At 66.1% G+C, this 57,671-nt stretch carries 46 protein-coding genes and 1 riboswitch (1 of these 47 running past the window's edge); of the genes, 33 read left to right on the top strand and 13 right to left on the bottom strand.

Annotated features, from left to right (window positions below; all coding sequences use genetic code 11):
* The 4 genes from gspD to pncB form a co-directional block, all read left to right on the top strand.
* Positions 1-4, top strand: partial view of a type II secretion system secretin GspD gene (gene gspD / locus AC5QAH_RS19000; protein WP_313312037.1) — the 3' end only. 2,198 nt of this gene lie to the left of the window's left edge; 4 of the gene's 2,202 nt are visible here — the last part of the coding sequence; its start codon lies off the left edge, out of view; the stop codon is at positions 2-4.
* A gap of 618 nt (positions 5-622) precedes the next feature.
* Entirely contained in the window at positions 623-1,477 is an 855-nt protein-coding gene (locus tag AC5QAH_RS18995) for a glycosyltransferase family 2 protein (protein WP_019338031.1), read from the top strand.
* Entirely contained in the window at positions 1,474-2,313 is an 840-nt protein-coding gene (locus AC5QAH_RS18990) for a glycosyltransferase family 2 protein (protein ID WP_049435651.1), read from the top strand. The genes AC5QAH_RS18995 and AC5QAH_RS18990 overlap by 4 nt, the downstream gene beginning before the upstream one ends.
* 107 nt (positions 2,314-2,420) lie before the next feature.
* Positions 2,421-3,599, top strand: coding sequence for a nicotinate phosphoribosyltransferase (gene pncB, locus AC5QAH_RS18985; protein ID WP_010482009.1), 1,179 nt, complete (start codon positions 2,421-2,423; stop codon positions 3,597-3,599).
* A 25-nt stretch (positions 3,600-3,624) separates the two neighbouring features.
* On the opposite strand, the gene AC5QAH_RS18980 is transcribed toward pncB, so the two are convergent.
* The gene (locus AC5QAH_RS18980; RefSeq protein ID WP_010482007.1) at positions 3,625-3,990 is read right to left on the bottom strand and encodes a hypothetical protein; all 366 of its coding nucleotides are present in this window, start codon (positions 3,988-3,990) and stop codon (positions 3,625-3,627) included.
* A 459-nt stretch (positions 3,991-4,449) separates the two neighbouring features.
* Between AC5QAH_RS18980 and AC5QAH_RS18975 the strand changes: the two genes are divergently transcribed.
* The 8 genes from AC5QAH_RS18975 (at position 4,450) to AC5QAH_RS18940 (ending at position 18,105) form a co-directional block, all read left to right on the top strand.
* Entirely contained in the window at positions 4,450-4,989 is a 540-nt protein-coding gene (locus AC5QAH_RS18975; RefSeq protein ID WP_010482005.1) for a fimbrial protein, read from the top strand.
* A gap of 85 nt (positions 4,990-5,074) precedes the next feature.
* Positions 5,075-5,803 (top strand): fimbrial biogenesis chaperone, encoded by a 729-nt coding sequence (locus AC5QAH_RS18970; RefSeq protein WP_049411192.1) that lies wholly within the window; start codon positions 5,075-5,077, stop codon positions 5,801-5,803.
* A 92-nt stretch (positions 5,804-5,895) separates the two neighbouring features.
* Positions 5,896-8,460, top strand: coding sequence for a fimbria/pilus outer membrane usher protein (locus AC5QAH_RS18965; protein WP_010482000.1), 2,565 nt, complete (start codon positions 5,896-5,898; stop codon positions 8,458-8,460).
* The gene (locus AC5QAH_RS18960) at positions 8,451-9,485 is read left to right on the top strand and encodes a fimbrial protein (RefSeq protein ID WP_329833240.1); all 1,035 of its coding nucleotides are present in this window, start codon (positions 8,451-8,453) and stop codon (positions 9,483-9,485) included. The genes AC5QAH_RS18965 and AC5QAH_RS18960 overlap by 10 nt, the downstream gene beginning before the upstream one ends.
* A gap of 267 nt (positions 9,486-9,752) precedes the next feature.
* A complete protein-coding gene (gene wecB / locus AC5QAH_RS18955) occupies positions 9,753-10,937 on the top strand; it encodes a non-hydrolyzing UDP-N-acetylglucosamine 2-epimerase (RefSeq protein WP_495232505.1) in 1,185 nt (394 codons plus the stop codon).
* Positions 10,934-13,135 (top strand): hypothetical protein, encoded by a 2,202-nt coding sequence (locus AC5QAH_RS18950; RefSeq protein WP_495232504.1) that lies wholly within the window; start codon positions 10,934-10,936, stop codon positions 13,133-13,135. The genes wecB and AC5QAH_RS18950 overlap by 4 nt, the downstream gene beginning before the upstream one ends.
* A gap of 6 nt (positions 13,136-13,141) precedes the next feature.
* Positions 13,142-15,289, top strand: a complete 2,148-nt coding sequence (locus tag AC5QAH_RS18945) for a glycosyl transferase family protein (protein ID WP_495232503.1) — start codon at positions 13,142-13,144, stop codon at positions 15,287-15,289.
* Positions 15,286-18,105, top strand: coding sequence for an NfrA family protein (locus AC5QAH_RS18940; RefSeq protein WP_495232502.1), 2,820 nt, complete (start codon positions 15,286-15,288; stop codon positions 18,103-18,105). Before AC5QAH_RS18945 ends, AC5QAH_RS18940 begins: the two co-directional genes overlap by 4 nt.
* On the opposite strand, the gene AC5QAH_RS18935 is transcribed toward AC5QAH_RS18940, so the two are convergent.
* The 3 genes from AC5QAH_RS18935 to ettA form a co-directional block, all read right to left on the bottom strand.
* Positions 18,099-19,064 (bottom strand): DUF4434 domain-containing protein, encoded by a 966-nt coding sequence (locus tag AC5QAH_RS18935; protein WP_495232501.1) that lies wholly within the window; start codon positions 19,062-19,064, stop codon positions 18,099-18,101. The genes AC5QAH_RS18940 and AC5QAH_RS18935 overlap by 7 nt on opposite strands.
* A 154-nt stretch (positions 19,065-19,218) precedes the next feature.
* On the bottom strand, positions 19,219-20,535 hold the full coding sequence (locus AC5QAH_RS18930) for an NCS2 family permease (protein WP_005408048.1): 1,317 nt from the start codon (positions 20,533-20,535) through the stop codon (positions 19,219-19,221).
* A 163-nt stretch (positions 20,536-20,698) separates the two neighbouring features.
* The gene (ettA, locus tag AC5QAH_RS18925) at positions 20,699-22,363 is read right to left on the bottom strand and encodes an energy-dependent translational throttle protein EttA (RefSeq protein ID WP_010481992.1); all 1,665 of its coding nucleotides are present in this window, start codon (positions 22,361-22,363) and stop codon (positions 20,699-20,701) included.
* Between the two features lie 254 nt (positions 22,364-22,617).
* Here ettA and AC5QAH_RS18920 point away from each other — a divergent pair, with 254 nt between their 5' ends.
* The 7 genes from AC5QAH_RS18920 to ribD all read left to right on the top strand — a co-directional run bounded on the left by AC5QAH_RS18920 (position 22,618) and on the right by ribD (position 28,079).
* The gene (locus tag AC5QAH_RS18920; RefSeq protein ID WP_019338039.1) at positions 22,618-23,091 is read left to right on the top strand and encodes an RcnB family protein; all 474 of its coding nucleotides are present in this window, start codon (positions 22,618-22,620) and stop codon (positions 23,089-23,091) included.
* Between the two features lie 184 nt (positions 23,092-23,275).
* On the top strand, positions 23,276-24,529 hold the full coding sequence (glyA, locus tag AC5QAH_RS18915; protein ID WP_010481990.1) for a serine hydroxymethyltransferase: 1,254 nt from the start codon (positions 23,276-23,278) through the stop codon (positions 24,527-24,529).
* 67 nt (positions 24,530-24,596) lie between these two features.
* A complete protein-coding gene (locus AC5QAH_RS18910; RefSeq protein ID WP_010481989.1) occupies positions 24,597-25,016 on the top strand; it encodes a hypothetical protein in 420 nt (139 codons plus the stop codon).
* Positions 25,017-25,043: 27 nt separating this feature from the next.
* The gene (locus AC5QAH_RS18905) at positions 25,044-25,478 is read left to right on the top strand and encodes a hypothetical protein (protein ID WP_495232500.1); all 435 of its coding nucleotides are present in this window, start codon (positions 25,044-25,046) and stop codon (positions 25,476-25,478) included.
* An 86-nt stretch (positions 25,479-25,564) separates the two neighbouring features.
* Positions 25,565-25,999 (top strand): hypothetical protein, encoded by a 435-nt coding sequence (locus AC5QAH_RS18900; protein WP_241885840.1) that lies wholly within the window; start codon positions 25,565-25,567, stop codon positions 25,997-25,999.
* A 394-nt stretch (positions 26,000-26,393) separates the two neighbouring features.
* The gene (gene nrdR / locus AC5QAH_RS18895) at positions 26,394-26,915 is read left to right on the top strand and encodes a transcriptional regulator NrdR (protein WP_010481984.1); all 522 of its coding nucleotides are present in this window, start codon (positions 26,394-26,396) and stop codon (positions 26,913-26,915) included.
* 78 nt (positions 26,916-26,993) lie between these two features.
* On the top strand, positions 26,994-28,079 hold the full coding sequence (gene ribD, locus AC5QAH_RS18890; RefSeq protein WP_312385208.1) for a bifunctional diaminohydroxyphosphoribosylaminopyrimidine deaminase/5-amino-6-(5-phosphoribosylamino)uracil reductase RibD: 1,086 nt from the start codon (positions 26,994-26,996) through the stop codon (positions 28,077-28,079).
* A gap of 83 nt (positions 28,080-28,162) precedes the next feature.
* On the opposite strand, the gene AC5QAH_RS18885 is transcribed toward ribD, so the two are convergent.
* Both AC5QAH_RS18885 and AC5QAH_RS18880 read right to left on the bottom strand, forming a co-directional pair.
* Positions 28,163-29,047, bottom strand: coding sequence for a hypothetical protein (locus AC5QAH_RS18885; RefSeq protein ID WP_049453394.1), 885 nt, complete (start codon positions 29,045-29,047; stop codon positions 28,163-28,165).
* Between the two features lie 152 nt (positions 29,048-29,199).
* Positions 29,200-29,820 (bottom strand): hypothetical protein, encoded by a 621-nt coding sequence (locus tag AC5QAH_RS18880; RefSeq protein ID WP_010481980.1) that lies wholly within the window; start codon positions 29,818-29,820, stop codon positions 29,200-29,202.
* A 188-nt stretch (positions 29,821-30,008) separates the two neighbouring features.
* A riboswitch (FMN riboswitch) is annotated at positions 30,009-30,154 on the top strand.
* 74 nt (positions 30,155-30,228) lie between these two features.
* Here AC5QAH_RS18880 and AC5QAH_RS18875 point away from each other — a divergent pair.
* The 5 genes from AC5QAH_RS18875 to thiL all read left to right on the top strand — a co-directional run bounded on the left by AC5QAH_RS18875 (position 30,229) and on the right by thiL (position 34,152).
* Positions 30,229-30,855, top strand: coding sequence for a riboflavin synthase (locus AC5QAH_RS18875; RefSeq protein WP_197578245.1), 627 nt, complete (start codon positions 30,229-30,231; stop codon positions 30,853-30,855).
* The gene (gene ribB, locus AC5QAH_RS18870) at positions 30,852-31,952 is read left to right on the top strand and encodes a 3,4-dihydroxy-2-butanone-4-phosphate synthase (RefSeq protein ID WP_043397908.1); all 1,101 of its coding nucleotides are present in this window, start codon (positions 30,852-30,854) and stop codon (positions 31,950-31,952) included. Before AC5QAH_RS18875 ends, ribB begins: the two co-directional genes overlap by 4 nt.
* Positions 31,953-32,112: 160 nt before the next feature.
* Complete coding sequence (ribH, locus tag AC5QAH_RS18865; RefSeq protein ID WP_010481977.1) at positions 32,113-32,580, top strand: 6,7-dimethyl-8-ribityllumazine synthase; 468 nt, start codon at positions 32,113-32,115, stop codon at positions 32,578-32,580.
* Positions 32,577-33,056: a transcription antitermination factor NusB gene (gene nusB / locus AC5QAH_RS18860; protein WP_005415268.1), complete on the top strand. Its 480-nt coding sequence runs from the start codon at positions 32,577-32,579 to the stop codon at positions 33,054-33,056. The genes ribH and nusB overlap by 4 nt, the downstream gene beginning before the upstream one ends.
* 130 nt (positions 33,057-33,186) lie before the next feature.
* Complete coding sequence (thiL, locus tag AC5QAH_RS18855) at positions 33,187-34,152, top strand: thiamine-phosphate kinase (protein ID WP_495232499.1); 966 nt, start codon at positions 33,187-33,189, stop codon at positions 34,150-34,152.
* Positions 34,153-34,162: 10 nt separating this feature from the next.
* On the opposite strand, the gene AC5QAH_RS18850 is transcribed toward thiL, so the two are convergent.
* The 3 genes from AC5QAH_RS18850 to AC5QAH_RS18840 form a co-directional block, all read right to left on the bottom strand.
* Complete coding sequence (locus AC5QAH_RS18850) at positions 34,163-37,153, bottom strand: ATP-binding protein (protein ID WP_495232498.1); 2,991 nt, start codon at positions 37,151-37,153, stop codon at positions 34,163-34,165.
* A 99-nt stretch (positions 37,154-37,252) separates the two neighbouring features.
* Complete coding sequence (locus AC5QAH_RS18845; RefSeq protein WP_019338049.1) at positions 37,253-37,975, bottom strand: fimbrial biogenesis chaperone; 723 nt, start codon at positions 37,973-37,975, stop codon at positions 37,253-37,255.
* 60 nt (positions 37,976-38,035) lie between these two features.
* The gene (locus AC5QAH_RS18840) at positions 38,036-38,548 is read right to left on the bottom strand and encodes a fimbrial protein (protein WP_235651185.1); all 513 of its coding nucleotides are present in this window, start codon (positions 38,546-38,548) and stop codon (positions 38,036-38,038) included.
* Between the two features lie 202 nt (positions 38,549-38,750).
* Here AC5QAH_RS18840 and AC5QAH_RS18835 point away from each other — a divergent pair, with 202 nt between their 5' ends.
* From AC5QAH_RS18835 to AC5QAH_RS18825, 3 genes are read left to right on the top strand one after another with little or no spacing between them, the layout of a single operon-like run.
* Positions 38,751-39,743: a fimbrial protein gene (locus tag AC5QAH_RS18835; RefSeq protein WP_237707026.1), complete on the top strand. Its 993-nt coding sequence runs from the start codon at positions 38,751-38,753 to the stop codon at positions 39,741-39,743.
* Positions 39,740-42,256 (top strand): fimbria/pilus outer membrane usher protein, encoded by a 2,517-nt coding sequence (locus AC5QAH_RS18830; protein ID WP_329835962.1) that lies wholly within the window; start codon positions 39,740-39,742, stop codon positions 42,254-42,256. The genes AC5QAH_RS18835 and AC5QAH_RS18830 overlap by 4 nt, the downstream gene beginning before the upstream one ends.
* Positions 42,257-42,294: 38 nt before the next feature.
* Complete coding sequence (locus AC5QAH_RS18825) at positions 42,295-42,804, top strand: fimbrial protein (RefSeq protein ID WP_237707028.1); 510 nt, start codon at positions 42,295-42,297, stop codon at positions 42,802-42,804.
* A 95-nt stretch (positions 42,805-42,899) separates the two neighbouring features.
* Here the strand turns inward: AC5QAH_RS18825 and AC5QAH_RS18820 are convergent, their stop codons facing one another.
* From AC5QAH_RS18820 to AC5QAH_RS18810, 3 genes are all read right to left on the bottom strand, one after another.
* Positions 42,900-43,310 (bottom strand): hypothetical protein, encoded by a 411-nt coding sequence (locus AC5QAH_RS18820; protein ID WP_019338055.1) that lies wholly within the window; start codon positions 43,308-43,310, stop codon positions 42,900-42,902.
* Between the two features lie 502 nt (positions 43,311-43,812).
* Positions 43,813-44,535 carry a fimbrial biogenesis chaperone gene (locus AC5QAH_RS18815; RefSeq protein WP_010481965.1) on the bottom strand — a complete coding sequence of 241 codons (723 nt, stop codon included), beginning with the start codon at positions 44,533-44,535 and terminating at the stop codon, positions 43,813-43,815.
* Between the two features lie 58 nt (positions 44,536-44,593).
* Positions 44,594-45,112 (bottom strand): fimbrial protein, encoded by a 519-nt coding sequence (locus AC5QAH_RS18810; protein WP_197578250.1) that lies wholly within the window; start codon positions 45,110-45,112, stop codon positions 44,594-44,596.
* A 413-nt stretch (positions 45,113-45,525) separates the two neighbouring features.
* Here AC5QAH_RS18810 and AC5QAH_RS18805 point away from each other — a divergent pair, with 413 nt between their 5' ends.
* The 6 genes from AC5QAH_RS18805 (at position 45,526) to AC5QAH_RS18780 (ending at position 54,936) form a co-directional block, all read left to right on the top strand.
* Complete coding sequence (locus tag AC5QAH_RS18805; protein ID WP_495232497.1) at positions 45,526-48,066, top strand: fimbria/pilus outer membrane usher protein; 2,541 nt, start codon at positions 45,526-45,528, stop codon at positions 48,064-48,066.
* Positions 48,067-48,098: 32 nt separating this feature from the next.
* Positions 48,099-48,608 carry a fimbrial protein gene (locus AC5QAH_RS18800; protein WP_495232496.1) on the top strand — a complete coding sequence of 170 codons (510 nt, stop codon included), beginning with the start codon at positions 48,099-48,101 and terminating at the stop codon, positions 48,606-48,608.
* Between the two features lie 31 nt (positions 48,609-48,639).
* Entirely contained in the window at positions 48,640-49,620 is a 981-nt protein-coding gene (locus AC5QAH_RS18795; protein WP_237707029.1) for a fimbrial protein, read from the top strand.
* Between the two features lie 128 nt (positions 49,621-49,748).
* The gene (locus AC5QAH_RS18790; protein WP_237707030.1) at positions 49,749-50,810 is read left to right on the top strand and encodes a fimbrial protein; all 1,062 of its coding nucleotides are present in this window, start codon (positions 49,749-49,751) and stop codon (positions 50,808-50,810) included.
* Between the two features lie 143 nt (positions 50,811-50,953).
* Positions 50,954-51,622, top strand: coding sequence for a hypothetical protein (locus tag AC5QAH_RS18785; protein ID WP_495232495.1), 669 nt, complete (start codon positions 50,954-50,956; stop codon positions 51,620-51,622).
* Between the two features lie 398 nt (positions 51,623-52,020).
* Entirely contained in the window at positions 52,021-54,936 is a 2,916-nt protein-coding gene (locus AC5QAH_RS18780; RefSeq protein ID WP_262102806.1) for an autotransporter family protein, read from the top strand.
* Between the two features lie 223 nt (positions 54,937-55,159).
* Here AC5QAH_RS18780 and AC5QAH_RS18775 read toward each other — a convergent pair whose 3' ends face one another.
* On the bottom strand, positions 55,160-57,550 hold the full coding sequence (locus AC5QAH_RS18775; protein ID WP_495232494.1) for an autotransporter family protein: 2,391 nt from the start codon (positions 57,548-57,550) through the stop codon (positions 55,160-55,162).
* Between the last annotated feature and the right edge of the window lie 121 nt (positions 57,551-57,671).

Below are 57,671 nucleotides of genomic sequence, written 5' to 3'. Positions count from 1 at the left end.
GTAAGGGGGTTGCGGCAGGGCTGCGCCCTGCACCCGCAGAGGCTGAAGCTGGAGCAACGGCAACAGCAACAGCAACAGCAACAGCAACAGCAACAGCAACAGCAACAGCGGGTTTACTGAGGGATGGCGGGGCACTGTGGGTTTGCGGGGACGCCGTAAACCCGTCCATGGGGGCTTGGTCGCCGCATCCATGCGGCTCACACCCCGCAAACCCACAGTGCCCCGCCTTCGACAGTTTCCTGCTGCTGTTGGTAGGTGTCGACCTTGGTCGACACGATCCACGCCATGCGTGGATGACTCTCCATCGAAATCGAATATTTCGATATCTGTGAGATCTGAGCCGAGCATGGCTCGGCTCTACAGAAGAGCAGGCAGGTCGCGGAAATCTGTCGAAGGCGGGGTGGGTCCGGTTGCGGGGGCGTGAGCCGCATGGATGCGGCGACCGAGCTTACATGGACGTACTTGCAGCGTCCCCCGCAACCGGACCCACCCCGCCAACCCCCAGGAACCCAGCTTTTGCTTCGGCTGTTGCTGTTGCCCTGGCCTGAGGCGGGTGCCGGGTGCAACCCGGCCGATACCCTCCCAGTGCTAGGCTGTGGCTACCGACAACCACGGAGGCGGGATGGGGGCGATCGTGTTGTTGCCGCTGTGCGTGGACGACGCCGCGCTCGACCGCTGCCTGGCCGCACTGGATGCGGGCACCGCGCCGGGGACCGCGGTCTGGCTGGCCGACGACGCGCAGACCGGGCCGCGTGCGCAGGCGGTGGTGGAACACTGGTTGGCGCACACGCCACTGCAGGCCGAGTACACCCGGCGTGCACGGCCACTGGGTGAAGTCGCCCACCTGGACGAGATGCTGCGCGCCTGCGATGGCATGGACGTGGCGGTGCTGGCACCGGACAGCGTGCCCGCACCGGGCTGGCTGCAGCAGCTGCAGGACGCCTTCGCCCGCGATGCCGCCATCGCGACCGCAACCCCATGGTGCAATGCCGGCGAAACCGCTGCGTGGCCCCGGCTGGGCGAGATCAATCCGGAACCCGACGATGCCGCGCTGCTGGCGCAGACCTGTGCCGGCCTGCCAGCGCTGCACCCGGAGCTGCCGTCGGCGGTCACCCACGCGGTGCTGGTGCGGGGCAACGCGCGCCGGCGTGCCGGCGGCCTGGACGTGGACAGCTATGCCGGCTGGAACGCGGCGCTGGTGGACCTGAGCCTGCGCATGGCCGGCCTGGGATGGCGCAACGTGTTGTGCGAGACCGCCTTCGTCAGCCGGGCAGGGGAGGCGGTCAGCCGTGATGGCGATCTCGAGGCCCTGGCCGCGCGCTGGCCGGGCTGGGTGCCTCGGCTGGCTGACTTCCTGATGCATGATCCACTGCACGGGCTGCGTGCCGACCTGCAGCAGCGCATGCGGCAGGCGATAATGCCGAAGGAACAGGGGGACCTGTTCGTCCCGTCTTCCGCGCCGGAGCCTCCTGCTTGAATGTTGCCATTGCCGCCATCGTCGTCACCTACCAGAGTGGCAGCACCATCGATGCCTGCCTCTCGCGCCTGCGCCAGGCGCAGGACGTGGCCGAGATCCGGGTGATCGACAATGGCTCGATGGATGGCACGCTGGATATCGTGCAGCGCCATGCCAGCCACGACCCGCGCGTGCGTTTCGTCGGCAATCCGGACAATCCCGGCTTTGCCGCCGCCAACAACCAGGGCGTGGCCGATTCGCACAGCCCATGGCTGGCCTTCATCAACCCGGACCTGATGGTTGAACCGGAAACACTGGCCGCACTGCGCAGCCGCGCGGAAGCGCTGGGCGATTGCCTGCTCGGCGTCGAACAGGTCGACGAGCAGGGCCTTGCCGACGAGGCCGTGCGCCGCCGCGACCCGGACTTCCTGATGATGCTGCGCTCGCCAGGCAAGGGCTCGAAGCTGGCGGTGCCGCGTGACCCGCAGCAGGCGCTGCAGCGGGTGCCGGCGTTGTCTGGCGCGCTGCTGATGATGCCGCGTGCATTGTTCGACTGCATCGGAGGCTGGGACGCCGGCTATCGTCTGCACGCTGAAGACCTGGACCTGTGCCGGCGCGCGCGCGAAGCGGGGGCGGTGGTGGCGATCGCCAATGATCTGCAGGTCACCCACGTTCGTGGCGTCTCCAGCCGCTCGCGGCCGTTCTTCGTCGAATGGCACAAGCACAAGGGCCTGTGGCGCTATTTCCAGAAGTTCGAGGCCAGGCAGCGTTCGCTGCCGGTACGGGTGGCGGTGTGGGGCGCGATCTGGGCGCACGCCCTGATGCTGGTGCCGCGCCTGCTGCGCAGGTCGTTGTAGAGCCGAGCCCACGCTCGGCTCAGGCAACAATCCAGCCGGGCGTGGGCCCGGCTCTACGGAAGGCAGGCGCGCCCACGGTTCACTCCGCCGGGCGCATAATCCGCCCCATGCCTATCATCCAGTCCCTGCTCGACACCGACCTGTACAAGTTCACCATGATGCAGGCGGTGCTCCACCAGCACCCCGGTGCCCAGGTGCAGTACCGGTTCAAGTGCCGCACGCCCGGCATCGACCTGGCCCACTACATCGACCAGATCGACGAAGAAATCGACCACCTGTGCAGCCTGCGTTTCAGCGACGCGGAGCTGGACTACATGCGTGGCCTGCGGTTCGTGAAGCCCGACTTCGCCGATTTCCTCGGCCTGTTCCACCTCGACCGCAAGTACATCCAGCTGCGCGCGTCGAAGACCGTGCCCGGTGAGATCGAACTGGACATCACCGGCCCGTGGCTGCACACCATCCTGTTCGAAGTGCCGCTGCTGGCGATCATCAACGAAGTCTGGTTCCGCAACACCACCACCGCCGACTTCGCCGAGGGTGAGCGCCGCCTGCAGGCCAAGGCTGCGCTGCTGCGCGATACCCCTGGTTTCGAGCAGTGCCGCATTGCCGACTACGGCAGCCGCCGCCGCTACTCGCGTGACTGGCACGCCCGTCTGCTGCCGCTGCTGCGCGACGCGCTCGGCCCGCAGCTGGTCGGCACCAGCAACGTGCACTTCGCCCGCCTGTACGGCATGACCCCGCACGGCACCATGGCCCATGAGTATCTGCAGGCCTTCCAGGCGCTGGGCCCGCGCCTGCGCGATTCGCAGGTGGCGGCACTGGAATCGTGGGCACGCGAGTACCGCGGCGATCTGGGCATCGCGCTGTCCGACGTGGTCGGCCTGGATGCGTTCCTGCGCGACTTCGATATGTACTTCTGCAAGCTGTTCGACGGTGTCCGCCACGATTCGGGCGATCCGTTCGACTGGGGCGACCGCATGCTGGCGCACTTCCAGCAGCGCCGGGTGGATGCACGCAGCAAGGTGCTGGTGTTCAGCGATGGGCTCGACATCGCCAAGGTGATGCGCCTGTACGACTACTTCCGTGGTCGCTGCCAGGTCGCCTTCGGCGTCGGCACCCACCTGACCAATGATCTGGGGCCAACGCCGCTCAACATCGTCATCAAGATGGTCCGCTGCAACGGCCAGCCGGTGGCCAAGCTCAGCGATTCGCCGGGCAAGAGCATGTGCGACGACCCGGGCTACCTGGCCTATCTGCGCCAGGTCTTCGAGCTGCCGCCGGCGTAAACGCGTCGGCTTGCAGCACGCCGGCTTACAGGTAGTCGACCACCACCAGGTAGGCTCCCTGCAGCGGCTGCTGCTTCGAAGCCTGCACGCTGTAACGCTCGGAGAAGGCGATATCGCCGGCGCGCATCGCGCTGGCCGACACCGACAGCTTCTGGCCCTGGCGCTTGCCGTCGCGCAGCGTGGCGGCCTGGCCATCGGCAAGGGCCGTCACGGCAACCGTCGAGCCCTTGGCCGACGGCGGGCAGGCGGCCAGGCTCAGCTCACCCTGGGACAGGGCCGTCGTGCAGCCCGGCTCGGCGATGCGGCCGCTGAAACGGATGCTGCCGCTGCTGGCCTGGGCCAGTGCGCTGACGGACATCAGGGCCACGCACAGCAGAATGGAGTTCCTCATGACACGTTCTCTGGTTCGGTGTGTCCTAGTTAGCGACAGGTACGATCCGTCTTTAATAGGACAAATCCGAATCTGCTAGGGCCATCACCAAGAAAGAGTGATGCGCATCAAATAAGGCGATTTCCACTTGAAAAAAGCCTGTTTCCGCGCATGCCGAACGCGTCACCAGGAGCGTCATGCAGGGTCGTTTGTGACCTGATCCGGCCACCGTCACGTTCCCCGCGCTCCCTGAATCTCAATTTTGCCTATCACGTCACATTTAAAGCGTCAATGAATTGGCGTTCAGAAAAATAATGAGACTTTCATCACAGTTGTGCCTATACTTGCGTCACGGATTCAGGGGAAGGTATGTCCGAGTCCGGCCACAGGTGAGACGCAAGGATGGGTCTTGATAGCCCGGCAGTGCTCCTTGCTTCCTCCTCTACTTCTCATCTCTTCAGTAGGGTTAGGTAAAAGCGAATGCACAAGATCAATATCATCGCCGCTCTGATGCTGGCCGCCGCTCCGCTGGCCGCCAACGCCGCCGACGGCACCATCACCTTCAACGGCAAGGTGACCGACAAGACCTGCACCATCTCGACCCCGGGCGGCAAGGACTTCGCCGTCAACCTGCCGACCGTGTCCAAGAACACCCTGGCCACCGCCGGTGCCGTTGCGGGCCGTACCCCGTTCGCCATCAACCTGAGCAAGTGCAGCGCCGGCAACGTCGCCACCTACTTCGAGCCGGGTTCCACCGTTGACTTCAACAGCGGCCGCCTGGTCAACCAGGCTTCGGCCAACGCTGCCACCAACGTGCAGCTGCAGCTGCTGGGCTCGAACAACACGTTCCTGCCGATCAAGGCGGCTGGTACCGGCCTGGCCCAGGACAACTCGCAGTGGGTGACCGTGGCCGGCGACGGCACCGCCAACCTGAACTACTACGCTGAGTACTACGCCACTGCCGCCGCCACCCCGGGCGACGTCACCAGCAGCGTCAAGTACACGATCATCTACAACTGATCGTAGTCGTACCCGCACTGGCCGGCGTACGCGCCGGCCAGTGCATCGCGGCCCCAGGCCACATACCTCGAGCGTAGTACTTCCGATGAAAGCAATCTTTCCCCGGGCGCTGCTGCTGGCAGCGTTCACGCTGCCCTTCTGCCAGAACGCTCTGGCCGGCGTGGTGGTCAATGGCACGCGAGTGATCTATCCGGCGCAGGCGCGCGAAGTCACCGTGCAGGTCGACAACGTGGGCGATTCGCCGGCGCTGGTGCAGGCCTGGATCGACAGCGGCGACGCCAACCAGACCGCCGATACCAGCGATGCCCCGTTCGTGCTGACGCCGCCGATCGCGCGCGTCGAACCGGGCCGCAGCCAGGCGCTTCGCCTGATCTTCTCCGGCGCGCAGCTGCCGACCGACCGTGAGTCGGTGTTCTGGCTCAACGTGCTGGATGTTCCGCCGTCCCCGGACAACGCCGACAGCGGCGAACAGAATTACCTGCAGGTCGCGTTCCGTTCGCGCCTGAAGCTTTTCTACCGGCCGCAGGGCCTGAAGGGCGTCGCCAACGACGCGCCGGCAGCGCTGCGCTGGACCCGCACCGGCGACCGCCTGCGGGTGGAAAACCCGAGCCCCTTCCACGTCACTCTGGCCGAAGTACATGCCGTGACCGGCAGCAGTGAAAAGGCCGTCGAGGACAAGGGCGCGATGGTCGCGCCGAAGCAGAGCCTGGAGTTCGCCGCACCGGCGGGCACCGACCAGGTCCGCTTCATCACCATCAACGACTACGGCGGCCGGGTGGAACACACCATCCGCCTCGGCAGCACCGGGGGCTGAACGCGCCGCGCTGGCCCTTGGCCTGCGCATCCCGCCACCGCCGCTGTGCGGCGAATTGAAGGAATGTCAGTGTGATCGGAAACAGATTGACATTGTCGATCCATCAGGCGCTTTGCCTGCTGGTTGCTGGCGTGGCCTGCCCAGGATGGGCGCTGGCTGCCCCGGCCAATCTCGGCGAACAGGCGCTGATGGCGCAGAGTGGTGCGGCCAATGCGCGCGCACCGGAGTCGGCCCAGTTCAATTCCAGCTTCCTGTCTGGCCAGGCCAAGCAGGTCGACCTGGCGGCCTTCAGCAACGGCAACCCGATGGTGGCCGGCAACTATCGTGTCGACGTCTACGTCAACGGTGCCTGGCAGGGCCGTCGCGATCTGCAGTTCAAGGCCGATGCGCAGGGCCGTGTCGACGCCTGCCTGCCGCTGCCGATGCTGGAAGAAATGGGCGTGGACAGCGAAGCCGTGCTGCTGCAGCAGGATCCGTCCGTGCCGACCGACAAGACCAGCTGCGTGCCGGTCCAGCAGCGTATGGCCAATGCCTATGGTGTCTATGACAGCGGCAACCTGCGCTACGACCTGAGCATCCCGCAGGTGTTCCTGCGCCGTGAGGCACGCGGCTACGTCAACCCGGCGCTGTGGGACCGCGGCATCAATGCCGGCTTCGTCGGCTACAGCTTCAATGCCATCGACAGCGACAGCCGTGTCGAAGGTGGCCAGCGCAACCGCAGTGCCTACCTCGGCCTCAACGCCGGCATGAACCTGGGTGGTTGGCAGTTCCGCCACGATTCGAACCTGACCTGGTCCGAGGGCGATGGCCGCCATTGGCAGAGCATCGCCACCTATGCACAGCGCGGCATTCCGCAGGTGCGTGGCATGCTCACCATCGGTGAGGCCTACACCACCGGTGAACTGTTCGACTCGATCGGTTACCGCGGTGCCAGCCTGGCCAGCGACGACCGCATGCTGCCCGATTCGCTGCGCGGCTACGCGCCGGTCGTGCGCGGCATCGCCGAGACCAATGCACGCATCGAAGTGCGCCAGAACGAGCAGCTGATCTACTCCTCCACCGTGTCGCCGGGCAGCTTCGTCATCGACGACCTGTACCCGACCGGCTACGGCGGCGATCTGGAAGTGAGCGTGATCGAGGCCGATGGCCGCCGCCGCGAATTCAAGGTGCCGTTCGGTTCGGTGCCGCAGATGCTGCGCGAAGGCGTGTCGCGTTACTCGCTGACCGCCGGCCAGGTGCGCAACAAGCTGCTGGCCGATGAGCCGTGGCTGGTGCAGGGCACCTACCAGCGCGGAATCGGCAACCAGCTGACCCTGTACGGCGGCAGTGCACTGAGCGACGGCTACCTGTCGCTGCTGTACGGCGTCGGCCTGTCCACGCCGGTTGGCGCGTTCGCCGCCGACGTCACCCACGCACGTACGACGTTCGACCACTACGGCAACCACACCGGTGCCAGCGTGCGCTTGAGCTACAGCAACATGATCGGCGAGACCGGGACCAACCTGACCCTGGCCGCCTACCGCTATTCGACCGAAGGCTTCTACAGCCTGCAGGATGCGCTGTACGGCCGTGATTCGGACAAGCGTGGCATCGATCCGACCACCCGTGGCCGCCAGCGCAGCCAGTTCCAGGTGACCCTGAACCAGCCGTTGGGCCGTCGTGGCGGCGCGCTGTACGTGACCGGCTCGGTGCGCGACTTCTACGACCGTTCCGGCACCTCCAAGCAGTACCAGGTCGGCTACAACAACGCCTGGCGTTCGGTGAACTACGGCTTCTCGGCGCTGCGCACCGAAGAGGGCGTACTCGGCCGCTCGGATACCCAGTACCTGCTGTCGATGAGCGTGCCGCTGGGCCGTGGTACCCACCCTGTGTCGTTCAGTGCTGATCTTGGCGTGCGCGACCGCGGGGGCTACGACAACAGCCGCGTTGGCATCACCGGTTCGGCCGGTGTCGACAACAACTTCAGCTATGGCGCGGCCCTGTCCGATTCCCGCGAGGGCAGCACCACCGCGATCGGCAACGTCGAATACCGCAGCCGCTATTCCGCATTGAACGCCAGCTACAGCCACTCGCGTGACTTCCGCCAGGCTTCGGTGGGTGCCAATGGCAGCGTGGTCGTGCATCCGGGTGGTTTCACCTTCACCCCGCAGCGTGGCGACACCATGGTGCTGGTGGAAGCACCGGGCGCGCGCGATGCGATCGTCAGCAACGCCCCGGGCCTGCGCGTCGATGGCCGCGGCTACGCCGTGGTGCCGTACGTGTCGCCGTACCGCCTCAACACCGTCACCCTCGACCCGCAGGGCATGGCCCACGACGTCGAGCTGGAAAGCACCAGCCAGTCGATCGCGCCGTTCGCCGGTGCCATCAGCTACCTGCGCTTCGATACCCGCAAGGGCAACGCGCTGCTGATCCAGGTGCGCAACCCGGATGGTCGCACCATGCCGTTCGGTGCGCAGGTCAAGGACGAGCAGGGCCAGCCGGTGGGCATGGTCAGCCAGGGCGGCCGCCTGTACGTGCGCAGTGAAAAGAACCAGGGCCGCCTGCTGGTGGAATGGGGCGCAGGCGCCGACCAGCGCTGCACCGTCGATTACCAGGTTCCGGCGGGCGCCGATGCGTCCAAGACCGGCTTCATCCCGCTGGAGGCAGCATGCCGATGATTTCTTCCCGAGGCCGCAAGGCGCTGGCTGCCGTGGCCGTGCTCGGTGGTGTGTTGCTGGCGCAGCAGGCCAGTGCTGCGTGCCGGATCAGCTCCAGCTGGTTCACGGCCCAGGACGTCACCATGGACATGGGCCAGATCGTGATCCTGCCCAGCACACCGGTTGGCGGCGTGATCAAGGAAATCAGCGAGTCGATCACCCAGCGCGACCGTGTGGCCAGCTGCGACTGGAACGGTGGTCGTTCGATCGGCGAGTACGTCAACGCGGCGCAGAAGCGTCCGGTTCCTGGTTTTGCGAATACCTATGAAACCGACGTCCCCGGTGTTGGCATCAAGCTGTTCCGTGATTCCGGGGCGATCCAGGTCTACTACCCGCATCAGCTCAGCTTTGGCGGTGGTAGCACCGTTACGCTGATTGGCGGTCGCTTCCGCATCCAGCTGATCAAGACCGCAGCACAGACTGGCTCGGGCGTGATCGCGCCCAATGGGCGCTTCACCACATACTACTTCGACGGTGACAGTGCCAGCCGCCCAGTGCTGACTTCAACCTTCAAGGGCTCGGGCACCACCGTGGTCAGCCCGACCTGTGAAGTGCAGGCCGGCAGCCGCAACATCGCCGTCGATTTCGGCAGCGTGCCCAACACCAGCTTCACCGGTGTCGGTTCCAAGGCGGTCAATCGTGACTTCGAGATCCGCCTGAACTGCCAGGGCAGCAATGTTGCGGCCTACCAGAGCAAGATCGGCATCCGCCTGGATGCCGACCAGGACAGCTCGAACATGCCGGGCGTGCTGAAGCTGAGCGCCGCCAGCAACAGCGCCACCCGCATCGGCATCCAGATGGTCCAGCGTGACGGCACCACCGAGCGCGAAGTCCGCTTCGGCCAGACCATCAACGTCGGCACCACCGCGCCGGGCACCAGCGTCATGGCGCTGCCGCTGCGCGCCCGCTATGTGCAGACCCAGGCCGGCACGGTGGGTGCGGGTGTCGCGAACGGCCAGGCCACCTTCACCATCCAGTACGAGTAAGGCCGCCCCAGGCGGCTGCCCCTGCTGCGTTCCACCGCAACGTCGCCCGTTCCACGGGCGGCGTTGACTGCGTCTTGATCTTCCAACGATGAAGATCAATGCCACGACGCGCGTACCATCATTCGAATGTGATGTACGTCGCGATTTTGGAGTTTCCTCATGAGGTGACCGTCTCCTGCCTGCGGGTGTTGGACGGGAACGCCGAAAGGATCCAGACGTGGCTACAGCTCCTGGCATTCCCTCGCGCCGTCCGTCCGGAGCGCTGCGGTGAAGGTCCTGTCGGTGTTCGGCACGCGACCGGAAGCGATCAAGATGGGGCCGCTGGTGCGTGCCCTGGCCGAGGCTGCGGACATCGAATCGGTGGTCTGCATCACCGGCCAGCACCGGGCAATGCTGGACCAGGTGATGTCGCTGTTCGAGATCACCGCCGACCATGACCTCGATGTCATGGTGCCCAACCAGACCCTCAATGGCTTGTGCGCGAAGCTGTTCGAGCGGCTTGACGCGCTGTACACGCAGGTTCGTCCGGATCGGGTGCTGGTGCACGGCGATACCACCACCGCGATGACCGCCGCTCTGGCCGCGTTCCACCACCGCATTCCGATTGGTCATGTCGAGGCCGGACTGCGCACCGGCGACATCAACCGGCCGTGGCCGGAAGAAATGAACCGGCGGGTGATCGATGTAGTCGGCCACCAGCTGTACGCGCCCACGCCCAGCTCGCGCGCCAACTTGGCCGGTGAACATCTCGGCGGGCAGATCCTGGTCACCGGCAACACCGTCATCGATGCCCTGCAGCAGACCGTGGAGCGCCTGGATGCCGCCCCGGCGTTGCGTGCGCAGGCTGACGAACCCTTCCACATGCTTGATCCCGATCGTCGCCTGCTGCTGGTCACTGGCCACCGTCGCGAGAGCTTCGGCCAGGGCTTCGAGGACATCTGCCGCGCGCTGGCCGAGCTGGCCCGGCGGCCGGACCTGCAGGTGCTGTACCCGGTGCATCTCAACCCGAACGTGCAGGGCCCGGTCAACGCCCACCTTGGCCATCTCGACAACGTGCACCTGGTGCCGCCGCAGGACTACCTGCGCTTCGTGCGCCTGATGCAGCGCGCCGACGTCATCCTCACCGACTCCGGTGGCGTGCAGGAAGAAGCGCCGGCGCTGGCCAAGCCCGTGCTGGTCATGCGCGACGTCACCGAACGCCCGGAGGCGGTCGAGGCCGGTGTGGTGACGCTGGTCGGCACCACGCCCTCGCGCATTGTCGAAGCGGTCAACGCGGCACTGGCACAACCACCGCACCCGACCCGCTTCGATCCCGACGCCAGCCCCTACGGCGATGGCCGTGCCAGCGCGCGCATCGTCGCCGCCCTGCGTGGCACGCCCCTTCCCGAATTCTCGCCCGGCCTCCGCAGCGGCGGTGCCGCCCACTCCCATCCACGCGAAGTGACGCCATGACCCAGACCGGCCGCTCTCCCCTGTTTGCATCCGCCGCCGCGTTCGTCCTGTCGGGCGTGGTTGGCAGTGCCCATGCCGCCGACAGCGTCGCCGGCCAGTTCGTCGAATGGAGCGGCGACAGCACGGTCAGCCGGCAGATGACCCTGCGCGAACTCGGTTTCCGCCAACCGCTGGTGCTCAGCGGGCAGGAGAGCCAGCGCGAGGTCTATCTGCCGGTGCCGGCTGGCGTTGCCACTCGCGATGCACAGCTGCAGCTCGATGGGCGCTATGTACGCGGGCACGCTGGGCGTACCTCGGGCTTGTGGTCGGTGGATGGCGATCCAATCGCCGCGCGTTCGATCACCGATGCCCAGGGCGATGCCAGCCAGCTGCTGGCCATCGATGGCGAACCCCGCCAGAACGGCTTCGTGCGGGTCGGCGTCGGCTGGTGGTCGATCGTGTCCGACTACCAATGTGCCGACCAGAGCGCGCCGGCCAACGTGCTGCGGCTGTCGCCGGACTCGCGTTTCAGCTACCGCTTCGACGGCCGCGCCGTGGATACCGTGGCCAAGGCGTGGGGCGCGCTGCCCCCGCAGGTGCGCCTGCTGGTGGATGGCAAGGCACTGCAGGCGCCCGCCTACGATGCGGCCTGGCGCATCGGTACCGCAATGCAGGCCGGTGGCAAGCAGGTGCAGGTGGTGGCGCTGCCCAAGGTTGGTGACCGTGTCGACCTGACCGGCATCAGCATCCCGGCCAGCCTGCAGGGCGTGCCGGCCTATGCCGCGCTGGCCGCGGGCGAGCGGGCATACGCGATCAAGGATCTGGCCGAAGTCGGTGCGCTGCTGTCGCTGCGGGACAGCGGGCCGTTGGCCGCCGATGTGATGATCGGCAGTGATGCGCTGCGGGCCGGCGTGCGCGCGGCGCTGGATGCGCTGGCCGCACAGGTTGCCACCACTGGCGCCGACGCGGGCACGGCGTTCGCCGCGTGGCGCGGTACCGACATGGGTGGCCTGGAAAAGCCCGCGACCAGCGCCTCGGTCAGCGTGGTGGCCGTTGCCGGCCGTCCGACGCTGGTGGTCGACCCGGCGGCGGCGGGCAAGGTCGCCGGGTTGTTCGCCGAACAGTGGCGCAGCTATGCGCTGGGCCGCAGCCTGCAGGTCAGCGCAGCGGGCACGCCGAAGCTGGACGGTGACCAGGTGCTGCTGAGCCGGCTCGGCAACATCGCCGGCACGATGGATGTCGTCACCCGCGCGGACCGCAGTGCCACCTTCGACCTCGGCGCGCTGTCGGCCGATGGGCGCCTGCCCGAAGAGGTGGTGATCGACGTCTCGGCGGCCCCCAATGCGGCCGGGCAGGGCGCGGTGGCCACCATCCATTTCAACGATTACCTGCTGGGGGGCAAGGTGTTGTCGGCCAACGGCCAGCCGCAGCGGCTGGTGGCCAGGGTGCCGGCCTATGCGCTGTCGGCGCGCAACGAGATCCGGGTCAGCTTCCTGCGCCAGCCGGCACGCCCCTATTGCCACGATCCGGCCACCGCCTATCCGGTATCGATCCTGCCCAGCAGTCACCTGACCCTGGCCAAGCGTTCGCTGGGCAGTGATTTCGTCGGTGCCAGCAGCCAGCTGTCACGCGGCAACCAGGTGTTCGTGCCCGCCACGTGGCTGCAGGATGCGCCGGCATCGCTGCGCAAGGTGATCGCGGTGGCCAGTGCAGTGGGCGCCTCGCCGGAGGCGTCGGCGCTGAAGGTGGTCGATGCCGGTGCGGCGGTCAGCCCGGGTACGCCGTGGCTGGCCTTCGGTGTGGCGCCGTCGGGTGTTGATGTGGCCGGCCTGAAGGACGGCCACCTGCTGATCGGCGGGAAGCCGCAGCCGCTGCTGGATGTCGGCGGCCTGGATCGCGCTGCGGTGGTGCAGGTTGGCACCTCCGGCGGCCAGCTCGGGGTGCTGTACAGCGACCTGGGCGCACAGGCACCGTCGTTCGGCGCACCGTTCCGGCTGCTGCGCGGTGATCTTGCGGTGCTCGACGGCAGTGATGCCGTGCGCGAGTTCGATCGCCAGGATCCTTACGGAAGCCGCGTTGCCCAGGATGGCAATCCGCAATCGAAGTGGGAACGGCACATGGTCTGGTTGCTGCTGCTGGTCGGCGTGATCGTGTTCGCGCTGCTGGCCGCCCGCGTCACCCAGGTGCGCCGCCGCAAGTCCGCCAACACAGGGCACTGATCCACCGTGGACGGTCTGTTCTGGAACATCCAGCTGGCCAACTATTACGCCGCCCTGGAAACCACGGCGGCGGCGGTGGCCGTGCTGATCCTGATCTCCAGCCTCGATGACCTGTTCATCGATGTCTGGTACTGGGTTCGCGAGAGCTGGCGCGCGCTCACCATCAAGCGTCGCGAAGCCTACCGGCCGCTGACCCAGGAAGACCTGATGCAGCGGCCGCAACAGCCGCTGGCGATCATGGTGCCGGCGTGGATGGAATACGACGTCATCGCGCAGATGGTGGAGAACATGATCAACGTGCTCGACTACCGCGAGTACGTCGTGTTCGTCGGCACCTATCCCAACGACCAGCAGACCATCGACGAAGTGGAGCGCATGCGCCGCCGCTACAAGCGCCTGCGCCGCGTGGAGGTGCCGCACGACGGGCCGACCAGCAAGGCCGACTGCCTGAACTGGCTGATCCTGGCCATCTTCGATTACGAGAAGCGCCACGACATCGAATTCGCCGGGGTGATCCTGCACGACAGCGAGGACGTGCTGCACCCGATGGAACTGCGCTTCTACAACTACCTGCTGCCACGCAAGGACATGATCCAGTTGCCGGTGACCTCGCTGGACCGCGAGTGGTACGAACTGGTGGCCGGCGTCTACATGGACGAGTTCGCCGAATGGCACGCAAAGGATCTGGTGGTGCGCGAGAGCGTGTCCGGCATGGTGCCCTCCGCGGGCGTGGGTACCTGCTTCTCGCGGCGCGCGCTGCTGGCGCTGAGCGCACAGACCGACAACCAGCCCTTCAATACCGACAGCCTCACCGAGGATTACGACGTCGGTGCGCGGCTGGCGGCGATGGGCATGCAGTCGATCTTCGCCCGCTTCCCGGTGCAGTTCCGCGTGCGCCGTCCGTCATGGTTCGGCTGGGGGCCGGTGCGCGAGCGTACCCAGCAGATGGCGCTGTGCGTGCGCGAGTACTTCCCCGACAACTTCCGTGCCTCGTACCGGCAGAAGGCGCGGTGGGTGCTGGGCATCGGCCTGCAGAGCTGGGAGTCGCTGGGCTGGCGTGGATCACTGGCCACCAAGTACCTGCTGGCGCGCGACCGCAAGGGCATCATCACCTCGTTCGTCAGCATCATCGCCTACATCATCTTCCTGCAGCTGCTGCTGTTCTGGCTGTTGAAGATGACCGGGCTGTGGACGATGCAGTTCCCCAGCGTGTTCCAGGCCGGTACCTGGCAGATGAATGTCGCGCTGCTGACCACCGCAGCGCTGGCGACCCGGGTCGTGCAGCGCTTCTACTTCGTCAACCGGCTGTACGGCTGGGAGCACGCGCTGATGTCGATCCCGCGCATGGTGGTCGGCAACATGATCAATTTCATGGCCACCGCCCGTGCCTGGAAGGTGTTCCTGGCCTACCTGCTGTTCGGCAAGCGCATGGTCTGGGACAAGACCATGCACGACTTCCCGGCTGCAGCGCAGCTGGTGCAGACCCGCAAGCAACTCGGTGAGCTGTTGACCACCTGGCAGGCGGTGGAACCCGAGCGCCTGCAGCAGGCGCTGGACCAGCAGCAGGCAGGCCGCCAGCAGCCGCTGGGCCGCATCCTGCTCACCCAGGGCTGGCTGGATGACGAGACCCTGGCCGAGGCCATCGCGTTCCAGGGTGACCTGCCACGCGCGGTGATCGACGTGGATTACCTGCGTGCCTGCCAGTTCCCGGTCAGTGCCGATGCCTGCGTGCAATGGCGCATGCTGCCGCTGCCGCCGCGCCAGGAAGGCACCCTGCGACTGGCCGTGGCCAGTCCGCTGCCCGAGGACGCCGTGGCATTGCTGAAGCAGGAAACGCGCAGCGAGCACATCGAACAGAGCATTGCCCGCGAAAGCGAGATCAACGCGGGTCTGCGCCTGATCGGTGGCGAACGGCAGTGGCACCTGGACAACGTGCCATTGCTGGGCGACCTGCTGGTGGAAATGCGCCTGATCGATCACGCACGCTTCGAGATCGCACTGGACGACTACATGCCGCAGCGCGACGGTCGCATCGGCGACTACCTGGTCAAGCAGGGCATCACCACCGAGGAGGCCGTGGCCCAGGCCATGCAGGAGCAGCGCCGGCGTGCGGCCACGCTGCAGTCGCCGCCGCCCGGAGCCTTGCCGGCATGAAGACCACGCTGCTGTCCACCGTCATTGCCGTGGCACTGGCCACGGCCGCCGCGCCGGTGATGGCGCAGGCCGAGGTGCCCCTGCCGCTGTCCGGTGCGGCCTACCGCATCGCCGAGCAGGCGTTTGCTGCCTATGAACGTGGCGATTACCCCACGGCCTACCGGCAGTCCAGCGAAGCGATCCGGCTGCGCCCGGACGTGGTGCGGCTGCGCCTGCTGCAGATCTATGCGCTGCAGAAGCTTGGTCGTGGCGCAGAAGCGCAGCAGCAGGCGCGCCGTGCGCTGGACGCGGGGATGAAGGATCCGGCCTTGCCTGCGCTGGCCGCCGCGCCCAGGACGACCACAGGTGCAGCGCGTAGCACAGCGGTGCCGCGTGCACCCGCAACGGTGGCCGACCGTAACAACCGGCAGGCCTACATGCTGGCAACCGAAGCCTATGCGGCCTACGACGCCGGGCAGATGGGCATCGCCGCCAGCAAGGCCGAACAGGCGTTCCGGCAGCAGCCGGAACAGGGCGCATGGGCCCTGCTGTGGGTGGCGGCGCTGGAGGCACAGCAACAGCCCGAACAGGCCGACGCCGCCATCGGCACCGCGCTGCAGTTGGGTGCACCGAATGTCGAAGCGCTGCGCGCGCGGCGCGTGACACTGGGCCGCCAACGCGCGCTGCTGCAGGCACAGCAGGCCTATCAATTGCTGTCCGCAGGTGAGGATGCCGCCGCCATTGAGCAGGCGCACGCCGCCGTGGAACTGGCACCCGACGTTGCTTCATACCGGTTGCTGCTGATCACCGCGCAGCTGCAGGGCGATCAGCTGGCCGACGCTGAGCACAGTGCTGATCAGGCATTGCAGGTGGACGCCAACGATCTCAATGCCCGGGTGATGCGTGGCTACCTGCGCCAGCGCCAGGGCAGTACGCTGCGGGCCAATGAGGATTTCGATGCCGCGCTCGCCACGCCGGGATCAACCGCGCAGCAGCGCAACGTGCGGCTGCTGGCGGTGGATGCGGCGCTGGCCGCAGGTGATCGGGTACGCGCAGCTGCACTGCTGGCACCGTTGCAGGCGGCGCTACCGGCAGTTGAAGGCGATGCACGGACACGGCAGCTGCTGCAGCAGGGCATCGAGCAGCGCAGCCGGGCGACCCGTGCCAGTCGCGAGCCTCCCCGCATCAGCGCCGAGGCCTACCCGGCACCGGTCCAGCACTGCCAGTCCGGTGACAGCGGCAACGTCTGCGAACTGGTGCCGGCCGATCTGCAGGGGGATGGCGGTGCCGCACAGCGTGCCTACGCTGCCTACGCGCGCCAGGATTACGCCGATGCCATCGGTGAGGCGCGGCAGGCCGTGCAACTCGCACCGGACGACGCGAACCTGCAAGGCCTGCTGACCACCACGCTGGCGGCGGGCAACCGTGCCCAGCAGGACGAAGCGCGGCAGCGCCTGGATACGGCACTGGCACAGCGTCCTGATGACGCGGGTGCACTGATGCAGCGCGGCTACCTCAACCAGAGGGCCCACGAACCGGCGCGCGCACTAGCCGACTTCCGTGCCGCCGAGGCCACCGGAAAGGCACCGAAAAGCGTAGTGCTCGATCAGGCCTACGCCAGCGCAGCCAACGGCGACCATCCGCAGGCGGTGATGCTGCTGCGCAGCGCCATTGATCGCGCCGATGCCGGTGAGTTGCCACTGGATGCGCACCAGCGCTACAACGTACGCAATGCCATCGCCAATTACTCGCGCGAGTGGGGCGTGATCGCCTCGGCGGGTTTCCGTGGTGCTCGCCAGGCGGCGACCAATGTCGGCGGTGCGGCGATCAGTACGCCCGGCGATTCGGTGTTCAGCACGCTGGAGGCGTTCTGGCGGCCCCCGGCCTTCAACGACCAGCATGGCACGCTGGAACTCTACGCACGCCTGCTCAACACGCTGTACGACGAGGGCGGCACGTACGAATCGATCCGCGCGGTGGACCCGTGCACCGGCGAATCAACGCCGGATGCGCGTGCACGCGCCGAGCGCCTCAGCCACTCGCGTTCCACTACCGGCTGGCCATCCACGATCGCGTCCTTCGGCATGCGCTACGCGTTTGGCCAGACCGGTCTGAGTGCTGGCATCGAGCGCCGACAGTTCCTCGGCAGTGCAACCCGCCAGGGCGAGGTCTACCCCGAATCGGCCGCAGTGCAGTGCCGCCTGCAGCTGGCCCTGAACCGGCCACTGGAAGCCAGCACGCTGGCGCGCTACCGGCTCGCCAGTGGTTCCGGTGGCTGGATGTCCTACCTGACTTATGGCTACTACCATGGCACCGATCTGCGCACCGATGTGAACCAGTGGTGGATGGTCAGTGGCTACGCGCAGGGGGGATACACCTGGGACGACAACGGTGCCACCTTCACCCTCGACGCGCTCGATGCCAACGGCACGCCGGTGCGGCGCCTGGGTGAGGCCAATGGGCGCCTGCATCGCGAACAGTGGTTCGCTGCCGGTGAACTGCGCGCCGGGCGCAGTTTCCGCTTCGGTGCAGGGCAGACGCATTGGGTGGTCACACCCTATGTCGTGGTGGGTGCCGATTGGCTGGACCAGCGCTCGCGCGTGCGCGACATCCGTTATCCGCCGTTCCCGGCGCAGTCGTTCGCGCTCAACGATACGCAGCGCAGCTGGTCACTTGGCGCAGGGCCGGGCGTGGGCGTGCGTTACGGGTTCCGCGAGGACCACTACAACACGCCGCGTTCCTACCTGGACCTGACCGTGCAGTACCGCTTCGCGATCGGTGGCGGTGATACACAGCGCGCCAAGGGCCTGTTCGCTACCGCCATCCTCTACTATTGACGCAGGCCCCAGCGTCGCCGCAGCGCTGCGGCCTGCGGCGTGTCCTGGGTCAGCCATGGCTCCAGTGCATAGACCAGCACGTGCTGTGCGCCGCTGTCGCGTGCCCATGCCAACTGCCGCTGGATACGTGCGGCATCGGCGGTTTCGCCCTTGAATCCGCTGCCGTCGGCAGGGCCGCCGGGCAGTTCGCGGAACAGTTCGACGATCACATCGAAACCGATGCCGTGTGCATGGAAATGATCGAGCAACGGCTGGAGCTGCTGCACGTTGCCGGCACCGGCCACCCCCACGCCATCCTGCACCATCGGCCGTAGCGTGGCCTGTGCCAGCACCGCCTGCCACAGCGTGACCAGGTTGCCATCGGTCTGCAGGCGGCTGAAGTAACAGGAGATCGCACAGTCACCGCCGCGCGTGCTGGCGGCCTGCACCAGCCCGTGCAGCCACTGCGCCAGCCATTGCTGGCGGGCCGGATCGGCCCAGTGGTACTGCTCCAGTTCGTAGGGCAGGTACCAGCCCCCGAAGGCCGGCTGCTGCGCCCAGGGTGCCTGTGCCAACCAGCTGCGTGCGTACGCCAGGCTCTCGGCCAGGAAGGCCTGCAGCGTGGCGTCGTCCGCGGCGATGGCCTGCCACCAGCGTTGCTGGAAGGGCAGGCCGACGCGGATGCGGATGCCGTTCTCGCCGGCGGCGGTGAACAGCTGCTGCAGGCTGCCGTCGGGCAGTGACCAGTCGCCGTCGCTGCCACCGACGATGCCGGTCCATTGCAGCACCAGCTGACGGCAGCCCAGCGTATGCGCAAGCTTCAAGGATCGCTGCCAGTCGGCCAGGCCCCATTGCAGGTGGCTGCGCCACGGCTGCAGGAAGGTGCCATCGACCTGCACCGGCAGCGAGCAGCCGGGCAGGGTGGCGAGCGTAGCGGCCAACGGCGCCAGCACTGCCGCGCGCAGCAAGCGACGGCGCAACGGCGAAGAAGGATCCGCGGGAAGGTCGGGCCGAACCATGCCCGCATCATCCCAGAGCGCCGTGCGTGGCGGGTGAACCCCGCGTCCGGTAGTCCCGGTCGCGGGCCGAAGCGTGCTCTGGTAGCGCCGGCCGCTGGCCGGCATTGCCTACCGCTTACTCCAGCGCGTAGCGCAGGGTAAACAGCACCGCCACCAGCCACACGGCCGGATGCACTTCGCGCCAGCGCCCGGTACCGGCCTTCAGCGCGGCATAGGCAATGAAGCCGAACGCCAGGCCGTTGGCGATCGAGTAGGTGAACGGCATCGCCAGCGCACAGAGTGCGGCTGGCACCGATTCGGTCAGGTCGCTCCAGTCCACTTCCACCAGCTCACGCAGCATCAGGCCAGCCACGAACAGCAGTGCCGGCGCGGTGGCATAGCTGGGCACCATTGCCGCAAGCGGCGAGAACAGCAGCGCCGCCAGGAACAGCGCCGACACCACCAGCGCGGTCAGGCCGGTGCGGCCGCCCACCTGCACGCCCGAGGCGCTTTCGGCAAAGGCCGTGGTGCTGCTGGTGCCAAGCATCGAACCGGCCACGATCGCGGTGCTGTCGGCCAGCAGCGCACGGCCGAAACGCTTCTGCGCGCCCGGCAGCTTCAGCAGGCCGGCGCGACCGACCACGCCGTACAGCGTGCCGGTGGCATCGAACACTTCCACCAGCACGAACACCAGCACCACCTGCAGCAGCACGGCGATCGGTGCGCCGCCGTCATGGTGCAGCAGGCCCGGCAGGTCCAGCTGCAGGAAGGTGGGTGCGAGGCTCGGCGGCAGCGAGACCAGGCCCTGGTACTGCACGTCGCCCAACGCCCAGCCCGCGCCGGTCACCGCCAGGATGCCGATCAGGATCGCACCGCGGATGCGGCGTGCTTCCAGCACCGCGATCAGCAGGAAGCCGGCCAGTGCCAGCAGCGGCGGCGCCGTGTTCAACGGGCCCAGCGCCACCAGCGTGTCTTCATTGCCGACGATCACGCCAGACTTCTGCAGCGCGATGATCGCCAGGAACAGGCCGATGCCGGCCACGATGGCCGAGCGCAGCGACGAGGGGATGCCGGACACCAGCCACGCACGCACGCCGGTCAGCGACAGCACCAGGAACACCAGGCCGGAGATGAACACCGCACCCAGCGCCTGCTGCCACGGCAGGCCAGCGGCACCGACCACGGTGAAGGCGAAGAACGCGTTCAGGCCCATGCCCGGTGCCATGCCCACGGGGAAGTTGGCGGCCAGCGCCATCACCGCCGAACCCAGCGCCGCAGCCAGGCAGGTGGCCACGAACACCGCGCCCGCGTCCATGCCGGTGGTGCCGAGGATCTCGGGGTTCACGAAGACGATGTAGGACATCGTCAGGAAGGTGGTGACACCGGCCAGCAGCTCGGTACGCACGGTGGTGCCGTGCTGCTGCAGCTGGAACAGGCGCTCGAACAGGGACATGGAGATTCTCGCGACGATAAGGTGTCACGACCAACGGTCGTGACCTACCCGAATGCAGAACGTGGGTACCGACCGTTGGTCGGTACGCCTTGAAGCGTCACCACCAACGGTGGTGACCTACCGAAAGGAGAAAGGCCGCGCGAGCGCGGCCTTTCCGGTTGCCTTATTTCAGCGCCTTGAAGCGCAGGCGCTTCGGCGCAGCGTCGTCGCCCATGCGGCGGCGCTTGTCTTCTTCGTACTCGCGGTAGTTGCCCTGGAAGAACTCCACGTGCGAGTCGCCTTCGAACGCCAGGATGTGGGTCGCGATGCGATCCAGGAACCAGCGGTCATGCGAGATGACGAAGGTGTTGCCCGGGAACTCCAGCAGCGCATCTTCCAGTGCACGCAGGGTTTCGATGTCCAGGTCGTTGGACGGTTCGTCGAGCAGCAGCACGTTGCCACCCTGCAGCAGGGTCTTGGCCATGTGCAGGCGGCCACGCTCACCACCGGACAGCGAACCGACCATCTTCTGCTGGTCCTGGCCCTTGAAGTTGAAGCGGCCGATGTAGGCGCGCGACTGGATCTCGATGCCGTTGATGTTGAGGATGTCCAGGCCGCCCGCGATTTCCTGGAAGACGTTGTGGTTGCCTTCCAGCGCGTCGCGGCTCTGGTCCACGTAGGACAGCTTCACGGTCGGGCCGACCACGATCTCGCCGGTGTCCGGCTTTTCCTGGCCGGTGATCATCTTGAACAGGGTCGACTTACCGGCACCGTTCGGGCCGATGATGCCGACGATGGCGCCGGCCGGCACCAGGAAGCTCAGGTTGTCGAACAGCAGGCGGTCGCCGAACTTCTTGGAGACGTTCTTGAACTCCATCACCGCATTGCCCAGGCGCTCGCCCGGCGGGATGAAGATTTCATTGGTCTCGTTGCGCTTCTGGTAATCGACCGACTGCAGCTCTTCCAGGCGGGCCAGACGGGCCTTGCCCTTGGTGCGGCCGCCCTTGGCGTTCTGGCGCGACCACTCCAGTTCCTTCTGGATCGCCTTCTGGCGGGCCTTTTCCTGGTTGTCTTCCTGCTTCAGGCGCTCGTCCTTCTGGGTCAGCCAGTCGGTGTAGTTGCCCTTCCACGGAATGCCGCGGCCGCGGTCCAGTTCCAGGATCCATTCGGCGGCGTTGTCCAGGAAGTAGCGATCGTGGGTGACCGCCACCACGGTGCCGGTGTAGCGCGCCAGGAACTGTTCCAGCCATTCCACCGACTCGGCGTCGAGGTGGTTGGTCGGTTCGTCGAGCAGCAGCATGTCCGGCTTCTGCAGCAGCAGGCGGCACAGGGCCACGCGGCGCTTTTCACCACCGGACAGCTTGCCGACCACGGCATCCCACGGCGGCAGGCGCAGCGCATCGGCGGCCACGTCCAGCTGGTTTTCCAGGGTGTGTGCGTCGCCAGCGGCCAGGATCGCCTCCAGGCGCTCCTGTTCCTTGGCCAGCGCGTCGAAGTCGGCGCCTTCCTCGGCGTAGGCGGCGTACACCGCTTCCAGCGCGGCCTGGGCCTGCAGCACTTCGCCCACGCCTTCCTCCACCGCTTCACGCACGGTCTTGGTCGGGTCCAGCTCCGGTTCCTGCGCCAGGTAGCCGACCTTGATGCCCGGCTGCGGGCGGGCTTCGCCCTCGAAATCGGTGTCCACGCCGGCCATGATCTTCAGCACGGTGGACTTGCCGGCGCCGTTCAGGCCCAGCAGGCCGATCTTCGCGCCCGGGAAGAAGGACAGCGAGATGTCCTTGATGATCTGCCGCTTGGGCGGGACCACCTTGGACACGCGGTTCATGGTGTAGATGTATTGCGAGGACATGCGGTCTCCGTAGGCGCGGCCCTGCGCCCGGTCCGTCACGGGAAGATCCCGTTGCGGCAGCGGGCACAGACTGAAATGGAATACCGCCAATTATAGCCGGAACCGGTTCCGGGCCGCGCCCGGGAAGGGGGCGCCGGGCTGGCCGCCGCCTGAATACTGCGTCACAGTCCTGCAACGGGAAGCGTTTCCAGCCGGAAACGGTTCAGATCGGTTGCGCAATATGGGCTCACCACCCACCCGAGCAGAGGTCTGACATGCGCATCAATCGAGTAATGGCCAGTGCCGTGGCCTCTGTGCTGGCGCTGGGCGCCGTGGCCCCGGCGTTCGCCGACAACGACCATCGCCGCAACCACGACCGCCGCGAATGGCGCGAGGATCGCCGTGAGTGGCGCCACGACCGCCGTGACTGGGAGCGCGACCGCCGCGAGGCCCGGCGCGACTACCGCCAGGATCGCCGCGAGTGGCACCGTGATCATGACCGCTACTACCGCCCGGCACCGCCGCGTGTGGTGTACCGCCCGGCCTATGGCCCGGGCTATGGCTGGAAGGTCGGCCATCGCTACCGCGACTATTACCGCGGCCCGATCTATGTGGTGAACGACTACCCACGCTATCACCTGCGTCGCCCGCCCTACGGGCACCACTGGATCCGCGATGACCGCGGCAACATGCTGCTGGTTGCCATCGCCACCGGTGTGATCGCCCAGTACGTGCTCAGCAACCGCTGAGTCGGCGGTCATATCCGCGCATGGCGTGGATCTACCGGCACGGCGGGGCAGCGCAATCGAAACCATACGGGGCCGGATTCCTTCGGGGATGCCGGCCCCGTCCGTTTCGGCCCCAGCAGGCCGGTGCGGGGCTACAATCGGGGGCTGAGCCGTACCCCCTTTTCCCTGCCTGCTGGAGTACCCGATGTTCCCGCGTGACGTCCGCATCGAATCCTACGATCCCGAACTGGCCAAGGCCATCGCCGCTGAAACCCAGCGCCAGGAAGACCACGTCGAGCTGATCGCCAGCGAGAACTACACCAGCCCGGCGGTGATGGAAGCGCAGGGCAGCCAGCTGACCAACAAGTATGCCGAAGGCTACCCGGGCAAGCGCTACTACGGTGGCTGCGAATACGTGGACATCGCCGAGCAGCTTGCGATCGACCGCCTGAAGCAGCTGTTCGGGGCCGACTACGCCAACGTGCAGCCGCACAGTGGTTCGCAGGCCAACCAGGCGGTGTACTTCGCCCTGCTGCAGCCGGGTGACACCATCCTCGGCATGAGCCTGGCCCATGGTGGCCACCTCACCCACGGTGCCAAGGTCAACGCCTCGGGCAAGCTGTTCAACGCCGTGCAGTACGGCGTGAACGACCAGGGCCTGATCGATTACGACGAAGTCGAGCGCCTGGCCCTGGAGCACAAGCCGAAGATGGTCGTGGCCGGCTTCTCGGCCTATTCGCAGGTGATCGACTGGGCGCGCTTCCGCGCCATCGCCGACAAGGTCGGTGCCTACCTGTTCGTCGACATGGCCCACGTTGCCGGCCTGGTCGCCGCAGGCGTGTACCCCAGCCCGCTGGAGCACGCCCACGTGGTCACCTCCACCACCCACAAGACCCTGCGCGGCCCGCGCGGCGGCATCATCGTCGCCAAGGGCGCCGACGAAGACCTGGTCAAGAAGCTGCAGTCGATCGTGTTCCCGGGCATCCAGGGCGGCCCGCTGATGCACGTCATCGCCGGCAAGGCCGTGGCCTTCAAGGAAGCACTGGAGCCGGGCTTCAAGGCCTACCAGCAGCAGGTGGTGAAGAACGCCCAGGCGATGGCCAACACGCTGATCGCGCGCGGCTACAAGATCGTCTCCGGTGGCACCCAGAACCACCTGATGCTGGTCGACATGATCGGCAAGGACGTGTCCGGCAAGGACGCGGAAGCGGCGCTGGGCAAGGCGCACATCACCGTCAACAAGAACTCGGTGCCGAACGACCCGCGTTCGCCGTTCGTGACCTCGGGCCTGCGCCTGGGTACCCCGGCGGTGACCACCCGTGGTTACGTTGAACAGGACTGCGTGGACCTGGCCAACTGGATCGCCGACGTGCTCGACGCGCCGAACGATGACGCCGTGATCGCCCGCGTGCGCGACGCCGTCAGCGCGCAGTGCCGCAAGTACCCGGTCTACGGCTGATCGGGGAGTGGAGTCGGATCCCTTCCCGCAGGGAAGGGCTCTGACCCCAGCATTGGAGCAACCGCGCATGGATGAGCGCCACCTCAAGTATCTGTACACCGCCTTGGCGGTGCTGTTTGGCCTGCCCAGCCTGGCGATGGGCGGCGCGGCAGCGACCATGCTGCTGCTGATGGGGCTGGGCCAGTTCGGTCACGGCACGCTGGCCTCGGTGACGGTGATGCCGCTGTGGGGCCTGGCCGGCATTGCCGGCTGCCTGGCCTGGTTGTGGCTCAGTGCGGGTTTTCTGATGCAGGGGCGTGCCGGGCTGCACGTGCACCGTCTCTGGTGGTGGATGCTGCTGGCGGGCGGTCTCGCCGCCTTGCCCCCGCTGGGGCTGGCGCTGTGGTGGGGCGTCACCGTGCACGCCGAAGGCATCACCCTGTTGCTGCTGGGCCCGTCGATGCTGGTGCCGGCTGCGATGCTGGTGTGGATCAAACGCTGCGCATGACGTGGCCCATGGAAGGAAATCGAACGCATGGATGAGCGTCTGCACAAACGCTGGATGGCGATCGCCGGCCTGCTGGCAGGCCTGCCCACCGTGGCGGCAGGCGGCACGGGTGCCGTTCTGGGGCTGATGGTCGTATGGGATGGCAAGTACCTGACAGGCGACGAGCACACACTGTTGCTGCTGTGGTCGACGGCTGGAATCATCGGCCTGCTGTCGTGGTTGTGGCTGAGCGGCCTGTTCCTGGGGCGTGGCCTTGTCGGCCTGCGCGATTCCCCGGTTGTCGCCTGGGTGGGGTTGGCGCTGGGGGGACTGGCCGCATTGGCCGTGGTTGCCGCCACGCTGTACTTCACCTTCAAGCACGGGGAGATATCGACATTGGCCTTCCTCGGCTTTGGCCCACCGTTGCTGGTGATGGCAGGGCACCTGGTGTGGTTGCGCTGGGGCGCGACCGACGCTGTGTGACTGGTGGTTGGAAGTTTCAGATAAATTGCATGGTGTGCTGCAGGCGTCACGACTAGGGTCTTCCGAACTACTGAAAGGAGCCCCCGATGCAATCCTGGCGCCGCCGCCACGGCCTCTACCTGCTTCTCCACAGCCTTCTTTTTTCCATCCCCTGCGCGTTGGCTGGCCTGTTGGGTTCGCTGCTGTTTCTATGGGTATGGGCACACGGCGGTGACAACAGCGCACTTCTTGCATTGCTTGCGATGTGGGGTCTGCTCTCTGTGACGGCGATCCCGCTTGTTTTCCAGCTGGCAAACACGTGGCAGATGCGCGGACCGGATGGATTGAAACCCGCCGCGCGAGTTCTGGGGACGCTGCTTCTAGTGTCAGCTGCTCAGGCTGTGTCCGCGTTGGTGATAACAGTTTCAAGTTTTGGAGTGGATCCGATACTACTGATACTGGCAATCGGTTGGGGGGCTCCCTGGATCAGCCTTGCCTGCCACTTCCGATGGCTGTCGAAATCCAGCGGGCCAGTGAAGTAAAGCGGAGTTTGCTGGTTGGTCTATTCTCAAGTGCTGTTGCGACTCTGTCATGACCGTGCCAGCATGTATTCCCCTGAGCCAGGCGTTCCGATACGCCTTCGGCGTGGTCGCCGTCATGCTGTACTTCACCTTCAAGCAAGGTGAGATATCGATGCCGGCGTTCCTTGGGCTTGGGCCGCCGTTGCTGGTCATGGCGGGGCACTTGGCGTGGCTGCGCTGGGGGCAGACCGTCCCTGACGTCGGCAGGACCGGCTCAGCGTCCCGCCGCGAGCGCTACAGGCGCGCTGTGCAGGCACTTCCGCGCAGACAGCATTTGCTGCGGGGCCCTTTCTCAGGTACCTTTGCGACGCTGCCATGACCGTGGCAATAGGTACTTCCCTGAGCCAGGCGTTCCATGCATTGCCCCTTCTGCCAACATGCCGATACCCGGGTCATCGACTCGCGCGTCTCCGAAGACGGCGCGACGATCCGTCGTCGGCGTGAATGCGAAGCCTGCGGCGAGCGCTTCAGCACCCTGGAAACGGTTGAACTGAAGCTGCCGGCCATCGTCAAGAGCGATGGCACCCGCGAGGCGTTCGACCAGCGCAAGGTCCGCGCTGGCTTCGACCGCGCGCTGCAGAAGCGTGCGGTGGCCGAAGACAAGATCGAAGCGGCGGTACGTGCGGTGGTGCACCAGCTGCGTATCAGCGGCGAGCGCGAAGTGCCCTCGATCAAGGTTGGCGAGTTCGTCATGAACGAACTGCGCAAGCTCGACCACGTGGGCTACGTGCGCTTCGCTTCGGTGTACCGCAGCTTCGAGGACGTGGCCGATTTCCGCGAGGAGATCGAGAAGCTGGAACGCGACCTGCCGTCCAGCACCGAACAGCTGCAGCTGCTGGGCGACGTGATTGCCCTGACCAAGAAGAAGAAGGGCTGACCGCCTTTTCCCTGGTAGATGCCAACCTTGGTTGGCACTGATGGCATGGATGCACACCGGCGGCGTTACCATGGCCGCATGACCACCCCGTTCTCCGTCCTCGACCACCTGCACATGGCCAACGCACTTCGCCTGGCCGAGCGTGCCGCCTACACCACCCGCCCCAACCCGATGGTCGGCTGCGTGATCGCCCATGGCGAACGCGTGGTCGGGCAGGGCTGGCACCAGCGCGCCGGTGGCCCGCATGCTGAAGTGTTCGCGCTGCGCGAGGCCGGCAGCGACGCCCGTGGCGCCACCGCCTACGTCACCCTGGAACCCTGCGCGCACTACGGGCGCACACCACCGTGTGCGCTGGCACTGATCGAAGCGGGCGTGTCGCGTGTGGTCGCGGCGATGCGCGATCCGTTCCCCAAGGTCGATGGCGGTGGCTTCGATCTGCTGCGCAATGCCGGCATCGAGGTCGCCGAAGGGCTGATGGCGGCACAGGCGCGCGAGCTCAACAAGGGCTTCCTGTCGCGCGTGGAGCGCAACCGCCCGTGGCTGCGGGTGAAGCTGGCCGCCAGCCTGGATGGCCGTACCGCGATGGCCGATGGCAGCTCCAAGTGGATTACCGGTCCGGCCGCGCGCGAAGACGTGCAGCACTGGCGCGCACGTGCGGGTGCGATCCTGACCGGCGCCGACACCGTGCTGGCCGACGACCCGATGCTGACCGTGCGCCTGGCCGATACCGAGGTGATGCCACCGCTGCGCGTGGTGCTCGATTCACGCCTGCGCTCGCTGGAATGCAGCCGTGTGCGCGAGGGTGGGGCGCCGACGTTGTACCTGCATGGCACAGCAGTAAGCGCACCGGATGCGGCCGACGCCGAATTTGCCAGCGTGCCCTGTGTTGATGGGCGGTTGGACCTGGGCGCGGTACTGGCGCTGCTGGCCGAACGTGGCATCAACGAAGTGCATACCGAAGCCGGCGCGACGCTGGCCGGTGCCTTGCTGCGCGGCGGCTGGGTGGACGAACTGCTGCTGTATCAGGCGCCCACGCTGCTGGGCGATAACGGTCGTCCGCTGCTGGCCGGCCTCGGCATCGAGGCGATGGACCAGCAGCGGCGGCTGCACGTGGTGGATCAGCGGCAGGTGGGTGAGGACATCCGCTTGTTGCTGCGGTCGTAGCGCAATGACATGCGCCGGGCATTGTCCGGCGCATGTCGTGGGATGGAACCGCCGGGCATGGCCCGGCGCTACCGCTTACCACCTCACGCGCATTCGTCGGTCCACATCATCTCGGCGATCGGGCGCAGTGCCTTGCACTCCTGCGTCATCTCCTCGGCCGACTGCACCTGCGCCTTGGCCTTCAGTTCCTCGGCCATCGCATCCACGCCGCTGATCTGCTCCGGCGCGATCTTCGCCACGCAGGCGCGGTGCTGCTGCAGCAGCAGGTCGCAGCCCGGTACGCCGGTTACTTTCGGCGCGCTGGCGGCCTGTGCATCCTGCATCCAGTCCTCGAACGGCGCCAGCGCACCGGCTACGGTGCCCACCAGATCATCGAAATTACCGCTGTACCAGTAGCCGTTGTCCTTGGCCGGGTACAGGGTGAAGGTGCCGCTGACCGGCACGCGCACGCCACTCTGCAGTGCCTGGGTGTAGGCATCGGTGAACTGCTTGCGCGCGGCCGGGCTGGCATCAGACGCGAGACTGGCGGCAAACAGCGGGCGGACCTTGCCCAGGTCGGGCAGCTGGCAGCTGTAGGTGATCCGCGCCAGCTTCTGGTCTTCGACGTATTCGTTGTCTTCGACCACGCTCTTGGTCGCGCGGCACTTCGAATCACGCAGCGCCTTGGCATACAGCGCTTCGGTGGCCGCAGCGTCGGACTTGTCACCGGCGCTGGCCAGCACGGTCTGCCACGGCTCGGCCAATGCCTTGGCCAGCGCACCCGGGTTGGGGGTCACGGCGTCCTGGCCTTCGAACGCCGGCTTCAGTGCGTCGTTGAGCGTGCGCGTGGCGGCCGCGTCGTCTTCCAGCAGCACGCGTGCGTACAGGTCGAAGGCCTGCTCGGGCGTCAGCTGGGCCGGTGCAGCGCTGGCAATCAGCGGGGCGCACAGCAGCACGCTGGCCAGAAGGGTACGGGTGGGGGTCTTCATGACGGTGTTTTCCTGTTCCAGAGGCGCGCAAGCCTAGCGCATCCAGCGCTACTTTCGATGGCGGCCAGAGGTCACATGGCGGTGTACCCCGGCCAAAAAAACGGGCCCCTTGCGGGGCCCGTTCGATCGCACGACGAGGAGCGATCGTTGGATCAGAAGCTGGCGCGCACGCCGGCCGAGTACTGGGTGACGTCACGGTAGCCGGAGATCTCGCCCACCAGACCCCAGGTCCTGGTGAAGTTGATCTGGCCGCCGACGGTGCCGACCCAGGTGCCCTTGAAGTTGTTGCCGCCGTCCATGTAGCCGGCCTTGGCCCAGGCTTCGGTCATGCGCGACGGCTTGCCGCGGATGCCCAGGGTGGCGCGGCCCAGGTTGGTGTGGTCCTTGTAGCGGTCGCTGTAGCCGTCGTAACGGTCGGTCAGTTCAGCGCTCTGGCGCACCCAGGCGATATCGGCGGTGAAGTCCAGGCGGTCGGTCCACGGCATGTGGTAGCCGATGCCCAGCTCCGGCTGGTTCAGTTCCAGCTTCAGCGAGCCGTCGCTGTAATGGTAGGTCTTGCTGGTGCGCGACCAGCCACCGAACACGTAGACCTGTTCGGCGATGGCCACAGAGCCACGCAGGTAGCCGCCGTCGACCTTCGGGTCGTCCAGTGCGTTGTCGTCAACCTTGACCTGCGTCCAACCGCCTTCGACGTAGGTGTAGCTCAGGGCGTCGGCCGAAGCCGAGAGCGGGGCGGCGGCCAGCAGGGCGGCCACGATCAGCATCTTGCGCATGGGAATTCCTGTGAATTTCAGTCCTTTGGCGGGCCTGCCCCAGCGGGCTGCCCGTGGCGACCTCATGTCGTCCAGGGTGGAATTTTAATGAAAGTTTTACAAATTGCGAGCGACGGCCGTCACAGCTGTGGCATCCGACCCCGTTCAGCCCGGGCTGGTACACTAGCCAGGCCGGTTCGCCGGTACACAAACGTCTTCAGGGCGGGGTGCAATTCCCCACCGGCGGTAGGTGCGCAAGCACGAGCCCGCGAGCGCCCCGGCCCACGGCCGGGGGTCAGCAGATCCGGTCCAATGCCGGAGCCGACGGTCATAGTCCGGATGAAAGAAGACGGTGCCACAGGGCTCATGCCCTGCGCGTGCCTGTTTGCCTTGCGGCGTTTTTCGCTCACTTTTCGCGGAGAACGTTTCTTGTTTACTGGAATCATCGAAGGCGTCGGCCGTCTGGCCGCACGCGAATCCATCGGCGGCGATGTCCGCTTCACCTTCAATGTCGGGAATCTGCCGTTCGACAACGTGCAGATGGGCGAGAGCATTGCCATCAACGGCGTCTGCCTCACCGTCATCGCATTCGACGCCAGCAGCTTCCAGGCCGATGCCTCCACCGAGACCCTGGGCCTGACCACGCTGGGCCAGCTGGGTGAAGGGGCAGTCATCAACCTGGAACGTGCCATGCGCCCGACCGACCGCCTCGGCGGCCATCTGGTCAGTGGCCACGTCGATGGCCTGGGCCAGGTGCTGTCCATCCACGAAGACGCGCGTGCCCAGCGCTGGCGTTTCGCCGCGCCGGCCGCGCTGCGCCGCTACATCGCCAAGAAGGGCTCGATCTGCGTGGATGGCGTCAGCCTCACGGTCAACGAAGTGGACGATGAAGGCTTCGAAGTCGCCCTCATTCCGCACACCGTCGCCAACACCGCCTTCTCCGCCGCAGGCGTGGGCAGCGCGGTCAATCTTGAAATCGATCTGGTCGCCCGGTATGTGGAGCGCCTGATCAGTGTGCCGACCAACGGTCAGCCCCCACAGGGAGATGCCGCATGAATTTCGCCCCGATTCCGGACATCCTGGAAGACATCCGTCTGGGCCGCATGGTCGTCATCGTCGATGACGAAGACCGCGAGAACGAAGGCGACCTGATCATGGCCGCCGAGCTGGTCAAGGCCAGCGACATCAACTTCATGGTCACCCACGGCCGTGGCCTGGTGTGCCTGCCACTGACCCGCACCCGCGCCGCCGACCTCGGCCTGGCGCCGATGGTGCAGGCCAATACCGCGCAGTTCCAGACCAACTTCACCGTCAGTATCGAAGCCGCCGAGGGCGTCACCACCGGTATCTCGGCGCACGACCGCGCCCACACCATCCGCACTGCGGTGAAACCCAACGCCAAACCGTCGGACCTGCACCAGCCGGGCCACATCTTCCCGCTGATCGCCCAGCCGGGCGGCGTGCTGACCCGTGCCGGCCATACCGAAGCCGGCGTTGACCTGGCCATGCTGGCGGGGCTGGAACCGGCCGGCGTGCTGGTGGAGATCCTGAACCCGGATGGCAGCATGGCGCGCCGCCCGGAGCTGGAAGTGTTCGCCCGTGAGCACGGCCTGAAGATGGGCTCCATCGCCGATCTGATCGCCTACCGCTTGGCCACCGAAAAGACCGTCGAACGCGTGGACGAGCGCGAGATCGACACCGAATTCGGCCCGTTCAAGCTGGTCACCTACCGCGACCGCATCGCCCACGACCTGCATTTCGCCCTGGTCCGTGGCACGCCGGATGCCGACACCCCCACCCTGGTGCGGGTGCAGGTGGAAAACCCGCTGGCCGACCTGCTGCACTGGCGCCGTGATGACTTCGGCGTGGCCGCCACCGATGCCCTGCGTGCGATCGATGCTGAAGGCAGTGGCGTGATGGTGGTGCTGCAGGCCCCGCGTGATGGCGAGGCCCTGCTGGCCCGCCTGCGCCAGCAGCCGGCGCCGGTGGTGCCGGGCAAGGACAAGGACGTGAGCCAGTGGCGCCGCAACGGTGCCGGCGCGCAGATCCTGTCCGACCTGGGCCTGGGCAAGCTGCGCGTGCTGGGCACCCCACGCCGCCAGATCGGCCTGGCCGGGTACGGCCTGGAAGTGGTGGAGACGGTTACCCCGTAACGCGCCCGCTGCGCTCGCCGGGCATGGCCCGGCGCTACCCCGGCGCCCCCTAATCCGGTAGCGCCGGGCCATGCCCGGCGGGTTCCCCAGGCCCCCGCCAGCCACGGCCGGGGCCCATCCACGCTAGAATTACCCCCTTATCGAGTCCCCCAAGCCGCATATGAGCCACTACGAAGGCGATCTTCGCACTCCCGAATCGGCGCGCTTCGCCATCCTGGCCAGCCGCTGGAACGCCCGCATCACCGATACGCTGGTCGCTGGCGCCCGCCAGAGCCTGGCCGGCAACGGCATCACCGAAGCCAACATCGACGTGATCCGCGTGCCGGGTGCCTGGGAGCTGCCGCTGGTGGCCGCGCGCCTGGCTGCCGCCCATGAACACGCCGCCATCCTCACCCTGGGCTGCGTGATCCGTGGCGATACCCGCCACTACGAACACGTGGCCGACCGCTGCGCCGAAGGCCTGATGCGCGTGCAGCTGGACTTCGGCGTGCCGGTGCTGAACGGCGTGCTGGCGGTGGAACGCGTTGAAGACGCCGAGGCCCGCGCAGGCGGCAGCCACGGCAACAAGGGCGAGGAAGTCGCACTCGCCGCATTGGAAATGGTCAATCTTCTGGAGCAGCTGCCATGAACAAGAACACCCAGGGCAAGCCCTCCGGTAAACCCGTCCGCCGCGATGGCGTCGATCCGGTGCTGCGCTCGCGCGCCCGCCGTCGTGCCGTGCAGGCCATCTACGCCTGGCAGATCTCCGGCGGCAACGCCCAGTCGCTGATCGCCCAGTTCGCCCACGAGCAGGCCCGCGAAATCGCCGACCTGGCGTACTTCGAGGCGCTGGTGCACGGCGTGCTCGACAACCGACGCGACATCGACGAAGCGCTCGGCCCGTACCTGGACCGTGGCATCGAAGAAGTGGACGCGATCGAACGCGCGGTGCTGCGCCTGGCCGCCTACGAGTTGCGTTACCGCCTGGACGTGCCATACCGCGTGGTGATCAACGAAGCCATCGAATCGGCCAAGCGTTTCGGTTCCGAACACGGCCACACCTACGTCAACGGCGTGCTGGATCGTGCCGCCGTGGAATGGCGCAAGGTCGAATCGGGTCACTGACCCGGTTCTGCTCGTCCTGGACGGGCCGTGACCTGCTGGGTCGATACCGGCCCTGAATCCGCTTCTGGTGGGTGCCAACCCTGGTTGGCACCGATGCCCGAGATCGCCGCCACCCCCACGGGAACGCCCCATGTCCCTGGCTGAATTCGCCCTCATCGACCGCATCCGCGCCCGCACCGTCGAGCGCGACGACATCGTGCTCGGTATTGGTGATGACGCTGCACTGCTGCAGCCGCGCCCGAACGAACAGCTGGTGGTCACCGCCGACACACTCAACAGCGGCGTGCACTTCCCGGCCGAAACGCCGGCGTTCGACATTGGCTGGAAGACGTTGGCCGTCAACCTGTCGGACCTGGCTGCGATGGGCGCGCGCCCGGCCTGGTGCACGTTGGCGCTGTCATTGCCCGATGCGAGCGAGGATTGGATCGAAGCCTTCGCCGACGGTTTCTTCGCGCTGGCCGACCAGCACGACATCGCCCTGATTGGTGGCGACACCACGCGTGGCCCGCTGTCGCTGTCGGTCACAGCGATGGGGCAGGTGTCGCGCGGCCAGGCGCTGCGTCGTGATCGCGCACAGATTGGCGATGACATCTGGGTCAGCGGCACCCTCGGCGACGCTGCCGGTGCACTGCGGTTGTGGCAGCAGGGGGCGCTGAACGTGGCCACCGCCACGCTGCTGGCCGATTACGAAACCCTGCGCCTGCGCCTGCTGCGGCCGACCCCGCGCGTCACCCTCGGCCTGCGCCTGCGTGCGTTCGCGCATGCGGCCGTGGACGTGTCTGATGGCCTGCTGGCCGATCTGGGCCACATCGCCACGCGCAGCGCGGTGGCCGCGCATGTTGATGCCGATCTGTTGCCGATCTCGAATGCGCTGCGTGAGTTGCTTGGGCGCGAAAACGCCCGCGAATGCGCACTGAGGGGTGGCGACGACTACGAACTGTGCTTCACGGCAGCTGCCGACCAGCGCGACGCGCTGCATTACCTCGCCGAATCGCTGGATGTGCCGCTGACCCGTATCGGCCGCATTGCCGAAGGGCAGGGCGTGCACGTGGATGGCGAAGCCGCCGGCGGCGGCTACCAGCACTTCGCCGGTTGAGGGTGCGGGCTCAAGCCTGCTGCGCGACAACCTGACGTTCGATGCTAGCCGCGATCAACGCGATGGCCTCAATGACGATTGCCTTCAACGTCGCATCTGTCGCACCGGTGCTGCGCAAGGCCTGCTCGGCCTGCTGGCAGCTGCGCGCCGCCTGGGGCTCTCCCAGAAATACCAGCGCGCCGGCGAAGCTGTGCAGCTGATCGATCATGGCCGGTGCATCGGCACAGTCCAGCGCCTGGGTCAGCGCCGCGTAGTCGCGATGCGCGGTCTGCAGGAACGCCTCGCGCATCTGCCGCTGAACCGCCTCGCTCACCACCGGAGGTAAGGGTGGCTGTGCCGAGCGATCGAGGTCGAATCCATGCAGCGCGGCCTCCAGCGACGGCAGATCGAGCGGCTTCAGCAGCAGTGTGGACATACCGGCCTCGCGTACGCGCTGCGCGTCCTCGGGCATCGCATTGGCGGTGAGTGCGACGATGGGGATGGAGGGGTCATCCGCACGCAGTTTCCGGGCCAGCCCGTATCCGTCCAGGTGCGGCATGTTCAGATCAGTCAGCACGATGTCGAACCGGCCCGCGCGCCAGCGGTGCCACGCCTCCTCGCCGTCGGCCGCGAGGGTGACCTGCCAACCCAGCGCATGCAGTTGCCCCAGCGTCACGTCACGGCTGATCACGCTGTCATCCACCAGCAAGGCGTGGCCACGCGGGGAATGCGCGCGCTCTACAGGCGCTGGCCGTGGCGGCGTGCCTGCCACGGCGGTGGTCCGGCGTGCTGGAATGTCCAGGCGGAAAACGCTGCCGGTGCCCGGGGTGCTGCGCACGCCGAGGGTGCCGCCGAGCAGTTCGGCGAAGCGTTGGCACAAGGCCAGCCCCAGGCCGCTGCCGCCGTGCTGCCGTGCCGAGCCGGCACCGACCTGCACGAACGGTTTGAACAACACGGCCTGTGCTTCGGCATCGATGCCCGGGCCGGTATCGCGCACCTCCACGTGCAGCCACTCGCTGCCATCGGGCTGCACCGAGGCATCAATGCTGACCGCAACCGTTCCCGATGCCGTGAACTTCACCGCGTTGCCCACCAGGTTGTTGATCACCTGCGCCACGCGGCCTGCGTCGGCCACGTAGGCCGGCCCCAGTGCATCGCCGGTGTGCAGCTCCAGGCGCAGGCCCTTCGCGGTGGCCTGTGGTTCAAACAGCGTCGCGGTCTGCTGCAGCAACACACGCGGGTCGAAAGGCGCCGGTTCCAGCGTCATCAGCCCGGCTTCGATACGGGAAAGATCCAGGGTGTCGTTCACCAGCCCCTGCAGCACATCGGCCGCGCTGCGCGCGCGCGTGACATGCGTATGCGCCGCCGCCGGCATGGTCTGGCGGGCAAGCAGTTCAAGATGGCCGAGCACGCCGCTCAAAGGGGTGCGGATTTCATGGCTGATCATCGCCACGAAGGCGGTCTTGGCCTGGTCCGCAGCCTCGGCATCGTGCTGGGCCTGTTCGGCATGACGCCGTGCATCCAGCAGACGCTGCTGGGTTTCGGTCTGTGCGGTCACATCGGTCACCGCGCAGACCCAGATCGCCCGCCGCTGGTAGCGCGCGGCGGCCACGATGGATTGCAGGTAGCGCGATGGACCGTGCTCGTCCGCGGACGGCGCCTCGAACAGCTGCCCGTGTACCTGGCCGTCAACGCGTTGCACCAGGCGGCCGACCAGTGCGTCCAACAGGTCGCCGGTGGTGTCGCCGATCAGCTGCTGCAGTGCCTGGTTGTGCAGGATCACCTGCCCGCTCTGCTGATCGAGCAGGCACAGGCCGACCGGCGACGTTTCGATCAAGGTGCGGCTCAACGCTTCGCTTTCATGCACCCGTGCGGCTTCTTCCAGTGCCGGCCGCAGCACGCGCCGGTCCACCAGCAGCAACAGCGTCCACAGTGCGGCCAGCAGGGCGGCCAGGGCCAGCCCACCGCCGAGCAGATAGGTCCGCTGCGCCGCCCAGATGTCGGTCCAGCGGTAGAGCCGCAGCAGCGTCCAGTCGATGCCCTGCAAGGGTGCGGACATCACGAAGGCACGGCCGGCAGGCAGTGCCAATAGCGTAGGCCGGGGCGATGGCGCGGCGCGCAGCGCAGGCCCGGAAATCGCAGCGTCTGCAGCACTGCGCAGAACATCGTTTCCCTGCCGGTCCAGCACCACCCACATTCCCGGGCTGGCCTCCTCCAACCGCTCGCGCAGGCCTTGAAGCGGTTCAAACGTCAGCCGGTTGATGAAGGGGACGCCATTGCTGCGCAGGCGCATCTGGGTGACCAGTGCATCCTCGCCGGTGAACGGATTGCGGCCGAAGTAGGCGCGAAGCTGGCCGCTGGCCAGTTGAAGCTCGGACTCCGCCCCCGCTGACTGCCAGCCGGCATCGGCGGTCTGTGCCAGCGCGGCCAGTGCCTGTTCACGGGTAGGCACCTTCATGAGTTGCAGCAGCTGCGCTTCATCATGCAGCCCGGCGATAGCAAACAGGCGCCCTTCCGGTTCGAAGGCGAAGGAGATCAAGGAAGTGGGCGAATCCTGCGCCGCTACGGTGGCGGCCATGTACGCCGAATAGGTCTGCACCATGCCCAGGTACGCCGCCTCCACCTGTGGCGGAAGACGGCCCTCGCGCGGGGACAGCGCCAGCCAAGGGACGGACAGGGCGCCGGGGGCCACCACGCCGGCCTGGCCATCCTGTGCTGAAAAGCGGGCAGCAACAGGCAGGCCACCGGCCACCAGTGCGGTTTGCTGGGTAGCCCACAGCATGGCGTTGGTGTTCAAGCTGGCCACGTAGGCCCGCCTGCGCTCGCCAATGTAGCGATCCACCGTCTGCTGGCCGCGCTGCAGCGCCTCGCGCTCGTTGAGGTGCACCGTTTCCAGCCGCAGCCACAGCGCCGCGCAGCCGGCGGCCAGGAGAAGCAGGGTCAAGATGGCACCGCCGCCGAACAGCAGCCGGCGCTGCAGGCCTTGCAGGGTGGCAAGCACGGAGCCCGGGGGTGACGCCATGGTGCGAACCTGGGTTGTGAGGCTGTGGCGTGCAGCGTGACGCGTATGCCACCCTCAGTGCAAGTCATTGCCGGAGCACTGCGGAAGCCCGATCTACGTTTACCGATCAACGCGCGCCTCGGCCTCACGGGGCGTGCCGTAATCATCCAGCCATTTGAACGCCACCGTTGCGGGCATCGCTGCACCTTCCGGCAGCGCATAGCGCACCTGTGCCCCCGGCGCGATCATATCCACGTCCACGCTGCGGCCATCGGCCAGCGTCAATGAACTCAACGAGACGTGGTACGCGCTCGGATTGCGAACCCGCAGGCCATCACCATCGGCAGACCACTGCAGCGTGGCCGCTGCATCGCGTGCACTGCCCGGCAGCCCGGCCGGGCGATGGAACAGCTTCACCCGCGTACGCACCGCGAACTGCAGCAGGTTCTTGCTACTGGCATCGCTGGGCTTGGGCGGAATGTCCAGCAGATTGAAATAGAACACCGATTCGCGATCGGTTGGCAGCGGTGACTCCGACGGGCGCGGTGCGTAGGTGACGCGATAGGCCTGGCCCTGCTTCGGTTGTAGCAGCCGTGGCTCGGCCGGTGTCAGCCGGAACGGCGTGCGTACGTTCTCCGGGCGCGACTGGCTGTCGCCGTCATCGATCCACACCTGGGTCATCGCCGGCAGTTCACCCACGTTGCTCGCCCTGACTGTCACGTCGCGGCCCTTGCTGGCATCGTGCACGATGCGCGTGCCCTGCAGCGTCACCGCGGCCGATGCCGGCAGCGCCGCCGACACGGCCAGCAGCGCGCATATCCACGTCCTGGCGCGGAGTTTCATGGTCAACCTCGTTGAAAGGGGCAGGCCGTCGCTGCGTGGCGCCAGCCTGCCGGAAGCGCGTTACTTGTAGACCACCACGAAGTCGCCCGAGGCATTGGCGGTGCCAGCCCGCGCGTTCTGCGCCGGTGAGGCGTACCACGCGCTGTAGTCCAGCTGGCCGCTGCCACCGGCGGCGATCGTCACCCACACCGCCGGATCTTCACCGATCTTCTGCTGGTTGCCGGCCGCGTCGTACAGGGCCACGCCAACATTGGCTGCAGAGGACGCTGCCGTCAGTGCCAGGTTGCCGGTGCTGCCATCGGGCGTACCGCCGAAGCGCACACCCACATCCTGCGATGCACCCGAGCCGGAGCAGTCCAGCGCGATGGTGAAGTTCTTCTGGCCGGCACGGGTGCTGGCGTTTACCGAGGCCAGATCGACCTTGCCCATCGGCACGGTGATGGTGCCGCCGGTGGAGCCCACCGAGCAGGTGGAGGTCATCAGTTCGCCGGTGATTTCCAGCGTTTCGGCAGACACCGACGGCGCGGCGACCGCGAGGGCGGAAAGCGACAGGAGGCGGAGTGTGAGTGGCATGACAGTTCTCTGTAGTGGAATGGAGGCACGCGGTGACCGCCCAAGGCAGCCAGTGCGACCAGTTTCGATGCGCGCGCCAGGCCGAGGAATGCAACAAGTTGCAAAAGCGCGTTGACGTTCGCGAACTGCAATAAATCCGATAGGAAGTGACAGTGCCGCTGCCTAGACTGCGCGGCCTCGATTGGCTTTCAAAGCAACCTTCATGAATATCTCGCGGGCTCACGGGGTCATGCCGTATGCGCTTGCTCTCGCATTTGCGGGCCTACATGCAGCGGTCGTTGCCGATGCATCGGCCTGCCAGAGACTGAGTTTCGAAGATCGTGACGAAGAAATATCGCGTTCGATGCCCAATGTCGACTTTCCTGATCGCTACTTTGCTGGCACGGGAAGCTCAATCACCGATTCGTTCGACTGTCCCCAGGGGCAGATGGTGTTTCTGGTGGAAATGACACTTCCAGGCTTGACCTATGTGCGAGACATCGTCTCGGACGGGAGGGTCTACCCCGCCTATCAGGTAAGTGAACGTTCGCCTCTCCTCATCTTCAGTCACGCCCTGCCGCTCCAATCGGGTTTGGGTTCGGGAGTCGCGTTGCACAACGGGCAGGTCAATCGACATGTGGCTGCGGTTCTGCCCGCTTCTCGAACAATCGACCACTTTGTGCAGATGCGTGTCTTCTTTCGTGGTGGCGCAATGGAGCGTGTGCCGCGTACGCATCTGGGAACAATCGAGGTCTGGTCGGAAAACGACCCCGGGAATCGCTTCCGACATTCCTTTACGCTGGAACTGAATATCCCGCTTCTTACCTGCACCCTCGCCAACGCCTCCCACACCCTCGACGACGTTCTCGCCAACGAACTCGCCGCCAGCGGCAGCAACGCGAAGGAATCCAGCTTCGACGTCGCGATGAACTGCCCGATGGATAACATCGACGTGCAGCTGTCGTTGGCCGATGCCAATGATCCTGGCAGCAGCAACGGCCAGCTCGCACCTGCCCCCGGCACCACCGCCGGCGGCGTGCAGGTGCAGCTGCTACGCGGTGGCCAGCCAGTGCAGTTCGGCCAGGCGTGGTCGCATGGCTGGTCCAGCAAGGGCCAGCAGGCCATCCCGTTCAGTGCGCGCTATCTGCGTACAGCCGATCCGCTGGTGCCCGGCGACGTCAAAGGCGAGGCGGTGCTGACCGCCGACTACCGATGATGGCCGTTGGCCATGCCCGTGCCGCCACGCGTTCGCTCTGCACTGCCATCGGTGCGGTGTTGTCGACGGGGCTGGCGTTCGATGCCGCCGCTGCGCCGGTTGAGTTCAGCGAAGGCTTCCTGATCGGCGGCGAAGCCATCGACATGGCGCGATACGCCAACGGCAATCCGTTGCCGGCTGGCGATTACGCGGTGGACGTGCATGTGAACGGCCAGTTCCTGCGCAGCCAGGACATCCGCTTTGTCAACCAGGACGACCCGCAGATCGCGGTGCCATGCCTTTCTCCGATGCTGGTACGCGGGTTGCCATTGAAGCCTGCGTTTCTTGAGGCCCTGCCGTCCGAAGAGAACACCTGTGTGGATCTGCCCGCGCTGGTGGAGGGTGCCAGTACCACCTTTGACAGCGGCGAGTTGCAGTTGTCCCTGAGTATTCCGCAAGCGGCCCAGGCCATCGCCGCGCGTGGCTTCGTGGCACCGGAACTGCGCGACGACGGCATCACCGCCGCCTTCATCGACTACAGCGCCAACCACTACCGCAGCCAGGGCAGCGACAGCAGCTACCTCGGCCTTCAGGCGGGCCTGAACCTGGGCGCATGGCGCCTGCGCCACCGCGCGTCGTTCACCCATGGCAGCCAAGGCACCCGCCACGAGGTCATCAGCAGCCATCTACAGCGCGACATTCCGCGCTGGAACAGCCAGCTGCTGCTGGGCCAGGGCAACACCGGTGGCGAGCTGTTCGAAAGCGTGCCGTTTACTGGCGTGCGCGTGGCCAGCGACGAACGCATGCTGCCCGATTCGCTGCGCGGCTATGCGCCGGTGGTGCAGGGCATTGCCGAAGGCAATGCGGTGGTCACCATCCGTCAGAACGGCAGCATCATTCACGAAAGCAATGTGGCGCCGGGCCCGTTCACCATCGAGGATCTGTATCCCACCAACTTCGGCGGCGATCTGGACGTCAGCGTTACCGAAGCCGATGGCCGCGTGCAACGCTTCAGCGTCAACTTCTCCGCTGTACCGCAGGCGCTGCGCGCTGGGTCGTCGCGCTTCGCAGTCACCGCCGGCGAGCTGCGCGACACCGGCAACACGCTGCAGGCGCTGCGCTTCACCGAGGGCACCTACGCGCGCGGCCTGAACAACCGGCTTACCGTGCTGGGTGGCGCGCAGCTGGGTGAGGACTATCGCGCCCTGCTCGCCGGTGCTGCGGTCAACACGGCCATCGGTGCATTCGGTGCCGATGTCACCCATTCGCGCGCCCGCCTGCGCGGCAACGACACCGCCACCGGCAACAGCTTCCGCGTGAATTACCAACGTTACGTGGCGCGCACCGGTACCAACTTCGGCCTGGCCGCGTATCGCTACAGTACGCGCGGCTTCCTCAGCCTCAACGATGTGGCACGCGCGCAGAGCGACGACTGGGGTTACGGCCAGCGCGCCCGCCAGCGCTACCAGGTGAACTTCTCGCAGAAGGTCGGCCAGCGCAGCAACCTGTATCTCAGCGGCGGCCATGTGTCTTACTGGGACAGCGCCCGACGCCGCAACGATTTCCAGGTGGGCTTCCAGAGCACGCTGGGGCGGGTCAACTACGGTGTGTCCGCGCTGCGCTTCCGCGTGGGCGATGGCCGCCAGGACACCCGCTATGCATTCACCCTCAGCGTGCCGCTGGGCCGTAGCGCCAACGCACCGCGTGCCAGCACCCAGCTCAGCCACGCCGATAGTGGCAGGCAGTCGCAGCTGGGCATCACCGGCAGCCTGGGTGAGTCACGTGCGCTGAGCTACAGCCTGTCCGGCTCACAAGGCAATGGACAGAACAGCCATAGTGCTTATGCCGCGTGGCAAGGCAGCCGTGGCAATCTCAATGCTGGCTACAGCCGCAGTGGCGACTACCGCAGCCTGTCGCTTGGCGCATCGGGCAGCGTGGCGCTGCACAGCGGTGGCCTGAACCTGGGCGCTCCCGTGGGCGACGGCTTCGTACTGGTGCAGGCGCCGGGTGCGCAGGGCGCGCGCATCGGCAGCAGCACTGACCTGCGCGTAGCGCGCAATGGCTACGCGCTGCTGCCGCACATCAGCCCCTATCGCTGGAACACCATTGACCTGGATCCGTCCGGCCTGCCGATCGAGGTGGAGCTGCTGCAGACCTCGCAACGTGTGGCGCCCACCGCCGGTGGCATCGTGCGCGTGCCGTTCCAGGTGCGCCGCGAGCGCACGCTGTTCATCGACGCCACCGATGCCCTGGGTCAGTCGCTGCCGTTTGCGGCGGTGGTGCAGAGCGAAGACGGCGCGCCGGTCGGCGCGGTGGGGCAGGGCGGGGTGATCCAGCTGCGCGGTGCACAGGACAACGGCAGTTTGATCGTCGACCCCGATGGCAAGCGACGCTGCCGCATCGACTACCGCATGCCCGATGCGCCGGATGCCTACGGGCTGTCGTGGAGCCAGGCCGTGTGCGTGCCGCAGCCGCTGCCGCCGGAAGGTCTGCAAGTACGTGGATCCGATCCATTGGACATCACCGCACCGTGATCCCTCGTTTCCTCAAATCAACCTGCAGGTGCAACGCCATGTTCCCTACCCGATTTCAACTGATTGCAGTGCCGATGCTGTGCCTGATTGCTTCAGCCGCGCATGGCCAGGTCACTCTCACCATCAGCGGCCGTGTGCTGCCGGGCACCTGCACGCTGGCAGCGCCCACCATTGCACTGGATCCGGTGAAGGCCGATGAGATGACGCCAGGTGCCGCCAACAGCGTGAAGGCAGGTGCGTTGAACTTCACCGGCTGTGTGGGCGTCAGCGGCGCGCGCCTGTCGTTCGATGGCACGGCCGCCGACGGTGATCCGGAGCGCTGGAAGAACACCGCCGCCACCACGCCAGCAACGGGTGTGACGGTCGCGCTGCTGGCTGGCGCGACCGGCAACACCTACCTGAAGAAGGGCGACACCGACATTCCGGTGGCTGTCTCTGGCGCGACGGCGTCCTACCCGCTGCGCGCGGGCTACTTCATTCCCAACACCAGTGGTATCAACGCCGGCAATATCTCCACCGAGATCGTGGTCACCGCCGCATACGATTGAAAGCCGGTACGGCCCTGTAGAGCCGAGCCCACGCTCGGCTGCTCTTCGGTCAGGCTCCAGGCAAGCCGGGCATGGGCTCGGCTCTACAGAAGCCGCTAAGCTGCGTGCAGCTGCACATCCACATACTCGGCCAACCCCCGGCACGCCAGCAGCAACCCCTCGCGCGCGTTATCGTCCACCTGCTGGCTGATATCGCCATCCACGCGTACGCGCTCGGTGGCGTGCAGCAGTTCAAGTAGAAATGTCAGCCCGGCATTGGCGCGGTCAATACGCGCCAGTGCCAGCCGCTGCCCCGGCGTGCGGCCTTTGCCCGGCCACGGCTGCCCATCGGCGGCGTCGCCCTGGCGGATGTGCTGCAGGCAGTGCAGCAGCGTAATGGTGCCGGGCGCTTCGCCTTCCTGCAGTGCGGCGAAGGTGCTTTCCAGCGTGCGTGCCAGATCGTCAGGCAGGCGCGTGGCGGCCTCGCCCAAGGTGGCAGACAGATGGGGATAGTGTGACGTGGTCATGGCGGCGTCCTTGTGTGCGAAGCAAGGGGCCACCCCGCTTAACAGCGAGGGTGGCGGACGGTGCGTGGTTGCAATACCGGTGGTAACTACGCGAAACGCCGGCGGGCACGAGGCCCCCACACACCGTCCGCCATGTAAGCGCGGACAGAATGTCTGCCGACGCCGCCCGATGGATGAGCGACGCCGACAGACAAGCGTAAACAACGTAGTTACCAAACGGGATTGCAAGCCCGTGCCACCCGTTGTCGGTGGCATCTACATCTTGCGCACGTAGGTGTCGCTGTACCAATGAGAAAAGTTTCAAATTCAAGTTTGTTGCAATCTGCATGTGCGCGGAAGATCGTCATGCAGAGTGAGGCGAATGCGTCAGCATTCGCGCAGCGTCCTTGTAGAGCCGGGCCATGCTCGGCTTACCGCGCGAAGCGCGGCGCTTTTCGCGATCTGACCGGACAGCAGCCGAGCATGGCTCGCTCTACACAGAGCAGGTTGCGCTACGCGGCGCTTACCGCTCGATACGTGCCTCGGCCTCGCGCGGCGTACCGTAGTCATCCAGCCAGGTGAAGTTGGCCGTGGCCGGCATCGCTGCACCGGCCGGCAGCGGCAGACGTACCTGTGCACCCGGTGCCACCATGTCCACGTCCACCGTGCGCCCGTCGGCCAGCGTCAGCGAGCTGAGGGTTACGTGGTAGGGCGTTGGGTTGCTCACCTGCAGCGCGTTGCCCTCGGCGCGCCATTGCAGCTGCGCTGCCGCATCGCGCGCGTTGCCGGGCAGGCCGGCAGGTCGATGGAACAACTTCACGCGCGTGCGCACCGCGAACTGCAGCAGGTTCTTGCCGCTGGCATCGCTGGGCTTGGGCGGAATGTCCAGCAGATTGAAATAGAACACCGATTCGCGATCAGTCGGCAGCGGTGCTTCCGACGGACGCGGCGCGTAGGTGATGCGATAGGCCTGGCCCTGGTGCGCCTGCAGCAGGCGCGGTTCGGCCGGGGTCAGCCGGAACGGCGTGCGCACGTTCTCAGGACGTGCATGGCTGTCGCCATCGTCAATCCAGACCTGCACCATCGCCGCCTGCTCACCGGTATTGGTGGCCTTTACGGTCACGTCGCGGCCCTTGGCTGCGTCATGCACGATACGCGTGCCCTGCAGCGTTACCGCTGCCGATGCCGGCAGCGCCAATGCGCCAGCCAGCAGCGCGGTCATCCACGTCATTGCACGGAACTTCATTGCAGATACCTCGGTTGAGTGCGTGCCAGCCCGTCCCTGGGCCGGCGTGCAGAAGGGATTACTTGTAGAGCACGACGAAGTCGCCGGACGCATTGGCAACACCGGCGGTAGCGTTCTGCCCCGGCGAGGCGTACCACGCGCTGTAATCCAGCTGGCCCTTGCCAGCGGCCGGAATGGTCACCCACTGCAGCGGGTCCTCGCCCAGCTTCTGGTGATTGCCGGCCACGTCGTACAGGGCGACGCCCACGTTGGAGGCCGCGTTCGGGTCGGGGTTCAGCGCCAGGTTGCCGGTGCTGCCGTCCGGGGTGCCGCCGAAGCGCACGCCCACATCCTGCGTCGCGCCGGAGCCGGTGCAGTCCAGCTGGATACTGAAGTTCTTCATGCCAGCGCGCTCGGACGCATTGACCGAAGCCACATCAACCTTGCCCATCGGCACCGTGATGGTGCCGCCCACAGCATCCACCGCGCAGGTGCTGGTCATCAGTTCGCCGGTGATCTCCAGCTTTTCAGCGAAGGCGGCGGGGGAAGCAGCCAGTGCGAGCGCACCGGCAACAATCATGTTCAACGTGTTCGACATACGGATGTCCTTTGAAGGGGGATCAGTGAATCCGCATTGGGCGTGCCCAGCGGATGCACCCAGTGTTCCCGAGCATGCCCGTCGGGAACATGCAATTAGTTGCAAGGTGCTTGTGCAGCCTGCGGGTTCGTGCTTGCGGTAAAGCGCGCAGTCAGGAAACGACATTCGACCCTGCGACCGTCGATTGAAAGCGGGAGGTGCGTGATCTGCAACGCATTCGATTGACCATCGTCGCATCGTGAAAACAACGCTGAATCGCCATAAAACGGCGCATTCACGGAAAGCCGCGTCTTTTCGTTCCGTGTTGTCGCTTTGCAACAAATTGCATGGGAAGGCGGCGGGGGGCTGTCTACGCTTCGGCCCACTTCGACTACGAGCGATGTCGGCTTTGGCCTCATCGAGTGACGTTTGCTATGCAAAAGCGCGCTTTCCCTTGCCGCAATCATTGCCGCCTGATCAGCCGTCCGCTGGGCGTGGCCATTGCCGTTGCAATGGCCATGGCAGTGGCCAGCCACGCCCATGCCGGCGACGGTGAGCCGCTGCAGTTCAGCGCAGGGTTCCTGATTGGCGGCAAGGCCATCGACATGCAGCGCTATGCGCAGGGCAATCCGATGGAGCCAGGTGACTATCCGCTGGACGTGGTGGTGAACGGGCAGTTCCTGGAGAACCGCGACATCCGCTTTGTCGAGGCACCGGCGCCGGTGGGTGCCACGCCCTGCCTGCCGATGGCGCTGCTGGGCCGCTTGAATCTGAAGGACAGCTACCTGGCCGATCTGCAGGAAGATGCAGAGGGCTGCATTGCATTGCCTGCGCTGGTGGAAGGCGCCACCGTGGAATTCGATGCAGGCAACCTGAAGTTGCTTGTGAACGTGCCGCAGGCCGCACAGGCGCGCAATGCACGCGGCTACGTGGCACCGGACCAGCGCGACCATGGCGTTACCGCTGCGTTCTTCGACTACAACGTCAACCACAACCGTGCCCAAGGCCAGGATGCGACCTATCTGGGCTTGAACACGGGCCTGAACCTGGGGGCCTGGCGCCTGCGCCACCGTTCGTCCTTCAGCCAGAGCAGCCATGGCACCCGCCACGATGTGATCAGCAGTTACCTGCAACGCGATCTTCCGGCCTGGAACAGCCAGCTGTTGCTGGGGCAGGGCAATACCGGGGGCGAGTTGTTTGAATCGCTGTCGTTCACCGGCGCGCGCGTGGCCAGCGATGAACGCATGCTGCCCGATTCCCTGCGCGGGTTCGCGCCGGTGGTGCAGGGCATTGCCGAGGGCAATGCGCTGGTGACCATCCGTCAGAACGGCAACATCATTCACGAGGTGAGCGTTGCCCCGGGGCCGTTCTCCATCGAGGACCTGTACCCGACCAACTTCGGCGGTGATCTGGAGGTCACCGTTACCGAAGCCGATGGCCGCACCCAGCGATTCACCGTGAACTTCTCCGCGGTACCGCAGGCGCTGCGCCCGGGCGCCAGCCGCTTCAGTGCCACCGCCGGTGAGCTGCGCGACGCGCGCGGCGAGCGCGAAACGCTGCGGTTCGCCGAAGGCACCTACGCGCGTGGCATCAGCAATCATTTCACTGCGCTGGGCGGTGTGCAGATCGCCGAGGATTTCCAGGCGGCGCTGTTCGGTGGCGCCGTCAACACGCCCATTGGTGCATTCGGTGCCGACGTGACCCACTCGCGTGCGCGTATGGGTAACGGTGAACAGGTTACCGGCAACAGCTTCCGGCTGAACTACCAGCGCTACGTGGCCGCCACCGGCACCAACTTCGGCCTGGCTGCGCACCGCTACAGCACGCGCGGCTACATGACCCTGAACGACTTCGCGCTGTCGCGCAGTGACGATTGGGGCCACGCTGGCCGCGCGCGCCAGCGCTTCCAGGTGAATTTCTCGCAGCGCCTGGGCGAGCGCAGCAGCCTTTCGCTCAGTGGCGGCCATGTGCGCTACTGGGGCGATTCTCCGCAGCAGAACGACCTGCAGCTGCGCTTCCAGAGCAGCATCGGCCGCGCCACCTACAGCCTGTCTGCCATGCGCTACCGCCTGGGTGACGGCCGCCAGGATACGCGCTACACCGCCAGCCTCAGCATTCCGCTGGGCACCGCGCCGCGCGCCCCGCGCCTGAGCACGCAGCTGGCCCATTCTGCCCGTGGCGAACAGGGCCAGCTGGGCCTGAGCGGCACGCTGGGCGAATCGCAGCAGCTCAGCTACAGCGTGGGTGCCAGCGACGGCAGCGGCGGCCAGCGCAGCACCAGTGCATATGCCACCTATCGTGGTGGCCACGGCACAGTGACGGCCGGCTACAGCCGCTCGGGCGACTACAGCGCCGTCAATGCCAGCGCGGCGGGCAGCGTGGTGCTGCACCGGGATGGCATCAACTTCGGCGCCCCCCTGGGTGATGGCTTTGCGCTGGTGCAGGCCGACGGCGCGCAAGGTGCACGCATCGGCTATGGCGATGATGTCCGCATCGGCCGCAACGGCTACGCGCTGCTGCCGCATGTCAGCCCCTACCGCTGGAACCAGATCGAACTGGATCCGTCGGGCCTGCCGATGGACGTGGAGCTGCTGCAGACCTCGCAGCGGGTGGCACCCACGGCGGGCAGCATTGTGCGCGTGGCGTTCAATGCCAAGCGCGAACGCACGCTGTTCATCGATGCCACCGATGCGCTGGGCCAACCGTTGCCGTTTGCCGCGCGCATCGAGGACGACAGCGGCCGTGCCTACGGCGCCGTTGGCCAGGGCGGCGTAATCCAGCTGCGCGGCGCACCGGAACAGGGCGAGCTGATTGTCGACCCTGAAGGCCCCAACCGTTGCCGCCTGCGGTACACCACACCCGACGCGCCCGATGCCTATGGGCTGTCGTGGAGCCAGGCAGTGTGCACGCCGCTGCCGAAGCCAAGCCCCGGCCTGCAGGCCGCGCTGGATGCAGCAAGCGAATCAACCCCCTGATCCCGACTTCTTCTTTCACCTTGGAGTACCCCATGAACCTGATCAACCGACTCACCCTGTCCACCGTGCTGCTGGCCGCTGCGCCGCTGGCCCGGGCCGACAGCGCCACCCTGACCATCACCGGGCGCGTTCTGCCCGGCACCTGCACGCTCACCGCTGCGCCGATCGCCTTGGACGAGGTCAAAGCCAGCGACTTGACCCCTGGGCAGGACAGCCAGATCAAGGCCGGCGCGCTGGAGTTCACCGGTTGCGTGGGCGTCAGCAAGGCGGTGCTGTCGTTCTCCGGTACGCCGGCCGACGGTGATGCCGATCGCTGGAAGAACACGGCTGCCACCGATGCCGCCGACGGTGTGTCGATCTCGCTGCTGTCCGGCACGACCGGCAGCAACTATCTGAAAGACGGCGACACGGGCATTGACGTGCCGGTGACCGGTGCCACCGCGCGCTATGACCTGCGGGCGGCGTATCACGCACCGACCGGTGCTTCGCTGAGTGCCGGTGAAGTTTCCACTGAGATCGTGGTTACTGCTGACTACGAGTGAGGCGGCGGGTCAACGCCCAGGGAGCATGACAATGAACGTTGCATTCAAACGAGAGCCAATGGCAAAGAACACGCGATTGCGTGCAGCGGCACTGGTGATTGGCCTCTCACTGCTGACGGTGTCCGCGATGGTCCAGGCGTGCACAGGTTTCAGCAACACTCCAAGGCATCGGGAATACACCCATGACACCTATCCGGAGCAGCGTGGCCGATGGTTCAGAGGGAGCAATGGCCCCACAACATTCAATAACTGCACGGCCGACTTCGATCTGAATCTGCACCTGGACGCGCCAGGGCTGACCTATGTCGGCACCCTCGACTATCTGGGCATGACCTTTCCGGCTTACGAGTTCGGGCCGGAATCTCCCTTGGTGATCTTCACCTTTGAGCAGGTTGTTGGCTGGGAGCGCGTTCCGCTTGAAGTGGGACGCGAACAGACCTATCCCATCCAGGTACAGACGCCGATGAATGCGAACGTCGATTTCCGGCCCGAGTTCTTCTCCAGAGGTGGGCGGATGCGTACGTATACGTTTGACGTGTCCTTGACCTGGACTTCCCCGCAGCACCCGGCAATTGATGGTGCCTACAACAGCTCCTACACCCTGCACTTTCCTGTGGCGACGTGTCCGTTGCAGGACAGCGACGAGACGCTGGACGACGTGCAGACTGCAGAGCTGTCCACTCCTGGTGGGACCGCCAAGGAAAAGCGGGTGGCGATTCGCATGAACTGCGGTGTCGATCCGCCGCGCGCCCGGATGACGTTGAGTGACGCCGGCGATGCGGGCAACACCGGGAGCCAGCTGACGCCCACAGCCGATTCCGATGCTGAAGGCGTGCGCGTGCAGCTGCTGCGCAATGGCACCGAAGTGCAGTTCGGCCAGACCTGGGACTTCGAGCCTGGCGTCGGCGGCGTGCACGATCACGCCTTCACCGCGCGCTACATCCGCACCAGCGAGGCACTGGTGCCTGGTCTGATCAAGGGAGAGGCGGTGCTCAACGTCGACTACTGGTAAGACCGTGTAGCGGCTCGCTTCCGCTGGAGATGTGCGCGAGTGCCTGTGTGCCCGCGATTCTGCAACCAGTTCGATGGCGCTGCATAGCGGTGGCGGCGACGATGGGCCACCGTCGCCGAGGCGCCAACATGAGGCTTGACCCCATTCGTTCCGCATTCTTCTTTCCGCTGCGCGGAACCAATCTGTCCCGCGCAGCCGAATTTGCCAAGGCCGGCAACAAGCACGTGTCGCGCGGCCAACTCCGGCCGAGGTCGGCTGCCCTTGCCGGTGTACTGGTTTTCTCCGGAACGGCAGCGGCGTGCGAGCACTACACCGCGTTTCCAGACGTTGTCCTTGATACCGTCTTTACGAATGCCCCGGAGGACCCGCAGAGGTTCATGATCCAGGAAAGAGGCCGGTCATCACTGAGGCGGTGCTCGTTCCCGGGCGGCCCAATTCCTGTCTTCGTGCGCTTGGACGTTCCGGGACTTACCTACGTGGGTGACCTGCAGTATCAGGGTAGAACCTACGCATCGTATGCCACTTCTGAAGACTCGGCTCTACTGGCGTTCGATGTGTACTGGAATGAGACTGACCGCAAGCCTCTTCGCCTGGGCGAAGAGCTTGAAATGGAGTACGAGACCACCGCTGGAGACGGTGTACAGTACGTGATCTCATACACCGCGCTGGTGTTCTCGCGCGGAGGACGGATGCGCACTTCCAGTATTCGCACAGGTAGTATCTCGCTGCGATCTCCCGCGCATCCTGGTCTGGATTCCAGTGCGCCCTACTACCTGGCACCCAAGTTCCCGGCCGTGACGTGTCCGGTGCGGGATGTCTCGGAAACGCTTCAGGATGTCCAGTGGGCTGAGTTGTCCACGCCGGGCAGCACTGCCAAGGAGAAGCCGGTGGCGGTCCGCCTGAACTGCGGCACGGATGCACCGCGCGCGCAGATAACATTGACCGATGCTGGCGACCCGAAAAATTCGGGGAGCCAGCTGACACCCACGGCCGATTCGAATGCGAAGGGCGTGCGGGTGCAACTGCTGCAAGCGGGAGGCGAAGTGAACTTTGGACGAATCTGGAATTTCGAGCCGGGTGTTGGCGGGACGCATGACATCGCATTCACGGCTCGCTACATCCGCACCGATGAGCCGTTGATGCCGGGTCTTATCAAGGGTGAGGCGGTGCTCAACGTGAGCTATTGGTAAGGCCGTGCAGCGGATCGCGCGTGCACATGATGTGCGCGCGACGATCTCCTGCAGGTGTGGTGCGTTGGTGATTCTGCAACCAGTTTGATGGCGCAGCATGGCGGCCTCGGCGAGGATGGTTCGATCTTTTCCGAGGTGCCAGCATGACTCATGACCGCATTCGTTCCGCACTATTACCTCCGCCGCGCCGCACCAACGCATCCCGCGCATCACGTGCGGCCAACACCGGCAGCAAACGAGTGTTGCGCGCCCCGCTCCAGTTGAAGGCGGTGGTTCTGGCCGGTGCGCTGATGGTCTTCGGTACGGCAGCGGCATGCGAGCAGTACTCGGCGTACCCCGACGTTGTGCTTGATTCTTTCTATGCATCCGCTCCGACACAACCTCGGATGTTCATGGACCAGGAGCGCGGGCGCTCGGCAATGAGGAAGTGCTCATTCCCCGGAGGACCGATTCCGATCTTCGTGCGTCTGGACGTGCCGGGGCTTACCTATGTGGGGGAGCTGCAGTATGAAGGCAGGACGTATGCGTCCTACGCCACCTCTGCCGAATCGGCCCTGTTGGCCTTCGACGTGTACTGGAATGCTCTCGACCGCACGCCGCTGCGTCTGGGTGAGGAGATGGAAATCATGTACGAAACGCGCGCCGGCGATGGCCTGCAATACACCATCAACTACACAGCGCTTGTGTTCTCGCGCGGCGGACGGATGCAGTCCTCCAGCATCCGCACCGGAGTCATTTCGCTGCGCTCGCCGATGTACCCAAGCCTGGACAGCAGTGCCTACTACTATCTTGCACCAACCTTCAGTCCGTGAGGATGGCGCTGATGTGACCTTCCGCGGAACCGTCACAGCTGTCACGCCAGAGACTGGACTTCACGAAAGCTGGGGTACGAGCGCAGTTGCTGTAGCAGGTGCTGAATGATTCCGGTTTCGCAATGTCTTCGCATTCCCGCCATTTTTCTTGAATGAATGTAGCACCGCTCGTTGCAGGGGGCAGGCTGCCGTTGACCTTCACAGGGGCGGGCCACCAGCAGGGGCAACGCGTCAATCTGCGCGATGTTGGTGGAGCGCTGACAGGCTAATTCGGTTGTGTCGCGACAAGTGGTGACGCAAGTGCTGTGGCTATGCCGTATTCCACATTGCAACTAATTGCATGGTGGGTGGGTAACGCGACATCCACCATGCCGGTCTCGACAAATGGAGATCCGGACATGCAAACCGATCAGGTCCACTACTCGGCGTTGGCCTTGGCACTGACGGCTGCACTCGCCGTTGGCATTCCCATCAAGGCACACGCACAGCAGGTCATTGCGGACGGTGACGCGCAAACCCCGGCAGCGGGCGATTACAGTGCAACCGGAGTGGGCAATCATGCGTTCCATGCGCTAAATGGCGGCAGCATCGTGCCGTTGGGTGCGATCAACGTGAGTACGGATGGCGATGGTGCATCCGCGGCCCGTGCCGAAGGCGCTGGTAGTCGTATCGAACTGAACGGTTCGACCTTGGTCACCACCGGCTTCGGTGCCACCACGGCACTGGCGACGACGGGCGGTGAACTGAATCTGACGGCGACCGACGTGATCAACAAGGGCACCGGCATGGGCGTTGTGGCCCATACCGGGAGCCAGGCCACGCTGCAGGACGTGAACATCCGCATGGAGGGGGTGTCGTCAGTGGGTCTCTCCGGCGGCGGTGACATCACGATGACCGGTGGCTCGATCTCGGCAATGGGGCTGGGCAGCCGGGCGGTGTCGGCCACCGGAGCGAACATGAGCCTGACCGGCGTTGAGATTGAGGGTGCGTCCGGCATCTGGCTGGCCGATAACAACCAGCTCGACCTTGCGGGAAGCACCGTGAGGGCCAGCGGCATCGCGCTGGACATCAATGGCCGCGGCAATGCAGTCACTGTGGTGGACTCCAGCTTCCATAGCACCGGCGATGGGACGGGAACCGTCAAGATGTTCTCCGATTCAACCTTGGCGATGGCACGCAGTTCCGTCATCAGCGAGGGTGATCGCGCTGTCGGCATCGATGTGCGAACCGGTACGGTCGATCTGGACAGCGTGGATGTGACCACGTCGGGTGCGGGCAGCCATGGGTTGTATGCCGACTTCACTGGCATCGGAACCGATCCGACCATCAGCGCACGTGCGACCCAGGTCCAGACCTTCGGCGATGGCGCGATCGGCGCCGTGGCACGCAAGGGCGGCACCATCCACCTGGCCGACAGCATCATCCGCACCGAGGGTCGCGAGGCGTACGGTGTGCTGGCCGGTGGCACCGGCGGGATGACGTTGACCGGTACGCATGTCCGCACCGAGGGTGAGGGCGCGTGGGCTGCGGTGATCAATGACAACGGCAGCCTGGGTATCGACGGCAGTTCGCTGGTGAGTGCCCAGCATGGTGGTGTCTGGGTGCGGAGCAGCCGTGACTCGGGTTTGACGTTGTCCAGCAACGCTTACGTATCCGGTGGCAACGGCATCGCAATCGCGCTGGATGCGGCGGTGGCCGGTCGCTTCGATGTGGTCGTCCAGGGTGGTTCGCAGATGATCGGCGACATCGTCATCACCCCCGAAGACGAGGATGCCGGTCTGGTGCCGCAGTCCGATGTACACGTGCGGCTGGCTGACGGCTCGCTGTGGCAGGGGTCTTCCGACTTGGTGCAGACCATGGCGATTGAAAGCGGTAGCCAGTGGACACTGACCGGCGACGCTACGGTGGGCGAGCTGGATGTGCGCAACAGCGGCGTGGCGTTGTCCGACGGCAGTGGCCGCTTCAACACGCTCACCGTGGAGGGCGATCTGCACAGCGAAGGCGCCACGTTCCTGTTCCAGGGCGCCTTGGGCGGTGACGACAGCGCCTTTGATCGCCTGCATGTGCGGGGTGATACCTCAGGAGATGCAAGCATCGCGGTGAAGAACATTGGCGGCGTTGGCGCGCAGACGACCGACGGCATCCAGCTGATCGAGGTGGATGGCGCGTCGCTGGCTACCTATGCCCTGGCTGGGCGCGCGGTGGGTGGCTCCTATGAGTATTTCCTGTTCAAGGGGGGCGTGACTGATCCCACCGATGGCAACTGGTATCTGCGTTCGCAATGGTTTGATGTCTGCAAGGACAATCCGGCCGCGCCGGGCTGTGTGGTGGACCCGGTTGATCCGGTTGACCCCATCGATCCGGTGGACCCCGTGGATCCGGTGGACCCAGTGCCGGTGCTGCGTCCCGAAGCCGGGGCGTACCTGGCCAATCAGTCGGCAGCCATCAACATGTTTTCTCTTCGTCTGAACGACCGTATCGGTGCCGTTTCGCTGGATGAAGGGCGTGCCGCGTGGGCGCGCGTGGGCCGGCAGCAGGCGGACTTCAGCGCGGTCGGTGGTCAGCTGTCGATTGATGGCAACACCTCGGTGCTGCAGATTGGCACTGATCTGGTTCGCCGAGGCAATGCAGCGTTCGGCGTGATGCTGGGCACGGGGCGTGCCGACAGCAGTGCAGTGTCCGATCTGACCGGCTACAGCGCCAAGGGTCGGGTGCGCGGCAGCGCGGTGGGTGTGTACGGCACCTGGTTGCAGGCCGCTGACGGCACGCAGGGTGCGTACATGGATGCAAACCTGCAGCACGGCCGTTTCGATAACCGGGTGCAGGGCATCGGCCTGGAGCCGGAGCACTACGATTCGCGCATGACAAGTGCGTCGCTGGAGGCCGGCTACACCTTCAACGTGTGGCAGGGCATCGCCAGCGCGCTGTATGTGCAGCCGCAGCTGCAGCTGAGCTATGTCGATTTCCGCGCTGATCGCCACGTGGAGAGCAATGGCACGGTGATCGACCACGCCGATGTCGGTGGCCTGAGCGGGCGCCTGGGCGTGCGCGTGTTCGGCCATGGCACTGCAGCCGGCAACACCGTGCAGCCGTACCTGGGTGTTAACTGGCTGCGTGGCAGTGGTACCAGCACGTTGCAGTTCAACGATGACACGCTGGGCGCGGATGTGCCGCGCAATCGTTATGAAGTGCAGGCCGGTGCCGAGTTCAAGCTGGGCCAGCGCTGGGGCGCATGGGGCGGGCTGAGCGTACAGCGCGGTGAGCACGGCTACCGCAACGTGGGTGGCCAGGTGGGCCTGCGCATGGCCTGGTAAGCGGGCGTGACGGGGTCGGAGCCCATTGCTTGGCAATGGGATCCGACCCCAACCGTTTCGGCACGCGGACCTCTGTAGAGCCGAGCCCATGCTCGGCTCACCGCGCGAAGTGCGGGTGCATCGTGATCTGACCGGAGAGCAGCCGAGCGTGGCTCGGCTCTACAGAAAGCGCATCGCGTAATGCGGAACGGCGCCGGATTGTTCCGGCGCCGTTCTCTTTCCATTACCAGCTGTACGCCACAGACAGGTTGGCGTTGGCCTCGCGATACCCACTGTCACCGCGCATCACGCCCAAGCCACCCCAGGCACTCAGGCTCGAACGGAAGTCCACGCGTGCACCGGCATTCAACTCGTAGCGGTTGCGCGGTACGCTGGCCTTCAACGCTTCATCGTCAAAGGCCACGCCGTTGCTGGCGCCATCGCGGTACCAGTTTGCTACCAGGTACGGGCTGACCGAGGCGCCGGCAGCGCTGTGGCCTTCACCCTGCAGGCGCAGGCCAACACGGCCAGACAGACCACTGTCGCCCAGGCTGCGCACCACGGTGCCGTTGCCTTCTTCGTGGCGATCGGTATTGGCGTCGGTGTAGACCAGCTGCAGCTCCGGCTGCAGGCTCAGCGCGGTGCTGCCGATTGCGCCAACACCGATGCGGTAACCGGCTTCCAGCGACGACTGCCACAGATCCGAGTCGTAACGCTCTTCGGCCAGGCCTTCGCCCTGTACACGGTTGCGGAACTGGCCGCGCTGCACGCTGGCATCCACGTACATCGCATCGTTGGCCCAGTTGCCGTACACACCCAGCGCGCCACCTTCCACCTTGCCGCGTGCACTGAAACCGGTCACGTCCGAACGCGAGGTGGCGCTGCTGCGTGCGGCGGTGCCCATCAGGCCGACGCGGCCACGGCCGTCATCGAACACGCCGATGTCCGCACCCAGCTGCAGGCGCGAGCGGTCCACGCGCAGGTCGAGCTGGTCATCTACTGCACCCAGCTTGCTCTGGGTGGCGTCAACACGGGCCCAACCACGGATGCCCTCCGCCGCAGCGGCGCCGCCCTGGCGGTCGCGGTAGCTGTGGCGCAGCATCTGGTCCAGCGCGAACTGGTTGGCCAGATACGCGCCGGTTTCCGGGCGTAGCACCGGGATCGGGTTGATCGGGTCAATGGGGTCAACCGGATCAATGATCGGCTTGCACTGCGCCAGCGACGGGTCAGCCAGGCACGGGTCCGGCGTGGTTGCCAGCTCCGAGCGCAGGTACCAGTTGCCGTTGGCATCCTTCACCAGGAAGTACTCGTACTGACCGCCCACAGCTCGGCCGACCAGATCGAACTGCGCGTTGGAGGTGCCGCCGATATCGATCAGCTCGATGCCGCGATCGGTCTTGGCACCGGCACCGCCGGCATTGAGCACGCGCACATTGGCCTGGCCATTGGCATCGCCAGCGATGACCAGCTTATCGGTCAGCGAAGTGTCGTCACCCAGCTGGGTATTGAACAGCAGCGTGCCGCCGTTGCCAGTGAACTCGTCCAGGCTGAGCGTGTTGAAGCTGCTGCCATTGCCCAGCGCCACGGTACCGCCCGCGCCCAGGGTGAGATGGCCCACGCTGCTGTCGCCGGTCATCAGCCAGGTGGCATCGCTGTCGATGCTGGCGGTGGTGACGTTGATGAAGCGGCCGTCGATCTGGGCTTTGTTGCGCAGGATCACGTCCAGCGTGCCATTGGTGACCGTTGTCGGGTCGAAGGTCACGTTGCCGGCCAGCCGGGAATCATCAACGGTGAAGTTGACGTCGGTACGCCCGCGCAGGGGGCCGAACTCACTCCTGATCAATAGCAGGTTGCCGTCTGCTCCCAGCAATTTGGCGTCGTTGCGGATTGTGATGTTGTAGTCGTTGTCTTCCAACGGCATGACCTGGATGGCCGCACCGCGCTGGGACACCAGCGTGGAATCGTCAACGTTGAGCGTCACCGCACCCGCCGGATTGAGCTCGGCCCACAGCATCGCGCCCACGTTGGCGCCGGTCACATGGGAGCCGTTGAGGATGTCCATCGTGCCGAACTGCAGGCGAACGCCCAGGCCGCTGTTGTAGGCGGCGGCCGTGCCAGGATTGTCCTCTACGCGGACCTGCATGGCATCAAGTACAGCAAGCGGGTTGCGGTTTCCTGAGCCGCTGGGCAGGCTGCGCAGGTCGACACCCACCGCGAGACTCTGGGGCGCCAGATCGGCAGCGGCCACGATGATGGAGCCGCCCGTCATTCGAGCTACAGCGTCACCATTCAGTGCAATGCCACCACCGCGAAAATGAGTGCCGACCGTCGTCAACGTGGCGTTGCCCGCGAGCGTCACTGCACCAGACCTGCTTATCGACGTCACGGTGCCGCCCTGGAGTGTGATGGTCGACGTATCCTCGGCGGAGATCCCGTTCATCGCCGCCTCGTGGCCGACCAGCGTGGAGCCATTCTTCAGTGTCCAGGATTCCACCGGATCACCTGCGACGACCTCGGCGGACTGGCCATCGAGATCGCCCGCCAATGCGGCGCTGGTGGAGAGCGTGGAAAGCGCCAGCAGCAGGCTGCGGGCCAACGGGCACAGCGACAGGGGACGGGCAGGATGAAGGTGCATGGTCTTGTCCTTTGCAGAGAGAAGCGAGCGGGACACTGCATGACAACCGGAAACCCCTGTTCAGCGGGGTGACGTATAAGCCTGCAACTCGTGAAGAAAGTGTGAGGTGGGCGGTTGTTTG

The sequence above is a fragment of the Stenotrophomonas sp. YJH_SMC_43 genome, assembly GCF_059372535.1.
Note: the sequence above shows the minus strand (reverse complement) of the source record. Positions and strands in the feature narration are given on the sequence as shown.

What these genes read in the sequence shown, in the direction of transcription:
- AC5QAH_RS18995 (WP_019338031.1), top strand. Translation starts at nt 623, where the DNA reads ATGGGGGCGATCGTGTTGTTGCCGCTGTGCGTGGACGACGCCGCGCTC.
- pncB (WP_010482009.1), top strand. Translation starts at nt 2,421, where the DNA reads ATGCCTATCATCCAGTCCCTGCTCGACACCGACCTGTACAAGTTCACC.
- AC5QAH_RS18980 (WP_010482007.1), bottom strand. Translation starts at nt 3,990, where the DNA reads ATGAGGAACTCCATTCTGCTGTGCGTGGCCCTGATGTCCGTCAGCGCA.
- AC5QAH_RS18975 (WP_010482005.1), top strand. Translation starts at nt 4,450, where the DNA reads ATGCACAAGATCAATATCATCGCCGCTCTGATGCTGGCCGCCGCTCCG.
- AC5QAH_RS18970 (WP_049411192.1), top strand. Translation starts at nt 5,075, where the DNA reads ATGAAAGCAATCTTTCCCCGGGCGCTGCTGCTGGCAGCGTTCACGCTG.
- AC5QAH_RS18960 (WP_329833240.1), top strand. Translation starts at nt 8,451, where the DNA reads ATGCCGATGATTTCTTCCCGAGGCCGCAAGGCGCTGGCTGCCGTGGCC.
- AC5QAH_RS18950 (WP_495232504.1), top strand. Translation starts at nt 10,934, where the DNA reads ATGACCCAGACCGGCCGCTCTCCCCTGTTTGCATCCGCCGCCGCGTTC.
- AC5QAH_RS18940 (WP_495232502.1), top strand. Translation starts at nt 15,286, where the DNA reads ATGAAGACCACGCTGCTGTCCACCGTCATTGCCGTGGCACTGGCCACG.
- AC5QAH_RS18930 (WP_005408048.1), bottom strand. Translation starts at nt 20,535, where the DNA reads ATGTCCCTGTTCGAGCGCCTGTTCCAGCTGCAGCAGCACGGCACCACC.
- ettA (WP_010481992.1), bottom strand. Translation starts at nt 22,363, where the DNA reads ATGTCCTCGCAATACATCTACACCATGAACCGCGTGTCCAAGGTGGTC.
- AC5QAH_RS18920 (WP_019338039.1), top strand. Translation starts at nt 22,618, where the DNA reads ATGCGCATCAATCGAGTAATGGCCAGTGCCGTGGCCTCTGTGCTGGCG.
- glyA (WP_010481990.1), top strand. Translation starts at nt 23,276, where the DNA reads ATGTTCCCGCGTGACGTCCGCATCGAATCCTACGATCCCGAACTGGCC.
- AC5QAH_RS18910 (WP_010481989.1), top strand. Translation starts at nt 24,597, where the DNA reads ATGGATGAGCGCCACCTCAAGTATCTGTACACCGCCTTGGCGGTGCTG.
- AC5QAH_RS18905 (WP_495232500.1), top strand. Translation starts at nt 25,044, where the DNA reads ATGGATGAGCGTCTGCACAAACGCTGGATGGCGATCGCCGGCCTGCTG.
- AC5QAH_RS18900 (WP_241885840.1), top strand. Translation starts at nt 25,565, where the DNA reads ATGCAATCCTGGCGCCGCCGCCACGGCCTCTACCTGCTTCTCCACAGC.
- nrdR (WP_010481984.1), top strand. Translation starts at nt 26,394, where the DNA reads ATGCATTGCCCCTTCTGCCAACATGCCGATACCCGGGTCATCGACTCG.
- ribD (WP_312385208.1), top strand. Translation starts at nt 26,994, where the DNA reads ATGACCACCCCGTTCTCCGTCCTCGACCACCTGCACATGGCCAACGCA.
- AC5QAH_RS18885 (WP_049453394.1), bottom strand. Translation starts at nt 29,047, where the DNA reads ATGAAGACCCCCACCCGTACCCTTCTGGCCAGCGTGCTGCTGTGCGCC.
- AC5QAH_RS18880 (WP_010481980.1), bottom strand. Translation starts at nt 29,820, where the DNA reads ATGCGCAAGATGCTGATCGTGGCCGCCCTGCTGGCCGCCGCCCCGCTC.
- ribB (WP_043397908.1), top strand. Translation starts at nt 30,852, where the DNA reads ATGAATTTCGCCCCGATTCCGGACATCCTGGAAGACATCCGTCTGGGC.
- ribH (WP_010481977.1), top strand. Translation starts at nt 32,113, where the DNA reads ATGAGCCACTACGAAGGCGATCTTCGCACTCCCGAATCGGCGCGCTTC.
- nusB (WP_005415268.1), top strand. Translation starts at nt 32,577, where the DNA reads ATGAACAAGAACACCCAGGGCAAGCCCTCCGGTAAACCCGTCCGCCGC.
- thiL (WP_495232499.1), top strand. Translation starts at nt 33,187, where the DNA reads ATGTCCCTGGCTGAATTCGCCCTCATCGACCGCATCCGCGCCCGCACC.
- AC5QAH_RS18850 (WP_495232498.1), bottom strand. Translation starts at nt 37,153, where the DNA reads ATGGCGTCACCCCCGGGCTCCGTGCTTGCCACCCTGCAAGGCCTGCAG.
- AC5QAH_RS18845 (WP_019338049.1), bottom strand. Translation starts at nt 37,975, where the DNA reads ATGAAACTCCGCGCCAGGACGTGGATATGCGCGCTGCTGGCCGTGTCG.
- AC5QAH_RS18840 (WP_235651185.1), bottom strand. Translation starts at nt 38,548, where the DNA reads ATGCCACTCACACTCCGCCTCCTGTCGCTTTCCGCCCTCGCGGTCGCC.
- AC5QAH_RS18835 (WP_237707026.1), top strand. Translation starts at nt 38,751, where the DNA reads ATGAATATCTCGCGGGCTCACGGGGTCATGCCGTATGCGCTTGCTCTC.
- AC5QAH_RS18830 (WP_329835962.1), top strand. Translation starts at nt 39,740, where the DNA reads ATGATGGCCGTTGGCCATGCCCGTGCCGCCACGCGTTCGCTCTGCACT.
- AC5QAH_RS18825 (WP_237707028.1), top strand. Translation starts at nt 42,295, where the DNA reads ATGTTCCCTACCCGATTTCAACTGATTGCAGTGCCGATGCTGTGCCTG.
- AC5QAH_RS18820 (WP_019338055.1), bottom strand. Translation starts at nt 43,310, where the DNA reads ATGACCACGTCACACTATCCCCATCTGTCTGCCACCTTGGGCGAGGCC.
- AC5QAH_RS18815 (WP_010481965.1), bottom strand. Translation starts at nt 44,535, where the DNA reads ATGAAGTTCCGTGCAATGACGTGGATGACCGCGCTGCTGGCTGGCGCA.
- AC5QAH_RS18810 (WP_197578250.1), bottom strand. Translation starts at nt 45,112, where the DNA reads ATGTCGAACACGTTGAACATGATTGTTGCCGGTGCGCTCGCACTGGCT.
- AC5QAH_RS18805 (WP_495232497.1), top strand. Translation starts at nt 45,526, where the DNA reads ATGCAAAAGCGCGCTTTCCCTTGCCGCAATCATTGCCGCCTGATCAGC.
- AC5QAH_RS18800 (WP_495232496.1), top strand. Translation starts at nt 48,099, where the DNA reads ATGAACCTGATCAACCGACTCACCCTGTCCACCGTGCTGCTGGCCGCT.
- AC5QAH_RS18795 (WP_237707029.1), top strand. Translation starts at nt 48,640, where the DNA reads ATGAACGTTGCATTCAAACGAGAGCCAATGGCAAAGAACACGCGATTG.
- AC5QAH_RS18790 (WP_237707030.1), top strand. Translation starts at nt 49,749, where the DNA reads ATGAGGCTTGACCCCATTCGTTCCGCATTCTTCTTTCCGCTGCGCGGA.
- AC5QAH_RS18785 (WP_495232495.1), top strand. Translation starts at nt 50,954, where the DNA reads ATGACTCATGACCGCATTCGTTCCGCACTATTACCTCCGCCGCGCCGC.
- AC5QAH_RS18780 (WP_262102806.1), top strand. Translation starts at nt 52,021, where the DNA reads ATGCAAACCGATCAGGTCCACTACTCGGCGTTGGCCTTGGCACTGACG.
- AC5QAH_RS18775 (WP_495232494.1), bottom strand. Translation starts at nt 57,550, where the DNA reads ATGCACCTTCATCCTGCCCGTCCCCTGTCGCTGTGCCCGTTGGCCCGC.